The sequence below is a fragment of the Pantoea sp. SM3 genome, from assembly GCF_000963995.1.
GTDB classification, from domain to species: Bacteria; Pseudomonadota; Gammaproteobacteria; order Enterobacterales; family Enterobacteriaceae; genus Pantoea; species Pantoea rwandensis_B.
Window position 1 is genome coordinate 171,960 of the sequence record NZ_JZRD01000017.1, and the last position, 57,671, is coordinate 229,630.

Genomic DNA, 57,671 nt, shown 5'->3' on the forward strand with positions numbered 1-57,671 from the left:
GTGGGACAAGCCCAGGCCACCGAAGCACGCCGCCAGTGTGACCAGCACGCGCTGCATATCGGTCACATCGCCCACCGCCTGACTCAACAAGCCGCTGGTGGTCAAAATCGCCACCGTGGCAGAACCCTGAGACGCACGCAGTGCCAGTGACAAGATAAAAGCAGCGGGCACCAGAGGCAGATGCAGGGTTTCCAGCGTCACCGCCAGGGCTTTACCCACACCGGATTCCACCAGCACTTTACCGAATGCACCGCCCGCACCGGCCACCAGAATCACGCTGGCTGAACTGGGAATCGCGCGTCCAGTTAAGTCTTCCAGCTTCTCTTTACTCCAGCCGCGACGCACGCCCAGCAGCCATGCCGCCAGTGCCAGCGCAATCAGCAACGCAATCGGTGGATTGCCAATCACCGTCATCACATCACGCAGAATGCTGCCTTCCGCCAGCATGGTGTGCGCCAGCGTACCCAACACGATCAGCACAATGGGCACCACAATCAGACCTGCAATGGTCATCGCACCCGGTGGTGGCACTTCGCTTTTTGGCGTGCCTTCAGGTTTTGCCAGCTGCAACTGCTCAAGTACATCCACTGAGAGGTGGTATTGACGCAGGTTTATCGCTTTTGCCACATAGTAACCGACGATACCCACCGGGATTGAAATCAGGATGCCGAGCATCATTAACCAGCCCATGTCGGTATGCAGAATACCGGCTGCGGCGGCTGCGCCTGGGTGTGTCGGCAACGCTACGTGCACGGTCAACATCACGCCCGCCATCGGTAAACCGAATTTCAGCGGTGAGACGCGTGCCACTTTGGTAAAGCCGTAAATCAGCGGGATCACAATGATAAAGCCGACTTCAAAGAATACCGGAATACCCAGGATGAATGCCGCCATGGTCAAGGCTGCGACGGTACGTTTGATACCCAGCGACTTACTGAAGCGCTGCGCCAGTGATTCGGCACCGCCCGAGGCTTCAATCACTGCGCCGAGCATCGCCCCCAACACGATGATAATGGTGATATGACCCAGCAGGTTGCCCATGCCGCTAAAGATGGTTTCCATGATCTTATCAGCCGGAATCCCGGTACTGATGGCGACGATCAGACTGACAATCAGTAAAGCAACAAACGGATGGACTTTGGCTTTTATCACCAGCAGCAGCAATATCACAATGCTGGCTGTCGCAATAGCGAGCAGTAACGCGGTAGACATGATAAACCTCTAATTATATTAGTATATTTTGGGTACAGCTTTCTCTGGTATTGACGGATTCAGGCAGTTTTTCCCCGCACAGGGCGTAAAGGCCCTGCGCAGGTGGTACAACAAAAGTTATTTCGCGTACGGAGCGAACCAGCCGAGGCCCGCTTCGGTGCGACCGCGTGGGAAGTATTCGCAGCCGACCCAACCGTCGTAGCCCACTTCATCCAGCAGGTTAAACAGGTACGGATAGTTGATCTCGCCTTCGTCTGGTTCGTGACGATGCGGCGCAGAAGCGATTTGAATATGGCGATAACGCCCGGCGTACTCGCGAATCAGATGACTGAGGTTGCCGTCTACCAATTGCGCATGGAACAGATCCAACTGCGTAAACACGTTAGGACGATCGATCCGTTCCATCATCGCCAGCGTTTGATACTGGCTGGAGTAGAGGTAATTCGGTTTCGTCACCGGATTGAGCGCTTCCAGCAGCAGGCGAATACCGTGTGGCGCAAAACGCTCAGCGGCGTAGTGCATATTGCGCACGAAGGTCTCTTCGTATGCAGCGTGGTCGGCACCTTCGGGCACCGTTGCCGCCATCACATGCACCTGTGGGCAGTTGAGCGCCAGCGCATACTCCAGCGCACGATCGATATCGGCACGCGCCTCGTCTTCACGTCCTGGAATTGCCGACACGCCCCACTCACTCGCCTGCACGTTCCCGGCAGCCGTGTTGAACAGCACCAGCTCCAGTTGATGTTTCTCCAGCTCAGCGTTGATCACCTCAGCCGGATAGTCGTACGGGAACAGGAACTCCACCGCACGGAAACCGGCGTTAGCCGCTGCGGCAAATCGTTCAATAAACGGTAATTCGCCGAACTGCGTAGATAAATTAGCTGCAAACTTAGGCATCAGTAATTCCTCAATTCCGCCACTTCGCTATCGGTAAGATAACGAATTGAGCGGTCGCCGAGCGTGAACATCAGACGCGCGGTCTCTTCCAGTTCTTCAGTGTTATTGGCCGCTTCTCGCAACGATTTTCCGACCACCACCGGACCGTGATTGGCCAGCAGAAAAGCGTTGTAACGTGGCGCGAGCTGCGCAAGATCTTCGGCCAGGCGATCGTCACCCGGTTTGTAATACGGCACCACGGGCACATCGCCCACGCGCATCACCACATAGGGTGTGAACGGGCGAATGCAATTTTCGCTGTCGAGATCGTTGAGGCACGAAAGCGCGGTCAGATAGTGACTGTGCAGGTGCACCACCGCTTTGCAGGCGGGATTGTTCAGATAAAGCGCGCGGTGAAACGCCACTTCCTTAGAAGGCTTGTCACCCGAAATCCACTCGCCCTGCATCGTCACTTTTGACAGGCGGTCGGCCTGCAATTCGCCAAGGCAAGAGCCGGTGGGGGTCGCCAGCAGATTGCCATCTTCCAGCAACAGTGAAAGATTGCCGGCTGAACCGGTGGCGTATCCGCGCTGGAAGAAGGACGCGCCCAGTTGCACCATCTCTTCGCGTGCTTGTTGTTCGGTCATGCTGAAAACTCCGTTTGTGCGCGGGCAAAGAATTGTTCGTCACCAAAGTTGCCCGACTTCAGGGCCAGCGACAGCGGCTGCTGGATGTCGCGCACCCACGGCACCCCAGGGGAAATCATCGGGCCGATATGGAACGCCGTTACGCCCAGGCTCTGTGCGACCACGCCAGAGGTTTCGCCCCCGGCGACGATAAAGCGCTGCCAGCCGCGTGATTTCAGCTCACGGGTGACGGCGGCAAACAAGTGCTCAACCGCTTCGCTGCTGCGTGCTGCGCCATATTGCTGCTGGATTGCCTGCAATTGCTGTGCATCCGCGGTGGCAAACAGCAGTGGTGCCAAAGGCTGCTCGATATTCGCTGCCACCCAATCACACAGCTCCTGCGCGTAACCTTGCGCATCGTCGAGGCAGCGCTCAACCAACACCTCGTGCGATGGCGCTTGCTGGCGATAGGCCTGAACCTGACGATTGGTCATCTGCGAACAAGAGCCAGAAATCACCACTGCACGATCGCCTTGTGGACGACCCGCTTGCTCGGCATCGCTGTTTTGCTGTTGGGTGGCCCAAGCGCGTGCGATACCAATCGCCAGACCCGAACCGCCGGTGACCAGTACGGTCTCTTTCAGGGCTTCACCTTGTGTCAACAGATGCTGTTCGTTGAGTGCATCCAGCACCACATAGTTGATGCCCTGCGCTTTCAGCACATTCAGCTGTTCACGCACCGCGGCCGCGCCTTTATCGAGCTGTGCAGCATTGATCACCGCCGCCTGCCCTTTCGCCTGGCGTGTCATCAGACGCACCAGATTGCTATCGGTCATTGGTGTCACCGGATGATGACGCATGCCCGATTCAGACAGCAGCTGGTCGGCAACAAACAGATAGCCCTGATACACCGTGCGCCCATTCACTGGCAGCGCTGGGGAGATCACCGTCTGCGTTTCCCCCAGTGCGGCCAGCAGTGCATCGGTCACCGGGCCGATATTGCCGTGTTCGGTGCTGTCGAAGGTCGAGCAGTATTTGAAATAGAATCGATCGCAGCCTTGCTGTTGCAGCCAGGCGAGCGCCGCCAGTGACTGATCAATCGCCTGCTGCGCCGGGCAAGAGCGTGACTTCAGGCTAATGACAATCGCCTGCGCGCTCACATCGTCATGACTTTGCGGCACGCCGTTGAACTGAATCGTGGGCAAACCGTTTTGCACCAGGAAGCTGGCAATGTCCGTTGCACCGGTAAAGTCGTCTGCAATCACGCCTAAACGCATGGTTACTTCTCCTTTGACGCTGGCAGCGTGATGCCGCTGAAAATCTTGATGACTGCGCTGTCATCTTCGCGGCCGTGGCCTGCATTACTCGCTTCGGTAAACATGTTGAGTGCGGTGGAAGCCAGCGGCAGCGGGAAATGTAACGATTTTGCCGTATCTGCCACCAGGTTGAGATCTTTCACAAAGATATCGACGGCAGATTTTGGTGAGTAGTCACCGTCCACCACATGACGCATGCGGTTCTCAAACATCCACGAGTTGCCCGCAGCGTTGGTGACCACGTCGTACATGGTGTCGAGTGGGATGCCTGCGCGCGCAGCCAGCGCCATTGCTTCAGCGCCTACCGCAATATGAACACCCGCCAGCAACTGGTGAATGATTTTCACCGTTGATCCCAGACCAATTTCGCTGCCCACGCGATACACTTTGGCGGCAACCGCATCCAGTACCGGCTTCAGCAGGGCAAAGGCTTCATCGCTGCCGGACGCCATCACCGTCATCTCGCCGACCGCCGCTTTTGCTGCGCCGCCTGAGACCGGCGCATCCAGCATCAGCAGTTGATGTTGTGCCAGCTGCTGTTCAATCGCCTGTGCATCCTGTGAAGAAATGGTGGAAGAGACCATCACCACAGTACCCGGCTTGAGTTGTGCCGCCAGACCGGTTTCACCAAACAGAATCGCTTTGACCTGCGCGGCGTTGACCACCAGCAGCAGCACGGCATCTAACTCTGTGGCGAAGCTGGCAGCGGATGTCTGTGCATCGCGCGCACCCGCCTGACGCAGGGTTTCCAGCGCCTGCGGATTTAAATCAACGCCCCAGGTGTTCAATCCAGCGCGAATACAGGACTGCGCTGCGCCCATGCCCATGGAACCCAAACCAATGACGCCAATGTTATTCACGGTTGCTGACACAGCACACCTCCGTTGTTAATTTAAGTGATATTTTGTTCAATGGTGTTAATTCTGCCGCAGTTACTGGCGGAGAAACGTGCGGTAAATCACAAAAATTAACTTACACGCACAACGCATAACATCGATTCACACCCCAGCATCCCCACGGGAACGCCCAGTATGGCGGGGTATTTGCTAACATTTCTCTGGGATAATTTGTGCTGCAGGCTGTGAATTGATGCCTTACAATGTGAAAAATTGGTAATTCAGGGAGATCGATGTGATTCCGGTAGAACGTCATCAACAAATTTTAGCGCTGGTTGCCGAACGCGGCGTGGTGAGCATTGCCGAGCTAACCGAGCGCCTGGGCGTTTCACACATGACCATTCGTCGCGATGTGCAGAAGCTGGAAGAGCAAGGTGCCGTGCTGTCGGTATCGGGTGGCGTGCGCTCGGCCGATCGACTGGCGGCCGAGCCATCACATCTGGCGAAAACCAGCATGTACAGCAGTGAAAAGATGGCGATTGGTCAGTTTGCCGCGCGCCATATCCCTCGCAACAGCTGCATTTATCTCGATGCAGGCACCACGACGCTGGCGCTGGCCCGTGAGTTAGTCGAGCGCGACGATTTGCTGGTGGTCACCAATGATTTCGTGATCGCCCGTTTATTGATGGAGAGCAGCGGCTGCAAACTGATTCACACTGGCGGCACCGTATGCCGTGAGAATCGTTCCAGCGTGGGTGAAGCGGCGGCGAGAAGTCTGCGCATGCTGGCGATTGATATCGCGTTTATTTCTGCCTCCTGCTGGGGGCCACGCGGGTTGTTTACACCGGATGAAGATAAGGTGCCAGTCAAGCTGGCGGCCAGCGATGTCAGCAGTAAACGCGTGCTGCTGAGCGACAGTTCGAAATACAACAAGATTGCCACGCATCTGGCGTTGCCGCTGGAGCGCTTTGATACCCTGGTGACCGATACAGAATTGAGTAAAGCGGGACGTGAAACACTGAGTGCGGGGAGTTGGGAGTTGGTGCTGGCGGGTTGAGTGTGCCGGGATAAAAGCAAAAGGTCGCCAATATGGCGACCTTTTGCATACAACATGAAGTCTTTATCCGCTACGCATTGCGCAGCGAAAATTACACTTCTTCGCTGAACTGCGGAACCGGATTGCGGAAGGTGCGAGTAACAAACGCCAGGTAAATAATACCGACCGCTGCCCACACCAGGCCGAGTACCATCGAGGTCTCTTCCAGGTTGATCCACAAGGCACCCACTGTTAAAGCACCCATCACTGGCAACACCAGATAGTTGAGGTGATCTTTCAGCGTCTTGTTACGCTTTTCACGGATCCAGAACTGCGCAATCACTGACAGGTTGACGAAGGTGAATGCCACCAGCGCACCGAAGTTAATCAGCGCAGTCGCCGTGACCAGGTCGAAGTTAATCGCCAGCAGTGCCACAGCGCCGACCAACAGCACGTTCAGTGACGGCGTGCGGTATTTCGGATGCACGAAGCCAAAGAAACGCTGCGGGAACACGCCATCACGGCCCATCACATACATCAGACGAGAAACGCCTGCGTGTGCGGCCATACCAGACGCCAGCACGGTGACCACAGAGAAAATCAGGATGCCAATCTGCAGCGCTTTACCCGCTACAAACAGCATGATTTCAGGCTGTGAAGAGTCCGGATTCTGGAAACGCGAGATGTCCGGGAAGTACAACTGCAGGAAGTAAGACACACCGATAAAGATCACACCACCGATCAGCGCGGTCAGGAAAATCGCGCGCGGGATGGTACGTTCTGCATCTTTGGTCTCTTCTGACAGCGAACTGATGCCATCAAAGCCGAGGAACGAGAAGCACAGAATTGTCGCACCGGTAATCATCGGCACTACGTGAGCATTCTCAGACCAGAAAGGCTTGCTGCTGGTCAGGGTTCCAGCGCCAACACCGTGCGCCACACCGTAAACCACCATACCGGTAATCACCACCATCACGACCACTTGCAGCACGACGATCACGCTGTTGAAGTTAGCAACGGTTTTGATACCACGGAGGTTAGAGATGGTCATAAAGGCCACCAGCAACACCACGAAAATCCACGATGGAATGCCCGGCACCAGCGTCTCAAAGTAGCTTTTCGCCAGCAGGATGTTGATCATCGGCATGAACAAATAGTCCAGCAGTGATGACCAGCCCACCATAAAGCCGACGTGCGGACTGATAGCCTTCTGAGCATAGGTGTAAGCGGAGCCCGCAGATGGGAAGCGGCGTACCAGCTTGCCGTAGCTCACGGCAGTAAACAGTATCGCGATCAGCGCGAAAGCATAAGCGGTGGCGACGTGGCCGTCGGTCAATCCAGAGACGATACCGAAAGTATCAAACAGGGTCATTGGCTGCATATACGCCAGGCCCATCATGACAACCGGGATCAGAGTCAGGGATTTTTTCAGGTGTGCACGCTGTGGTGCGGAGGTGTTAAGCGACATTGTTCAGGCCCCCAACAGAGGTGATCTGCGGGATACTGCGCAACGTGCTGCAGTGAGAAGTGATATTAGTGTTTGCGATTGTCGCCGCGCCGTAATCATCACGAAAGCGAGAACCAGCTTGCGCTGGTGCAATTGTAAACAGCCCCATCTTTGTTTTCCTCAAATCTCACGCCCAAGCGTGTTGTCAGTATCTATCTATCCGGATGCGTGTCCGGCCTCGGTAATTTGTGTGTGTACTGCAATCTGCAAAAAAATAACCGACGTGATAAGCGTCGGCTATGTTTCGTATTTTGCAGGGGACGTATTCTGCCCCAACTTATGCCATCGGCACAAGACGTTAGCGAAATTCTTCTGCTAATCAGGCGTTCTTCAACATCCAGTCAATTTCAGTGGCGGTGATAAGCCGCTCGAACTGCATCAACTCATTCTGTTTGCAGCTGTGCCACACACCGCTGAAATGCTCGCCCAGCAGTTTTTGCAGTGGGTAGCTATTTTCAAATTCATACAGCGCATCACTCTGGCGGACCGGTAATGGCAGCCCTTCCGCCTCATGTCCATTGCCCTGCACTGCATGCGGTAAAGGTAGCTGATTATCCAGACCGTGCAAAATACCGGCAAGAATTGTTGACACTACCAGGTAAGGATTTGCATCCGCGCCGGCTACACGATACTCCACGCGATGGTTATCTACATCGCCACAGGGAATACGTAAAGCAACGGTGCGATTGTTGTGTCCCCAAGAAGCCTGCAAGGGCACGTAAGCCTCAGGCAAGAAGCGACGATAAGCGTTCACGTTCGGTGCCAGCAGCGCCATTGAAGCGGGCATTAAATCGATCATCCCGGCTAACGCGCGTTTTAACAGCGGCGAGTCGCTGCCGTCGTCGAGCGAGAAAGCGTTGTGATCGGCGGCGTCCAGCATGCTGATGTGCACATGCATGCCACTGCCCGCATACTCTTCATAGGGCTTGGCCATAAAGGTCGCCGTCATGCCGTGATTTTCCGCCACCTGGCGTATCAGACGTTTGAGCAAAATGGCATGATCGCAGGCTTTTAATACATCACGAGTGTGATGCAGATTGATCTCAAACTGGCCCGGCGAAGCTTCCGCCAGCGCGCCATCAGCAGGAATGCCCTGCTGTTTTGCAATATCGTCGATTTCACGCAAAACGTCCGCAAAGTGGTCAAGATTATCGACCGAATAAACCTGACTCTGCATATTACGTTCGTCGCTGCCCGGTGCACAGGGTGGCTGGATATAGCCTTCCGCATCGCGCTTTTTATCCACCAGATAGAACTCCAGCTCTACCGCTACCACCGGGAATAGCCCTCGATTGCGCAGTTGCTGCCACAAGCGGTTGAGGACATTGCGGGGTTCAACGTCAAAGGGAGTGCCATCTTGGTTACACATCGTGAGCAGCAGTTGCGCAATGCGTTCAGGATCGGCGGCAGAGGGAATTAAGGTTCCGGGAACCGGGATGCAGAGGTTGTCGGGTTCACCCAGGGACTGTCCGAGTCCGGCTTCTTCGACGGTATTACCGAGGATATCCATGGCGAAAACCGAGGCCGGGAAGTAACACCCTTTTTCCAGTTTTGCCAATGCAGCGATGGGAATGCGCTTTCCGCGAAATACCCCATTTAAATCATTCAGAAGAATATCGACATACTGCGTTTCAGGATGGCGTTCCAGCCAGGTTTTGACCTCCAGCTGGAACGCGCTTGTTCGTTTCTCTTCACTGTGCCGCGTGAAGTCTTCTACTTCTACGAGGTTCGTCATGTTCCCACCCGCCCTTTACCGTTTAGTATTGGTTCGCGCAATGCTCAAAATAACAGCCACTCCTCTAACATAGCGCTAACGCAAAAAGTGTGCAAATGTAACAAATCTGTTGGAAGAACGAACAGACGGTTGCTAGATTGACAATATATTGCACACTTTTTAGGCCGGACGCGCAAAAACGGTGAAAATATTGAACAGCAACGCGGAGACGTTATGGGCATTATTTTTGACAAACCCTTGATTGGCGTAGTGATGTGTCAGAACCACATCGGCAGCCATCTCGGACAGACGGTTCACAATAAGTATCTCGATGCCATCGTGCTTGCCGGTGGTGTTCCCTTGCCTTTGCCGCATCAACTGATGCACGCCCCTTATCTATTAGAAAACAGTATGACGCTGCTCGACGGCATTTTACTCACCGGCAGCCCGAGCAATATTGAGCCCTGGCATTATGGCGAAGAGGGTAAAGAAGAACATGCCGATCCGGCACGCGATCGCCTCGCATTTGGTCTGATCACCCATGCAATCGGTAAAAAAATGCCGATATTGGGTATTTGTCGGGGCTTGCAGGAGTTGGTGGTGGCCAACGGGGGTTCCCTGCATCGCCAGCTGCACATGACGCACCTTTTTCAGGAACATCGTGAGGATGATGCGCTGCCGCTCGAACAGCAATACGCGCCAGTGCATGAAGTGCAGCCTGAAGCGGAAGGTTTATTGAGCAAGCTGCTGGGCAGCGCGCAATCCTTTGCCGTGAACTCTCTGCATGGACAAGGCATCCGCGAACCCGGCCCGCAACTGCGTATTGAAGCACGTGCGCCTGATGGGCTGATTGAAGCGGTGAGTTTGCGTCAGCACCCGTTTGCACTTGCGGTGCAGTGGCATCCGGAGTGGCACTCTGATCAAGACCCGGTTTCGCAACGCCTGTTTGCGGCTTTTATCCACGCTGCTGTCTGTTATCACAAGGAAAACGGCCATGAATGATGCCACTCTGGCGCCCGGACGACGTTTATCGCAAATCCGGCAGGAGATGGGATTGTCTCAGCGTCGCGTCGCTGAGTTGTCAGGACTCACTCACAGTGCCATCAGCACCATTGAGCAGGACAAGGTCAGCCCAGCGCTGAGTACCTTGCAGAAACTGCTAAAGGTGTACGGCTTGTCATTGTCAGAATTTTTCTCGGAACCCAAGGTGAACAGCACGCCGCGCGTTATTGTCCGTCCGGAAGAGTGCGTGGAGATCGGCAGCCTCGGCGTGTCGTTGCGTCTGGTGGAGAACGGCGCTGAAAAACGTGCGCTGGCGATGCTGATTGAACGCTACGAACCGGGTTCCAGCACCGGAGAGAAACTGCGTCACCCTGGCGAGGAGACCGGCACGGTGCTGGAAGGGGAAATCACGCTAGTGGTCAATGGTCAGAGTTATCACCTTTATTGTGGCGAGAGTTATGTGATCGATACCGGCTTACCGCACAGTTTTACCAATACGTCTGAGCTGCCGTGTCGCATCGTCAGTGCGCACACCCCAGCGAATTTCTGAGTTCACGCGCTAAAGGAGGATGTGATGCAACATGTGGGAAGTTATTACGCAGCAACGGCTAATGCGCATGAGCCGTGGCCCGAACTGCAGGAATCGGTGCAGTGTGATGTCTGTATTATTGGCGGCGGATTTACCGGCCTCTCCTCGGCGCTGTTTCTGACCGAAGCCGGTTATGACGTGGTGCTACTCGAAGCGGCCAGGATTGGTTTCGGAGCCAGCGGTCGTAACGGCGGCCAGGTGGTGAATTCTTACAGCCGCGACGTGGACGTGATCGAACAGCGCTACGGCAAAGACGTGGCGAAAATGCTGGGCAATATGATGTTTGAGGGCGCGGAGATTATTCGCGATCGCATTGATCGTTACGCCATCGCCTGCGATTACCGTCCAGGCGGCATTTTTGCGGCGTTGAATCAGCGCCAGATGGGCCACCTGCGCAGCCAAAAAGCCAACTGGGAGCGCTATGGCAATCATCAATTAGAACTCCTGGATGAGCGCGCAATTCGTCGCGAAGTGGCGACTGATCGCTATGTCGGCGGCTTACTGGATAAGCGCGGCGGTCATCTGCATCCGCTTAATCTGGCGCTGGGTGAAGCGGAAGCAATTCGCCGGCACGGTGGACGTATCTATGAACAATCCGCTGCGCTGGAAGTGAAGTATGGCGAGCCGCATCGGGTAAAGACCGCTAAAGGCGAAGTCACTGCCACCTTTGTGATTTTTGCCGGTAATGCTTATCTCCCCTCACAACTTGAACCGCGCCTGAGTCGTAAAAGCATGCCGTGTGGCTCGCAAATCCTCACCACCGAGCCATTAAGCCGCGACCAGGCGTTGGGTTTATTGCCGAACAATCACTGTGTCGAAGATTGTAACTACCTGCTGGATTACTTCCGCCTCACCGCCGATAACCGCCTGTTGTACGGCGGCGGCGTGGTGTATGGCGCGCGCGAGCCGGATGATATTGAAGCGCTGATTCGCCCCAAGCTGTTACGCACCTTCCCGCAACTGAAGGAGGTGAAATTCAGCCACCGCTGGAGCGGTAACTTCCTGCTGACGCTGTCACGTATGCCGCAGTTTGGGCAAATAGAGAAGAATGCGTTCTTTATGCAAGGGGATAGCGGACATGGCGTGACCTGTACCCACTTGTCGGGAAGGCTGATTGCCGAGGTGCTGCGCGGACAGGCAGAAAGATTTGATGCCTTTGCCAAATTACCGCATTTACCGTTTCCGGGGGGCAGGCGATTTAAAGTGCCACTGACGGCGATGGGCGCGGTGTGGTACGCGTTACGGGATCGGTTGGGGGTTTAATGAAAAGGGAGCACGGCTCCCTTTTTTAAACAAGGGTGTGTCTTTTTTAAAACACCAGCAATCTTCATTCCCCCTGCCCTCCATAAACTTCTCTCTGACATAACTTGCCCGCCTTACGTTTCACCAACGTTCCTTTACCAAAACTTGCTATAAAGCTGAGGGAATGCGAGGATCAGGCACTTTAATTTTTAGGGTTATGCAATGCTGCGGTTGTTTGCCAGGTATACATCTGTTGGGGTGGTTAACACGCTCATCCATTGGGCCGTATTTGGTGTTCTCTTCACGAGTGGCACGAACCAATCTACAGCTAATCTTGCGGCCTTTTGCGTTGCTGTGACGTTCTCTTTCTTCGCGAACGCCAAATGGACCTTCAATGCCGAAGCGACCACTGCCCGATATTTTCTCTATATCTTTTTCATGGGCGCGATGGCGCTTTCGGTCGGATGGACAGCAGACCGCCTACATATAAGCCCGATAGTGACACTGATTTTCTTCTCAGCACTCAGTCTGGTTTGCGGCTTCGCCTATTCGAAGTTTTTCGTGTTTAGGAAGAGTTAATGAAATTTTCTTTGATCGTCCCAGTGCTTAACGAAGAGGAAGCCATTCCCCTCTTCTACCGGGCAGTTCGTGAGTTTGCGCCATTCAAAACTCACCAAGTCGAGTTGGTGTTTATCAATGATGGCAGCACCGATAGTACTGAAGCCATTCTGAATGATATCGAGGCCGAAGATGAATTGGTCAAACATATTTCGTTTACACGTAACTTCGGTAAAGAACCGGCGCTCTTCGCTGGGCTTGAAGCGGCAAGCGGTGATGCAATTATCCCTATTGATGTCGATTTGCAAGATCCCATCGATGTCATCCCTGAGATGCTCGAAAAATGGCAACAAGGTGCGGACATCGTACTGGCGAAACGCGTTGACCGTAGTACAGACTCCCATCTGAAACGCAAAACGGCCGAGTGGTTCTACAAATTACATAACAAGATTAGCTCACCGAAAATTGAAGAGAATGTGGGTGATTTTCGTTTGATGTCGCGTGACGTGGTTGAAAACATTAAATTACTGCAAGAGCGCAACCTCTTTATGAAAGGCATTTTGAGTTGGGTCGGCGGCAAAACAGATATCGTGGAATATGCGCGCGCTGACCGTGTCGCTGGCACAACGAAATTCAATGGTTGGAAGTTGTGGAATCTGGCATTAGAAGGGATTACGTCGTTTTCGACCTTCCCTCTTCGAGTTTGGACTTACATTGGGCTTATTGTTGCAGCCATTTCATTTATTTATGGGGCCTGGATGCTAATTGATACTATTTTTTGGGGGAATCCTGTTAAAGGATATCCTTCCCTTATGGTTTCAATGCTTTTCTTGGGTGGTGTTCAGCTAATTGGTATTGGTGTACTAGGCGAGTATATAGGCAGAATTTACATTGAAAGCAAAAAAAGACCGAGGTATATCATAACAAAAAAATGATAAAAACCTTAATACTTTATAAGGTTAACTTGAACAAAATGTATTTATCAAAAGCAAAAACTTTAAAATGAGACATTGATAGGAAATGGAAAAATACTTAATTAAAAATAAAACAACAATGTACACATTCATTACAGCTATGATTTCATACATTATTGTTTATGGTTTTGAACTCACTCATTTTACTTTATCCATTGATGAAGAACCAATGGATAACTTCGCCCAGACATTATCTGCTGGCCGCTGGGGCCACGCCCTGCTGCGACACTACATACTACCTGAGCCATATGTTCCATTCTTCACCTTAATGCTTGCGATCATAATTTTATCAGCTACATCGGCTCTTTCCGCCAAATATTTGATGCTATCAAGACTGCAATCAATGTCGTTTGCAATTGCGTTAGCAGCCATTCCACAGATGGCATATCAATTGGAATTTAGTAATCAATCAGACACAATCGCAATATCTATGTTTTGCTCGGTTGCTTCACTCGTATCACTTAACAAGGGATCGCTAAAAGGCTGTATTACATTTATAATTCTTACGATCGTGTCGCTATCAATTTACCAGTCTATATTCCTTTTCGCCGCTTCATTATTGTGTGTATGGATTGCAGTTTCTGCAATCAAATCTGAAATGACGTTTAACGTAGCTCTAAAAAAAGTTGTTCTTTTCTCCACCTTAACTTTAGCAGCCCTTATGTTAGATGCTACTTTGTCTAAATTAGTTGCTTCCCATTATAATGTGATGATTTCAGGCTATCTATCTGCAATAGTTGGATGGGGTAAGTCTGATTTAAATCAAGTGCTTAATAATTTATTCTCTTTCATTAGATCATACTTTACTTTTAATGCAGCATTCGGAATGAACTCATTCCCATTAGTAGTTATTCCTCTCATGGCGATCATTGTTGGAGCAATTTTAAAAAGAAAAAGTACCACCCTCATAATTTTTGCATCAATAGCTGTGCTTTTATCAGCTTTTCTTTTAAATCTTGCTATTGGTACAGGGTTGCCTCCAAGAGCAATGACCCAAATACCTGTTGTTTTTGCTGGGATTTTCATCATTGCCGTTGTATTCTATAATTATAATATTTCGGCATTATATGTTTCAGTTATTCTCCTTGCTGTTGGGGCCTCTGCATCTAACAAACTTTTCTACAGTGATTACATGGCAAGGCAAGCAGATAATCAACTTTCAAGTCAATTAATTAATACCATTTATCTAAAATACCCCTCCATTGACTTGTCAAAAACCCCGGTATTTTTCTATGGCAGTTTCACGCCATTTAATTCATGGAGAATACCGACCGCTGATGTATTTGGCGCATCTTTCTTCGAATGGGATGGGGGGAACAACCAGCGAATGTATAAATATTTATCGGCAGCCAATATTGCAGATTTAAAATCACCTGATACTGCTCAAGTAGAAAAATCAAGATTGATGGGCGAGTCGCTTCCCGCATGGCCTAATAGAGATGCAGTTGCATTAGTTGATGGAGTGGTAATTATTAAACTTTCAAACAAACTTAGTGATTATAATAAATAAGAACTTACTTTTTCTTAGACCCATCCTACAGGATGGGTTAGGTAGTCATAATAATTAAAATATTCAGATAAAAGAACTTGGTATCAAGTTTATGGATACGACATCAACTTATATTAATTATCACCAACATAAGATGAAGATAAAAAATCACTCAATCAAGAACCTTAATAAAACTTTCTAGAAATTAATGAGCATTAATCGCAAAAAATTCTTTAGCAAACTCAATGAGAAATATTTTTATCATCATTCAAATCATAGTGATAAACCCTTAAATAAAAAATTTATTTATAAAATGACATTCATTTCTGAGACAAAAAGTTTACAAACATCAATTTTGTACAGCGCCGTATCTTTACGACGCTCATGATTGCTCTACTCCAATGGCATCTTCATGGGGTCATCGTAGCTATACTCAAATCCCAGCTCGTTGCAGATCTTCGAGCCATCCACCACCTTCCCTGCCTCGCGGTCTGGTTCAGTAACAAATGTCGGTACCACCAGCCCCAACTGCTTCGAGACAAACGGGTAGAAATCGTCACGCGCGGGATGTTTAGACGCACACAGGTTATACACGCGTCCACCCTTCGGCGTTTGCAGCAGCAGTACAATGGCATCTACTACATCGTCCAGATGCACCAGATTGACCGCATGACCGCCATTCTCCAGTCCAACCTTCCCGGCGAGGAAGCGCCCCGGATGACGATTTGGCCCGACGAGCCCCGCCAGTCGTACAATATCCACGCTGGTACCGGGCAGATCATGCAACCAGTTCTCCAGTTCTACCAGCGTCTTGCCCGCCACACTTTCTGGCTGTAGCTCACTGCTCTCTTTCATGACGCCCGAACCGGTGCCGTACACCGACGACGAGCTGGTAAAAATGATGCGCGGCACCTTGTGTGCTAATGCCGTATCGACCACGTTCTGCACGGCTTGCATGTAATCTTCTCCGCCCTGCACCGTGCGGCTGGCAGGCAACGTCACCACCAGCGCGTCCACCGCCATCAGCGTGGCCAACTCATCCGCTTCACATTCAATCTCGGGTGTTAGCACCAGTTGAAATGCCTCAATACCGCAGCGGCGCGCAGCATCCACACCATCGGGGGAGGTTTTGCTGCCGGTTACCTGCCAGCCGCGCGCCGTCAGCGCCATCGCCAGCGGCATACCCAGCCATCCCAGACCTACAATCGCGACTTTTTTCATACCGACTCCTGCTTTACAGCGCTAAGACACTTCATCTTAGTCCCAGCGATTGTGGCAAACCAGCGCAAACTGTTGCGGAAGGTTCCGAGAACTGACGTTAAAAAAGGGTTGCCAAGCGCCTCCATCTTCGTTAGGTTAACCAGCACGCAAATGAATACTCATTCAGCAACGGAATTTACTATGACACGCGTTCAGTTCAACCACCATCATCACCATCATCCTGACTAGTCTTTCAGGCGATGTGTGCTGGGAGACGATTAGGATCTTCCAGTGGTGCGAACGCAAAGAGAGCCCCCGGAAGATCATCTTCCGGGGGTTTTTTTATGGGCGAACGCAACCCAACTGAGTTCAGACAGGATTGAATAAGAGGATAGGAAACATGTTAGATAACACCCGTATTCGCATAGCTATGCAGAAATCTGGCCGTTTAAGTGATGAATCACGCGAACTGCTGGCCCGCTGCGGTATCAAAATTAACCTTCAGCAGCAGCGTCTGATTGCGTTTGCGGAGAACATGCCTATCGATATCCTGCGTGTGCGTGATGACGATATTCCTGGCCTGGTGATGGATGGCGTGGTGGATCTCGGCATCGTCGGTGAGAACGTGCTGGAAGAAGAGCTGCTGGACCGCCGTGCACAAGGCGAAGATCCACGCTACTTCACCCTGCGCCGTCTCGATTTCGGCGGCTGCCGCCTGTCGCTGGCGATGCCCGTAGATGCAGAATACACCGGCCCGCAGTGCCTGCAGAACTCACGTATTGCCACCTCTTATCCGCACCTGCTGAAGAAATATCTCGATAAGCAAGGCGTTTCCTTTAAGTCTTGCCTGCTGAACGGTTCGGTGGAAGTCGCGCCACGTGCAGGTCTGGCCGATGCCATTTGCGACCTGGTATCGACTGGTGCCACCCTCGAAGCCAACGGCCTGCGCGAAGTGGAAGTCATTTACCGTTCTAAAGCGGTACTGATTCAGCGCGATGGCGAACTGCCAGCGGCGAAACAAGAACTGATCGACAAAATGATGACGCGCATTCAGGGCGTCATCAAAGCACGTGAATCCAAGTACATCATGCTGCACGCGCCAAGCGAGCGCCTGGAAGAAGTGATCGCCCTGCTGCCAGGTGCCGAGCGCCCAACCGTATTGCCGCTGGCAGGCGAAGTAAGCCGCGTGGCGATGCACATGGTGAGCAGTGAAACCCTGTTCTGGGAAACCATGGAAAAACTGAAAGCGCTGGGTGCCAGCTCCATCCTGGTACTGCCAATCGAAAAAATGTTGGAGTAACCGCATGAGCACAATCATGACCCCGATTGACTGGCAACAGTGTGATGAACAACAGCAGCAAGCGCTGCTGATGCGTCCGGCAATTTCTGCTTCGGCGAGCATCAGCGAAATCGTGCGCGATGTGCTGACGCAAGTAAAAGAACAAGGCGATGATGCGCTGCGCGAGTTCAGCGCGCGCTTTGACAAAGCGCAGGTGGAAAACCTGCGCGTCACGCCAGAAGAGATGCAAGCCGCCAGCGATCGCCTGAGCGATACGCTGAAGCAGGCGATGGCAGTGGCTGTCGGTAATATCGAAACTTTCCATAACGCGCAGATTCTGCCCGCAGTGGATATCGAGACGCAGCCTGGCGTACGCTGCCAACAGATCACCCGTCCGGTGCAATCGGTTGGGTTGTATATTCCTGGCGGATCTGCCCCGCTGTTCTCCACGGTTTTGATGCTGGCAACCCCAGCACGTATCGCCGGTTGTGGTCATGTGGTGCTCTGTTCGCCCCCGCCGATTGCCGATGAAATTCTCTATGCCGCACAACTGTGCGGTGTGAAAGAAGTGTTTCAGGTTGGTGGCGCACAAGCGATTGCTGCGCTGGCCTTCGGCACCGAAACCGTGCCGAAAGTCGACAAGATCTTTGGCCCAGGCAACGCCTACGTCACCGAAGCTAAACGCCAGGTGAGCCAGCGTTTGGATGGTGCCGCGATTGATATGCCTGCTGGCCCATCAGAAGTTTTGGTGATTGCTGATGAAGGTGCCACACCGGCATTTGTCGCTTCTGATCTGCTATCACAAGCAGAACACGGCCCGGATTCACAGGTCATTTTGCTGACCCCTTCGCTGAAACTGGCAGAAGGCGTGGCGCAGGCGGTGGAAGAACAGCTCGCGCAGTTGCCACGTGCTGCCACGGCGCGTCAGGCGCTGGAGAGTAGCCGTCTGATCGTGCTGCGCGATCTGGCGCAGTGTGTGGAAATTTCCAACCTGTACGGTCCTGAGCACCTGATTATTCAGACGCGCCAGCCACGCAATCTGGTGGATACGATCACCAGTGCGGGTTCCGTGTTCCTGGGCGACTGGTCACCGGAATCGGCAGGTGATTACGCTTCCGGCACCAACCACGTGCTGCCGACTTACGGTTATACCGCAACCTGTTCTAGCCTGGGATTAGCCGATTTCCAGAAGCGTATGACGGTGCAAGAGCTGACGCCGCAAGGCTTCCTCAATCTGGCTGCCACCATTGAAACCTTAGCCGCTGCTGAGCAGCTGGAAGCCCATAAGAACGCCGTTACCCTGCGTGTTGCCGCGCTGAAGGAGCAAGCATGAGCATTGAAGATTTAGCCCGCGCCAATGTGCGCGCGTTGACGCCGTATCAATCTGCGCGTCGTTTGGGGGGTAACGGTGATGTGTGGCTGAATGCCAACGAATTCCCGCTTCCGGTGCCCTTTGAGCTGTCTCAGCAAACGCTGAACCGCTATCCGGAATGCCAGCCGAAGATGGTGATTGAGCGCTATGCGGCTTATGCCGGTTTATCGCCGGAGCAAGTGATTGTCAGCCGTGGCGCTGATGAAGGCATTGAGCTGTTAATGCGTGCCTTCTGTGAGCCGGGCAAGGATGCGATTCTGTTCTGTCCGCCGACTTACGGCATGTACAGCGTCAGCGCAGAAACCATCGGCATTGAGTATCGCACCGTGGCAGCACTGGATGACTGGCAGCTGAACCTGCCGGCGATTGCGGACCAGTTAGACGGCGTGAAAGTGGTCTACATGTGCAGCCCGAACAATCCGACCGGCAACCTGATCAATCAAGATGATATCCGCAAACTGCTGGAGATGACCGCCGGTAAAGCACTGCTGGTCGCCGATGAAGCCTATATCGAGTTCTGCCCGGAAGCGACTCTCGCGGGTTGGTTGAAAGAATATCCACATCTGGTGATCCTGCGCACGCTGTCAAAAGCCTTTGCGCTGGCTGGCCTACGCTGTGGCTTTACGCTGGCCAACAAGCCAGTGATCGATCTGATGATGAAAGTGATCGCTCCTTACCCGCTGGCGACCCCGGTTGCTGATGTGGCGGGACAGGCGCTGAGCGAAGAAGGCATTGCGCTGATGCGTCAGCACGTGGCGGAACTCAACGCCAATCGCGCCTGGCTGTTTGAGCAGCTGCCACAGTTAAGCGTGGTGCAGCAGGTGTTCCCGAGCGAAACCAACTATATTCTGGCGCGTTTCACTGATTCGCCAAAAGTGTTTAAAACGCTGTGGGATCAAGGCATTATTCTGCGCGACCAAAACAAAAACCCCGGCCTTGCGGGATGCCTGCGCATCTCCATCGGCACCCGTGAAGAGTGCGAGCGCCTGATCGCCGCGCTGCAAGCCTTATCAGTGGAGCAAGCATGAGTCAGAATACCCTTTTTATCGACCGCGACGGTACCATCATCTCTGAGCCGCCAACGGATTTTCAGGTAGACCGCATGGAGAAGCTGGCGTTTGAAAAGAATGCCATCCCTGCGCTGCTGGCCCTGCAAAATGCCGGCTATCAGCTGGTGATGATCACCAATCAGGATGGTCTGGGCACCGACAGCTTCCCACAGGCTGATTTTGATGGCCCACATAACCTGATGATGCAGATCCTGACTTCACAGGGTGTGAACTTCAGCGACATCCTGATCTGCCCGCATAAGCCAGAAGATAACTGTGATTGCCGCAAGCCGAAAACCAAAATGGTGGAAGCCTGGCTGGCACAAGGCGCACTGGATACCGCAAACAGCTACGTGATTGGCGATCGCCTGACCGATATCCAGCTGGCTGAAAACATGGGCATTCAGGGCCTGCGTTACGGTGCTGAAGGTATTGACTGGGACGCGATCCAGGCACGTCTGACCAAACGTGACCGCCATGCGCTGGTGCAACGCAACACTAAAGAGACGCAGATCAAAGTGGAAGTGTGGCTGGACCGCGAAGGCGGCAGCAAGATCAACACCGGTGTCGGCTTCTTTGACCACATGCTGGATCAGATTGCCGTACACGGCGGCTTCCGCATGAACATCGACGTGAAAGGCGATCTCTATATTGACGATCACCACACCGTAGAAGATACCGGTCTGGCGCTGGGTGAAGCACTGCTGAAAGCGCTGGGCGACAAGCGAGGCATCGGCCGTTTCGGCTTCGTGCTGCCGATGGACGAGTGCCTGGCGCGCTGCGCACTGGATATCTCTGGTCGTCCGCACATCGAATTTAAAGCCGAGTTCAGCTACCAGCGTGTCGGCGATCTCAGCACCGAGATGGTTGAGCACTTCTTCAGCTCCCTCTCCTACGCCATGATGAGCACCCTGCACCTGAAGACCAAAGGCAAGAACGACCATCATCGTGTGGAAAGCCTGTTTAAAGCCTTTGGCCGCACCTTACGCCAGGCAATTCGTGTGGAAGGCAACACCCTGCCGAGTTCGAAAGGAGTGCTGTGATGAACGTGGTGATTCTCGATACCGGGTGCGCCAACCTATCCTCCGTGAAGTGGGCGATAGAGCGCCTCGGCTATACGCCCGAGGTGAGCCGCGATCCGGATGTGGTGCTGCGCGCCGATAAGCTGTTGCTGCCGGGTGTGGGCACCGCCCAAGCCGCCATGAACCAGTTGCAGGAGCGTGACCTGATCGATCTGATCAAAGCCTGTACCCAACCGGTGCTCGGCATTTGTCTTGGTATGCAGTTGCTGGGTCGCGGCAGCGATGAGAATGGCGGCGTGACCACGCTGGGTCTGGTGGATGAACCGGTTTCGCTGATGGATACCCAGGGTTTGCCCTTGCCGCACATGGGCTGGAACCAGATCACTTCGCAAGCTGGCAACCACCTGTTCCGCAATATCCCGGACGGCAGCTACTTCTACTTTGTGCACAGCTACGCCATGCCAGTGAATGCCACCACCATCGCCCAGTGCGATTACGGCCATCCGTTCACCGCTGCGTTGCAAAAAGATAATTTCTTCGGCGTGCAGTTCCACCCGGAGCGTTCTGGCAAAGCAGGCGCGCAGTTGCTGAAAAACTTCCTGGAGATGTGATGATTATCCCGGCATTAGATTTAATCGACGGCAAAGTGGTGCGTCTGCATCAGGGCGACTACGGCCAGCAGCGCGACTACGGTAGCGATCCGCTGCCGCGCCTGCAGGATTACGAACGTCAGGGCGCGGAAGTGCTGCACCTGGTGGACCTCACTGGCGCAAAAGATCCGGCTAAACGCCAGATCCCTCTGCTGACTACCCTGCTGCGCGGCGTGAATGTACCGGTGCAGGTCGGCGGCGGCATCCGCAATCGTGAAGACGTTGCAGCCTTGCTGGCGGCCGGCGCGACCCGCGTGGTGGTGGGCTCCACGGCCGTGAAACAGCCAGAGGAAGTGAAAAGCTGGTTCAACGAGTTCGGCGCCGATGCCATCGTACTGGCGCTGGATGTGCGCATTGACGCCAACAATCGTAAAGAAGTGGCGATCAGTGGCTGGCAGGAAGCGGCTGGCGTAACACTGGAAGAAGTGATCGGCTGGTATCAACCGGTTGGCCTGAAGCACGTGCTGTGCACCGATATCTCCCGCGATGGCACCTTAAGTGGTTCCAACGTGGCGCTGTATAAAGAAGTGTCTGATGCCTTCCCCGACATCGCGTTTCAGAGTTCTGGCGGCATTGGATCGCTGGATGACATCGCTGCCTTACGTGGCAGTGGCGCACAGGGCGTGATTGTCGGTCGTGCTTTACTGGAAGATAAATTCACCGTAGCGGAGGCGATTGCATGCTGGCAAAACGGATAATTCCTTGTCTCGATGTCCGTGACGGACAAGTGGTAAAAGGCGTGCAGTTCCGCAACCACGAAATTATTGGCGATATCGTGCCACTGGCGCAGCGCTATGCGCAGGAAGGCGCTGACGAGCTGGTGTTCTATGATATCACCGCCTCTTCCGATGGCCGCGTGGTGGATAAAAGCTGGGTGTCACGCGTCGCAGAAGTGATTGATATTCCGTTCTGCGTGGCGGGCGGTATTAAGAGTGAGGAGGATGCCGCGCGCATTCTGCAGTTCGGTGCGGATAAGATCTCCATCAACTCCCCGGCGCTGGCTGACCCGACGTTGATCACTCGTCTGGCGGATCGCTTTGGTGTGCAGTGCATCGTGGTGGGTATTGATACCTGGTTTGATGAAACCACTGGCAAGTATCACGTCAACCAGTATACCGGCGATGAATCACGTACCCGTGTTACCACCTGGGAAACCCTGGATTGGGTGCAGGAAGTGCAGAAGCTGGGCGCGGGCGAAATCGTGCTGAACATGATGAACCAGGATGGCGTACGTAATGGCTACGATCTGGTGCAGCTGAAGAAAGTCCGTGACGTGTGTAAAGTGCCCCTCATCGCTTCTGGTGGAGCAGGCACCATGCCGCACTTTCTCGAAGCCTTTGAACAGGCAAACGTCGACGGTGCGCTGGCCGCTTCAGTGTTTCACAAACAAATTATCAATATTGGCGAGTTGAAAAACTTCCTGATCGACAACGGTGTGGAGATTCGCGCGTGTTAACTGCAGAACAACTGGCCAAACTGGATTGGGCCAAAACCGCGGGCATGATGCCCGTCATCGTCCAGCACAACGTTTCTGGCGAAGTGCTGATGCACGGTTATATGAATGAGGAAGCGCTGCAAAAGACGCTGGCGGAAGGCAACGTCACTTTCTTCTCTCGCACCAAAAACCGCTTGTGGACCAAAGGGGAAACCTCCGGTCACTTCCTGCAGGTCGCGAGCATCACGCCGGATTGTGATAACGACACCCTGCTGGTGCTGGCAAACCCGATTGGGCCAACTTGCCACCTCGGAACATCAAGCTGCTTCTCACCGGCTGCGCCAGATTGGGCGTTCCTGTATCAGCTGGAGCAGCTGCTGGCTTCACGTAAGAGCGCCGATCCTGAGAGTTCTTACACCGCGAAACTGTATGCCAGCGGCACCAAGCGTATCGCGCAGAAAGTGGGTGAAGAAGGCGTGGAAACCGCACTGGCTGCCACAGTTAACGATCGTCATGAACTGACTAACGAAGCCTCTGACTTGCTGTATCATCTGATGGTGCTGCTGCAGGACCAGGAGCTGGATTTGAGCACGATTATTAATAATCTGCGTGCGCGTCATAAGTAACGGATTGTGCAATAAGCTGCTCAAAATTGGCTTCAAAGGCGGATTTTGAGCAGTATGCTTCTCATTATTGATTTCCATCTCATCGGAATGAGCAACATACTGCTCATTTGCAGTATTTGCATTTAAGAAACCAATGCAGCCTTGTTCTTTTTCATCATCCTCTCCTTAGTTGATTAATTGGAACCCCCTAATGAGTCCATTTGAACGCGAAGCAGTCTTCCTGGATCTTTTGGAAGAGGCAATCAAGAACAACTTAACTCATGGAAAATTGCTTCGTAAGATTCGAAAAGAATTACTGGGGTTTTCACAGGAACGCTATGCCAGCTTGGCGGGTATTAGTCGTCGCACGCTATCTGACGTGGAGCAGGATAAAGAAAGCATTACGCTGACGACATTGAATCGCGTATTTAAACCACTTGGATTAAGGCTGGGTTTACTGCCACGTCAGACACATATGATGCAGGAACTGCTCACCAATCTCACTCAACATGGAGAGCCAAATGACCACTCATGAAAAACTGATCGCCCTACTCGACCAGCATAAGGCGCGTTATCGCGTGATGGAGCATGAAGCAACGGGTAAGTGTGAAGCCGTAGCAGCGATCCGTGGTACGGAAGTAGGCCAAGGTGCTAAGGCGCTGGTGTGCCATGTGAAAGGTAACGGTATCAAACAGCACGTGCTGGCGATATTGCCCGCTGACCAACAAGCAGACCTGAGCAAAGTGGCTGAAGCGGTGGGTGGGCGTCGCGCTTCTTTGGCTTCTCCAGCAGAAGTAGACGCTTTAACGGGCTGTGTGTTTGGAGCGATTCCGCCCTTCAGTTTTCACCCCGACCTGCAACTGGTGGTGGACCCGCTACTGTTTGAGCGTTACGAAGAAATTGCCTTCAACGCGGGCCAGCTTGAGAAATCCGTGGTGCTGAACGTGGACGATTATCGTGCAATGAATGGTGGTAACATTGTGAAAATAATCTGTTAATTGCCATAACCAGCAGTGATCGGTACTCTGCGTTATTCCACATCACGAAAAAAGAAGACCGTTATTATGGCAAGTTCTCGTTTTACTGCCCGCCTGCGTCAGACGCTGGCGCTGGCCGTGCTGGCAGGTTGCGCATTTGGCGCACAGGCAAAGATTGAACAGGTACGTTTTGCTGTAGACCCAACCTACCCTCCTTTTGAATCCAAAACACCACAAGGCAAGCTGGTTGGTTTTGATATCGACCTTGGCAATGCGCTGTGCGAGCGGATGAAAACCAAATGCGTCTGGGTTGAGAGCCAGTTTGACGGCATGATCCCTGCGTTGAAGGCGCGTAAGTTCGACGCCATTCTTTCAGATATGGGTATCACTGAAGAGCGCCTGAAGCAGATTGACTTCACCGTACCGCTCTACGATACGCACACCCAGCTGATTGCGCGCAAAGGCTCCGGCCTGCTGCCAACGGCTGAATCTCTAAAAGGCAAAACGGTTGGCGTTGAGCAGGGAACCGTGCAGGAACGTTATGCGCTGGCAAAATGGCAGCCACATGGCGTGAATGTGGTGCCTTACGGCGATCAGGCGCAGGTGGAAAGTGATTTGATTTCTGGCCGTCTGGATGTGGTGTTCACCGATGCAGCACAGGCAGCTAACGGCTTCCTGAAACATCCGCAAGGCAAAGATTTCGAGCTGGCTGGCCCGATTGTGGAAGATCCGATTATCGGTCCAGGTACGGCGATTGGTCTGCGTAAAGGCGATGAAGAGCTGAAAACAGCCCTTGATAACGCCTTTGCTGAAATCAAGAAAAACGGCACTTTTGACAAGATCCAGAAGAAGTACTTCGCCACTGACATCTCGATCCAGCATTAATCAATGCAGGGGCGGTCTTCAGGCCGCCCTGTTCGCGCTGCTAACATGAGCGAGCGCAAATTTAGCGGCTTCATACCCGCTCATTTTCACAGCAGCACTATAATTCCAGTCAATAAAATTAATCAGGCACGACGTTCAGTGTGCCGTAGATACAGGACATCGACCGCGCCATGCAACAACAACATCATCCCTTGTTAAGTGCTTCCCTCGGTACACAGCGCGAAATCGTCAGCTTTCATTTCGGTACCGATTCCCAGCAACGCGTCTACATTCAGGCGGCACTGCACGGTGATGAACTGCCGGGTATGGCGGTGGCGTGGTATCTGAAACACAAGCTGCTGGCGCTGGAATCTGCCGGGCAGCTTAAATCCAAAATTACGCTGGTGCCGGTGGCAAATCCGCTGGCGATGGGTCAGCACTGGCACGGCAGCCATTTGGGTCGATTCCATACGCTTTCAGGTCAGGATTTCAATCGCCGTTTCCCGGCGTTAGGCGATACCCTGGCTGAAGAGTTGGCCGGTTCGTTGACACAAAGCGAATATGAGAACAAACGGCTGATCCGTGATGCCATTGATCGCCACTATCGCGATCGCATTGCTCGAACCGAACTGGATGCGCAGCGCTTCACGCTAATGCGTATGGCCAGCCAGGCAGATTTGATGATTGATCTGCACTGCGACTGGGACGCATTGCCGCATCTGTATACCACGCCGCACGCATGGCAGGATATCGAACCATTAGCGCGTTGGTTAGGCAGTGAAGTGCAACTGCTGGCGCAAATCTCCGGTGGTGAACCCTTTGATGAGGCCTGCTGTGAACCGTGGCTGACACTGGCTGAGCGATTTGGTGGCGAGTATCCGATGCCTCGTGGTTTGTTGCCAGTGACGCTGGAGTTACGTGGGGTTGCTGATGTGTCGCCGCTACAGGCGGAGAAGGATGCAGATGCGATAATTAATGCGTTGATTGAAGGCGGCTATATCGCGGGTGAAACAGGTGAGTCCCCTGCCCTGATCAATCCTGCGACACCGCTGGCAGGTTGTGAGTATATCCATGCACCGCATTCTGGATTGCTGTTGAATCGCCGTGAGTTGGGTGAGTGGATAAAGCCAGGCGAAGTGGTGGCTGAGATTGTTGACCCGATTACCGACCAGGTCACGCCGCTGGTGGTGGAGTTTGGTGGGGTGCTGTACGCGAGGAACCTGATGAAGTTTGCTACGGCGGGAATGCTGGTGGTGAGACTTGCGGGGGAAAATGCGGGTAGAGAGGGTGAGTTGTTGGTGGTTTAAAGAAAAATAATATAAATCATTATCTTTCCACTAGATTCACAAACCAATTAAGATGTAGAGTGAGGTCATTATAAATTCCGAATCAACAGGATAGCTGTTATTTTAAAACAATCACTCAATAATATTAATAAGCTAAAGAAATTAGTAAGTTAAGTTCAAATCTGTAACGCGAATCGGCATATTTTTGAATTATTATTTAAAATACCTTTAAAATCCGCAAGAAATTTGAAATCATAAGTCATTTAAAAACTGAAGGGTAACATAGGGAATAACATGAATAAAAAGATTAAACTCAGATTAGAAAAGTACTTTTCGAAAGATCACAATAAGGAAGTCGAAAAAAACGCATGCAAATTAGATAGAGACCAACCTGGGAACTTATTAACCACCCTCACAACCCTCAGATCAGACTTATCTCGAAAATACATCATTTCAATATTGATTAATGAAGAAAAATATTTGGATTTTTATGATGACATCAGGCTTGCCAACATATCAGCAATAGATCATTATTTCACATATGGCTATAAAGAGAGTCGTGAATTATTTGAACCAGACTTCAAAAACATACCAAATACAGAAAAATTAAAAAATGGAGAGTCTGTTTTTTATTTGGAAGCACCAAGGAGCAACGCAATTTTTAAATACAGAATAACTTTTAAAGAAAAAAATAATAAAAAGTCAATTCTTTTAGATCAAGAAAATTCGATAATAGAAATTTTGCTCGCAATATTCAAAGCAAAAGAAATCACTTTTATTCGCCCTAAACACCAAGATAAAAAAATAAATTACTTAATAAATATCTGCAAAAAACTCAATGTAAAAGTGATTATTGATTACGATGATTTATTATTACCTGAATTCACACATCTCATTGGCGCTGTAAGATCTGGCATTTCGAATTTTGATGATACGCATAATGAACTTATCAAAGACTCTTCAATTTTGTTAAGTGCCGATGGAATAACATGCTCTACGCAAGTAATTGCCGATTCACTTTCAAATATAGTGGACGACATTAGCATCTGTAAGAACAAGCTACCAAAAGAGTATTTCATTTCAAGAGAACGTGTTTTAGCTAAAAAAATCGAAGATAAAATAAAAGTTTTATACCTTTCTGGTTCGAACACACACTTTAAAGATTACAGTTTAATAAGCGGCCCCCTAATTAAACTTTCTCAACAACATCCAAATTTATTCAGTTTAACACTATTAGGTGCAGTGTCCGATCAAAAACACATATTCTCTCACTTTGGATTAGAATGCAATGTTATTCGTCTTAAAGAATTTGAAGAAATGCTTAACATCATCAGAGAACATGATATTGTTTTAGTTCCTTTAGAAAATAATAAATTCAATGATGCGAAATCAAATATCAAATTTATTGAATCAGCCTCTCAGGGTGTAGCAGTAATCGCTTCATCAGTGAAAGAATATTCTGAGTGTATAAATACATATGAAAATGGGTGGTTGTGTAGTACTGAAGAGGAATGGTTAAACACCCTTTTACATTTATTCTGCAACCCAAATGAAATCCTCACAACTTCATTAGCAGCATATGACTCTGCTTTAAAAGGATACAGCATATGAATGAGCAAGTAATTAATGGAATCTATACTGCAGAAAGTCATGAAAAATCCCGAGTTCGCTTACTATACTTACCTATTAACCAATCTCACTTTGAACTTGCTTTAATAATAACTGAAGAGAGCAAACTTCAAAGTTACATATTTGCAGAAAATTATCAACTAATAGCGAAGGACTATATCGAAAAGAATCCCAATACTAAAGTTAAATTTATATTTGACAAAGTATCAATAGCTGGACTGCTCCCAAGCATTGATAAACTAATTGTGTTTGTAGGGTATGTTATACCATCGCTACCAAAGATCTTTAATGAAATTTTATCTACATGCTTAAAAGTAAGAATACCTGTTATAGAAATTCCACATGGAATGTTTCAAACCGGAATAAACATATCTGACGATTCAAAACTAATTAGTATCCAATCTCAATTTCTAGGGATTGGTAGTGCACTACCCTCTATTTCCGATAGGAAATTAGTTTGGTTTGGAAATTGTGGCTTTGGGTATCCTAGGACTGTTAAACGGCACGCACTGAATGAAAGACACTTACCAAAGTTCACTTTAATAACATCCAATACAAATTGGTATTTATATTCACATAGTGACAAAAGACGCTTCTACACAGAAGTATTTCAATACGCAAAGAAAAACCCTCATGAATTTTTCATTTGGTGTCCTCACCCGGCTGAACTTAGTAGTGAAGGGTTCAGTGCAGGCGCGTTAAAATACCGACCTGAAAACATTTTCATATATGGGAGAAATAATGACATTTATTTTCATGATTTAGACGGTGCGAACGATTTGATTCCACACTGCGATTATGCAATCTCTACTATAAGTACGTGCCTGCTCGATTATGAAATTTTCGATAAAAGAGTCAATATATTCACATGTATTGGCACTCAAAAATTAATGAATATTTTATCACAGAAAAGCATATTTAATTCTCATAAAGAAATTACACCTAACGCAAGCTATTTGAGAACTGGTTTACTAAAAGATTTCAATTCAGAGCACTATGACAATTTGATATCCGAAGAAATTCATATTGAAAATAACTTCAAATATCAATTTATAACTTCATTTTTTTCTTGCTAGTGTCTGTTCTATCTCGCCTCATTATGAGGCTTTTTTCCAAACTATGGCTTGCTAAAAACCATAGGATTTCGATATAATAATTAATAAAATGATACATTTACACTTTAGCTCTTTATTATTCTTCAAAGAATCGACGTCATTAAATATAATTACAGGGATTTATTGTTACCCTTTTAGTTTAAAATTTTTTTTAAGCAATCTAATATAAGCAAGACTTTAATATGCAAATAGTTTATTTACACCAATTTAAAATGCTAGTCATACTAATACCAATTAAGTCTAAAAATTAAAATCTAGTTTACTCATCCGATTCAACTATCATGCGAAAATATTTATGGAAGTTTTTTTTAACTTTAGTACCTTAGTTGAAATACATCCAAGTCAAATCTATAAAATAACATTTTTACCACACACAATCACCTTAAAAATATAATTTATAAAATCTTGAAAAAATTATTGATACAAAAATACCTCTAAACCTCAGCCCTTGATGTATTTATTTTATTCAAATACATCATCGATTAATTATAAGCCATCAAACATAATAAAAGTGAAATTACCAGATGAATTAAAATAAAAACAAATATGTTGAATGTCTTTTTAAGATTGAAAGTAGGGTGAATGAGAGTTAAAAATTATATAAAATTAAATTATACATAATAAAAAACGCCAGATGCTTCGCACCTGACGTTTATATGGATAAAACATAGATTTTTAAAAATTTAAGAGCAAGTTTATTATTCTAACCACTCAGTGTGAAATACACCTTCTTTGTCAATACGCTTATAAGTATGCGCACCGAAGTAATCGCGTTGAGCCTGAATCAAGTTCGCTGGTAGAACTTCTGTACGATAGCTATCGTAGTAAGCGATTGCAGCAGAGAAGGTAGGTGTTGGGATACCGTTCTGAATCGCGTATGAAACGACATCACGCAGCGCTTGCTGGTATTCATCCGCGATATTCTTGAAGTATGGGTCAAGCAGTAAGTTAGCGATATTTGCATCTTTGGCATAAGCATCGGTAATTTTCTGCAGGAACTGTGCGCGGATGATACAGCCTGCACGGAAGATTTTAGCAATCTCGCCGTATTGCAGATCCCAATTGTTTTCTTCTGAGGCAGCACGCAGTTGTGAGAAGCCCTGCGCATAAGAGACGATTTTGCCCAGATACAATGCACGACGTACTTTCTCAACAAATTCAGCTTTGTCACCAGTAAACGCTTTCGCCTGAGGGCCGCTCAGCACTTTAGAAGCCGCAACACGCTGTGACTTGAGAGAAGAAAGGTAACGAGCAAATACTGATTCTGTAATCAGTGACAGAGGTTCACCCAGATCCAACGAGCTCTGGCTCGTCCACTTACCAGTGCCTTTGTTTGCCGCTTCGTCAAGAATCACATCAACCAGATATTTACCTTCCTCATCTTTCTTAGTGAAGATATCTTTAGTGATGTCGATCAGGTAGCTGCTTAGCTCACCGTTGTTCCAGTCAGTGAAGGTCTTAGCGAGTTCTTCATTGTCCAGACCCAAAGCGCCTTTTAACAGAGCATAGGCCTCTGCGATCAGCTGCATGTCACCATATTCGATGCCATTGTGCACCATCTTCACATAGTGGCCTGCACCGTTTGGACCGATATAAGCAACGCACGCCTCGCCATCTTCAGCACGAGCAGCAATCTTATCCAGAATAGGCGCAACAAGTTCGTATGCTTCCTTCTGGCCACCAGGCATAATTGAAGGGCCTTTTAATGCACCCTCTTCGCCACCGGAAACACCAGTACCGATAAAGTTGAAACCTTGATCAGACAATTCTTTGTTACGACGGATAGTGTCCTTGTAGAAGGTGTTGCCACCATCAATCAGGATGTCACCCTTGTCCAAATGCGGAGTCAGAGAAGCGATAGTCTTATCAGTAGCCTCGCCAGCCTGCACCATCAGCAGAATACGGCGCGGTTTTTCGAGGGATTCAACGAACTCTTCAACGGTGTAGAAAGGGGCCAGTTTCTTACCCTGACTATCAGCGATGACTTCATCAGTCTTCTCACGTGAACGGTTGAAGATAGACACTGTGTAGCCGCGGCTCTCAATGTTTAGAGCCAAGTTACGGCCCATGACTGCCATACCGACAACACCGATTTGTTGCTTGGACATTATCTACTCCTGTCTGAAGTTACCATCACAAACATTGATTTGTGATTAAAGTGGCAAATATGTTAACTCATCTGCCATCACTATAGGTAGTGAATGGTGCGATGCTTAAACACACAATAAAAGTGGATGATTACGCGTCGGTTAACAAATCGCCTCTTTGAATCTTCGATTTGAAATACAGCGGCAGTACCTCTTCGGGCGAGCCATCCATTTTCACTGTGCCATGTTCAAGCCAAAGAATTCTAGTGCAGGTCTTTCTTAACAATTCATTACTATGACTAGCCAGAATCAATATCTTGGTTGCATTAATAATATTGGTTAAGCGCGTTTCAGCTTTTTCTTTAAACCCTTCATCGCCAACAGATAACCACTCATCCATTAACAAAATTTCGGGTGTAAAAATGGTACTTACGCTAAAGCCTAAGCGCATTTGCATACCTGAAGAATAGGTACGCACCGGCATATCAATAAAATCGCCCAGGTCCGTGAAGTCGATAATTTCTTCGATTCGAGCATCAATCTCTTTCTTTTTAAGACCCAAAAGAGCACCGCGAATATAGATATTTTCTCTACCGGTGAATTCCTGGTTAATGCCCAATGAAATAGAAATTAATGAGCCGATGTCACCTTCAATTTGAGCAGTACCACTTGTTGGGTGGTAAACCTTACTAAACATACGAAGCAAGGTAGTTTTACCTGCACCGTTATGCCCGATCAACCCGACACGCTCGCCATCTTTAATCTCAAAATTAAGATTATTGAGTGCAGAAACGACGACTTTTCCATCATGCTGGCCTACTTTTCCACCAGTAGCAAAGTTAATGAAATTCTTTTTAATTGATCTTGCCTGTGCGTTGAATATTGGGAAATCAATGCCAACATTTTCAAACTTGATAATAGCCATAATATTAAACCCAATAAGGAACGCGGTATTTATATCTACTGGTCATTGCAATCGACAATGACAACCCGACTATTGCCATAACAGTAGCAATAATGTAGCTGCTTGCCATCGGCATTTCACCCAATAACGGGCCTCGCACCAAATCAATTAGATGGTAAAGTGGGTTAAAATTTAGAAGCATGGCTGCTGAACTATGTGAAAGCAGTTTAGGCATCCAGATGATGGGTGTTAAATAGAAAATCACTTGCATGATACTCAGTACAATTTGTGTCATATCGCGGAAACGGGCACAAATCATTGAAAGAATCATTAACACCCAAGTCAAGTTCAATGCAAGTAGTAAAAATCCGGGTATAGCCAGAATAACCGTCCAACTTACATTCTTCTGGACCGCAAGCAGAACCAAAGGGAAGATAACAATATTGTGCAAGAATATAAGGAAGTTTTTCCAAATCACACGCATGACATGAACATGTAATGGCACAGGTAACTGTTTAATGATACCCTCAGAAGAAATAAGCGCATCACACCCTTCAGAAATGCAACTTTGAATAAATGTCCATGTAATGAGGCCTAAGGTGAGATAAGGCAAAAACTCCTTAACATTAGTTTTGAAAAGATTACCAAACACTAATCCCATAGTAGTAATCATCACAGCCATGCTGATGGTAATCCAAAAAGGACCCATCTTTGACCGCTTGTATCGCATGCGGATGTCTTGTCCACCCATCACTTTCACAACATGAAAATTTCTTAATGCGGAAGTGAAGTCGTCCCACCCCACAGACTTCATTTTATTAGCCATTACAAGATTCCAAATTGGTACGCCAGTCGATTCAATCCGACCAAGAACTTATCGCCACACAGACGCGCCAAGATAAGCGTCATAAACTCTTCTTTTTGTGATTCTTCAAGTTGGTCTCTTAACTTGATAATATCATTCATGTTGCATACACATCGGAACATAAGATCCAACTTTATAATTGGAAGCCCTACATGGTGCAAAGCAAGGCAGTTTATGTGGATTTGCGAACCTAAAGTAAACTCATCCAGATACAAAGAAATCAATCTTTGCTTAAATTGAGCGTTTAACTCCCCTTCTTTATGAGCATAACTTTTAAAAAAATTAACAGCTTCTAAATAATCTACCTTGCTAGATTCTAACTTACTATATTCATGCTCAATAGCATGGTACTTGCTTAAGTCATTACTAGCAAAAGCAAGACTTTTAGCTCGTTTATTTGCCAGAATATATTTATTGTAATATGAAGAAAGAACTTCATCACCAGCTATTAATCCGGTAATCGATCTATTTCTCCAGGAACTCTCACCTTCTCGTCTATAATAGTAATAGCTTTCATATAATGCCTTGTCATTGCTTAATTTCCTTTCCATAAATGAAATGTTAAACAATGATTTAAAGCTTTGTTCAGAGCTTACTAGAGATTTAAGCAATCTGCTTAAGCCAAATTCTCCACGCTTGATTACTAAAGGTCTTACATTAGAAGCTTTATAATTAAACCAGAAGTTTTTAAATTTGACGTTACGTACAATTTTACCCGCAACCGAGATACAAAATGATCCCAAATGATGGGAATGCTGGCTATTTTCAGTAGCACCCATCACTTCAACATCAGTGTTGAAGAGATTGTGGACGAACTCAGGAAGACCACGTTTTGAAAAGAATACGCTATCGTTGATAATTAGTAGACGTTCACACTTATCCTGAAAGCCCTTATCAAAGAAATACTTCATACCTGCTTTGTAACTACCAAAGTCTCGGCCGTAGTTATCACGCTCTATATATACATCCACTAGGTCTAATGGATAATTATGCTCTTCAAGCCGTAGCGTATTTACTGCAACGACGAATACATTGTTCCGTTTTGCTTCTTTAATTAACTCTAAGGTATCATTTCGAAGAGATGATTTCTCATAGAGAGCAAGAAGCATAACCTTACCACCGGTAAAGTCATTTTTAATTTTTACTTCAACATACTTTTTTGTTTTGATGTCATCGCGAATGGACAGGACACCATAATATAAATAGATTACAATTTTCAGAAAAAATCTGATAATCATAAAAATAATACGTTTCATTTTTGCACCGTCGATGGTTAAACTAATTTTCTAAAGACATTCATAATGAAGAAAGCGCATGTCTCAATAAAACTCTGCCGATAAAATCCGCCAGTCATAAAATTGACAACTCTGGTCAACAGACCACTACTCAGAGCATTAAACCTCTCATAGTCTAGTTTATTTTCTGGTGGCATCTTCTCTTTAATGCACTCAAGTGTCATGCAGTTAATTTTGCTCCAGGATTTAAACTCACCAGCAAAAAGTCGATTAAAGCGCGTGACTTTGGACATTATTCCAGTATTACTACCGACTAGATTTTGATCATGTTGTCGGTAAAGTATATAGGGCTGATGATCATAAATTACTGTTCCATTCATAGCGCTACAAACGATATACATAATCCAATCGTGAGAAACAATTTGCAAATCTGCTGGGAGTGTTTCAAAAATCGCTTTTAGCTCCCGATTGAAAACCATGGTGTTACCACCCGCATAACTCTGTAATAGCGCATTTTTGAAATGAAATGCTTTTAAGAAACAGGGTGAAAACCCAATACAATTCTCGTTAGAGTCAATTAACTTAGTGCGAGAACCGTAAAGTCTATACTTGTTAAATGAATTTACTTCAGAAGCTAGCTGATTTACGGCAACTTCAAGTTTGTTTTCATTCCAAATATCATCTTGATCGCAGAAAGCATAAAAATCAGAGTCAATATCGTCACGATTAAGTAAACTAAAGAAATTTGCTGCAAAACCTCTTCCAGGTCCTTTGAGCAAAATCACTTTGTTGTTGAGACATCGATGGGAAAATTCTTCAACCAGTTCACATGTACGATCTGTTGAACCATCATCCGAAACAATCAGGGCCCAATTTTTATAAGTCTGGTCAGCAATTGACTGTAATTGCTGCTCTATATATTTCTCGCCATTATAAGTACCCATTAGGATACTTATTGTTCCTTTATCGCTCATCATCATTAGCTATATAAAAAAGGATGAGTAACATCCTCATCCTTAGTTTTAGGAATCAATCAAAGGTTACTGCTTGTGATAATGGTGTTCCCACTTTATCTTTCGCGGAAAGAGCAGGACTATCACCTTCAGAGATCGGCCAGTTAATACCTAAATCTGCATCATTCCATAGTAATGAGTGCTCATGCTGAGGATTATAATAATCGGTACATTTATAGACAAACTCAGCACTTTCAGACGTCACATAAAAACCATGAGCGAATCCTTCAGGCACCCATAACTGGCGTTTATTTTCAGCTGAGAGGTACACACCTACCCATTGTCCAAAAGTAGGCGATGACTTTCTCATATCAACCGCCACATCGAAGACTTCGCCAGCGACAACGCGTACGAGCTTACCTTGGGTGTTTGCAGTCTGATAGTGCAATCCACGCAGAATGCCTTTGGAAGACTTTGAATGGTTGTCCTGCACAAAAGTACGAGGAGAAACTTGCTCTTCAAATTTCTTTTGCTGCCAGGTTTCCATAAAGAAACCGCGCTCGTCGCCGAACACCGATGGCTCAATTATTTTGACGTCAGGAATTTCAGTATCAATAATCTTCATTATAATTTTCCGTTGTATAACGCCATCAAATATTTGCCATAATCATTTTTCAGCAGAGGCTGCGCGAGTTCTTTCAACTTTTCTGCATCAATAAAGCCCATGCGATAAGAGATCTCTTCTGGGCAGGCCACTTTCAGTCCCTGGCGGGTCTCAATCGTCTGAATAAAGTTATTCGCTTCCATCAAGCTCTGATGCGTTCCGGTATCAAGCCACGCATGTCCACGCCCCATGATAGAGACAGAAAGTTTGCCCTTCTCAAGGTAAAGATTGTTGATATCGGTAATTTCCAGCTCACCACGGGGAGAGGGCTTGAGGTTCTTCGCCAGTTCTACAACGCTATTGTCATAGAAATAAAGGCCGGTCACTGCATAGTTGCTTTTCGGCTCAGAGGGTTTTTCAACCAGAGAAATCGCTTTCCCGGTTTTATCGAATTCAACCACACCATAACGCTCAGGATCATGCACATGGTAAGCAAATACCGTTGCGCCCTCTTTTTTATTAGAGGCCTCTTCAAGCTGCTTATGGAGATCGTGACCATAGAAGATATTGTCGCCGAGAATCAATGCGCAGTTATCATCGCCGATAAACTCTTCACCCAGAATAAAGGCTTGAGCTAAACCATCCGGGCTTTCCTGGACTTTATATTGAATCGTTAGACCCCACTGAGAACCATCACCAAGCAGGCTTTCAAAACGTGGCGTATCTTGCGGTGTGCTGATAATCAGGATATCGCGAATTCCCGCCAACATCAGAGTGCTAAGCGGATAGTAAATCATTGGCTTATCATAAATGGGTAATAACTGCTTACTGACTGCCATCGTTACTGGATAGAGGCGTGTTCCTGAACCGCCAGCAAGAATGATTCCTTTTTTACTCGTCACAACGTTATCCTTCAATTTGTTTATCTGACTCTATGATCACTCAGTGATAGATTTCATCTAACATGCGAACAACCCCAACCTTCCATTCAGGGAGGGTGAGATTAAATGCAGTCGTGAATTTACTGGTGTTCAGTCTGGAATTTAGTGGGCGTTTTGCCGGTGTCGGAAAAGCCGTGGTATCAACAGTATTGATGGCTGTAGCTTTAATCGGCAAGCCTTTATCACGCACATGCGCAATCACAAAATCTGCATAGGCATGCCAGGTCGTTACCCCTGAAGCAATCAGGTTATAGATACCGCGTTTTTCGGGTTCAGCCAATGTGATTCTGATGGCGTGTGCGGTGCAATCCGCGATCAATTCTGCCCCCGTTGGTGCGCCGAATTGATCGTTGATGACGGCAAGACTCTCACGCTCCTGCGCCAGGCGTATCATCGTTTTGGCAAAGTTATTCCCTTTGGCCGCGTACACCCAGCTAGTGCGGAAGATAAGATAGTTGGGAGCATGCGCTACAATCGCTTCTTCTCCCTGGCGCTTGGTTTTGCCATACGCGTTGAGTGGCGAAGTCACATCGTCTTCACTCCACGGGCGCTCGCCGCTGCCATCAAAGACGTAGTCGGTTGAATAATGAACCAGTAAAGCGTTCACATCACGCGCTGCAATCGCCAGCGCTGCAACACTGGCGGCATTGATCAACTCGGCATTCTGTATATCGCTTTCAGCTTTATCCACGGCGGTATAAGCAGCAGCGTTCACGATGACATCAGGCTGGATATCGCGAACGGATTTCGCGATTCCTTCTGGATGCGTTAAGTCACCGCAATATTCCACTGAATGGCGGTCTAACGCGATCACTTCACCCAATGGTGCCAGTGCGCGTTGGAGCTCCCAACCCACCTGACCATTTTTACCCAATAACAAAATTTTCATTAGCTACGTTTCTCGTAATTTTGCTCAATCCAATTTTGATAGGCACCACTTTTGACGTGCTCAACCCATTCATGGTTGTCGAGATACCACTGGACGGTTTTGCGTAGACCCGTTTCGAAACTTTCCTGCGGGGTCCATCCTAAATCTTGCTCAATTTTTGCTGCATCGATGGCATAACGGCGGTCATGGCCCGGGCGGTCAGCAACATAAGTGATTTGTTGAGCATACGGCGTATCTTTCGGACGCAATTCGTCCAGCAATTCACAAACTTTGTGAACCACTTCGAGATTCTGCTTCTCATTATGGCCACCGATATTATAGGTGGTACCGGTTTTAGCCTTCGTCACAACGGTATACAGCGCACGTGCGTGATCTTCGACATACAACCAGTCGCGAATCTGGTCGCCTTTACCATAAATAGGCAAAGGTTTACCTTCCAATGCATTGCTGATGATGAGAGGAATGAGTTTTTCCGGGAAATGATACGGGCCGTAGTTGTTGGAACAGTTGGTCACTACCACGGGCAAACCGTAGGTACGTCCCCAGGCGCGAACCAGGTGGTCACTTGCGGCTTTGGTTGAAGAATAAGGGCTGCTTGGCGCATAAGGCGTTGACTCGGTGAACATTGGAAGCTCGCCTTCCATTTCATCCGGATGTGGCAAGTCACCATACACTTCATCAGTAGAGATATGATGGAAACGGAATGCGCTTTTACGATCTTCAGGCAATGTCATCCAGTACTGACGGCTGGCTTCTAACAAGGCGTAGGTGCCAACAACGTTAGTCTGGACAAATTCAGCAGGCCCGGTAATGGATCGATCCACATGGCTCTCTGCAGCGAGATGCATAACCGCATCCGGCTGGTGCTCTTCGAAGACTTTAGACAAAGCAATGCCGTCGCAAATGTCGACATGACAGAAGGTGTAACGGGAATTATCACTGACCGTTTTAAGCGATTCGAGGTTGCCTGCATAGGTCAGTTTATCGACGTTAATCACCTCATCACTGGTGTCATTGATAACATGACGGACCACAGCTGAGCCGATAAAACCTGCACCACCAGTAATTAAAATCTTCATGACGTTGGACTGTTCCTGACATTGCGACCGTATCCCGGTCAGAGGAGAAATAAACACCCCACATTAGCAATGGACAAAGCTACCGCCCTTGGGTTGCAGCTCCCAACATGCTGATGTGTGTAAAAGCGATCTTTAAGCATAGTGCGATTAAATCAAACTGAGCACTATCTGCTTGAAATAATCTTAATTCTATAGAGTTCATCAGAAAGAATTGATTATTTCGGAACTTGAATTTTAACACCGTGGTCGTGTGAACACGAACGAAATGGCTTTGGCATCAAGTAAAGGCTCAATAATTAACCAATTGTGCGATCAATTTATTAGGGAATCGACTATATCAGACTTTTCTTATGCAGTGTGAAAGTGGCGAAAAGCAGGGGGACGTTAAACCGGGCGAAAAAAAGCGGACATCATGTCCGCCTTTATTGGATTACTTAAACCCATCCGGGTTCTTACTCTGCCAGTTCCACGTATCACGCATCATCGCGTCAATCCCACGCGTTACCCGCCAGTCCAACTCGGTATTCGCCAGACTTGCATCCGCCCAGAACGCCGGCAGATCGCCATCACGACGCGGCTTAAACTCAAACAGAATCGCCTTACCAGAAGCCTTCTCGAACGCCTTAATCATTTCCAGCACCGAGAACCCTACCCCACCGCCAAGATTATACGCCTTGTAACCGGTGACTTTCGGCAGATGATCCAGCGCCTTCAGGTGGCCTTCGGCCAAATCCACCACGTGGATGTAGTCGCGCTGTGCGGTGCCGTCTGGCGTGTCGTAGTCATCACCAAACACGCCCAGCTTCTCCAGGCGACCAATCGCCACCTGCGCGATATATGGCAGCAGGTTGTTAGGAATACCGGTTGGGTCTTCACCGATCTCGCCAGACTCATGCGCGCCAACCGGGTTAAAGTAGCGCAGCGCGATGGCTTTGAAATTCGGGTCTGCTTTGGCGAAGTCGCGCATCACGAATTCGATCATCAGCTTAGAGGTGCCGTACGGGCTGGTGGTGCCACCGATTGGCGTGGTTTCCACATAAGGAACCGGTGCATCGGCGCCGTATACGGTCGCTGAAGAGCTGAAAATGAAGTTCCACACGCCTGCAGCGCGCATCTCTTCCAGCAGCACCACAGTACCCGCCACGTTGTTCTCGTAGTATTCCAGCGGCATGCGGGTCGATTCACCTACGGCTTTCAACGCCGCGAAGTGAATCACTGCAGAGATGTCGTTGGTCGCAAACAAGTCACGCAGGCAAGCGCGATCGCGGATGTCACCTTCAACAAACACCGCTTTCTTGCCAGATAGCTTCTCCACGCGATTGACAGCTTCGCGTGAAGCATTGCAAAGGTTATCCAGGACCACAACGTCGTCGCCGCGCTCTAACAGCGCCAGCACCGTATGGGAGCCGATGTACCCTGCTCCACCCGTTACCAAAATAGCCATGTGTACTCCTTTAAACCGCGCAAGCGGCGCGGCATGAGAATGGATTATTTCGCCAGGATTTTCTGGATAGCTTCGCGGAAATCACGACCCTGCGCGTTGTTACGCAGACCGTAAGAAACGAAGGCCTGCATGTAGCCCATTTTTTTACCACAGTCGTAGCTGGTACCGGTCAGCAGTTGTGCATCTACCGGTTTTTTCTTGCTGAGTGAGGCGATGGCATCGGTCAGCTGGATACGACCCCAAGCGCCTGGCTCGGTATTTTCCAGCTCTTGCCAGATATCCGCAGAGAGCACATAACGACCAACCGCAGTCAGGTCTGAATCCAGCTGGCCCGCTTCTGGCTTTTCAATGATGTTGGTGATGGTGCTGATGTCACCTGGGTTATCAATTGGCGCTTCGGTGGTCAGAACACCGTATTCGGTCAGGTCTTCACCCGGCATGTGTTTCGCCAGTACCTGTGAGTGCCCGGTTTCTTCGAAGCGTGCGACCATTGCGGCGAGGTTGTAGCGCAGGTGGTCAGCGGTTGAGTCATCCAGCAGCACGTCTGGCAGTACCACCACGAACGGGTTATCACCGATCATTGGACGTGCACACAGCACTGAGTGGCCGAGGCCCAACGGGTTCGCCTGACGCACGTTCATAATGGTTACGCCAGGAGGACAGATTGATTGCACTTCGCTCAGCAGCTGACGTTTTACGCGCGCTTCAAGCAGCGCTTCCAGCTCATAAGTGGTGTCGAAGTGGTTTTCCACTGCATTTTTGGAAGCATGGGTGACCAGCACAATCTCCTTGATGCCCGCCGCTACACACTCGTCAACGATGTATTGAATCATTGGTTTGTCGACGATAGGCAGCATCTCTTTCGGGATGGCTTTCGTTGCAGGGAGCATATGCATACCGAGACCCGCAACCGGGATTACTGCTTTAAGCTTGGTCATATTTATTCCATTTCATGAAGTGAATACGTGGGGTCGATTATGCAGGATCGGCCGGTGCAGCAAGTATAATCTTTATCTGAAAATCCGGCACTAACTCTCTGTCACCACATCAAAAATCGCCAAAATGGCGGGCTGCCGCTTCGCCTGAACGAAGCAAAATGGGGGCGCTAAACCGCTGAAAAACAGTGGGAGGTCTATGGAAAAGTGGCAGAGGTTAAGACCAGTGGTTTACAGAATGAGTTCAGCGGGATTTTATCGTGGTGCGTGCGGGTAGACTGCGCCATAAATGGCGTAATGCTTGTCAGTTGAGTGCGTTTTGGTCGCCATAAATGGCGACCCTACATTGTTCGGTGCGCATTGAGGGAGAACCGGGTTGAATACGCACTCCCTGGCTTAATTGAGCGCCATTACGCCATGCATGTCGCCGTTACGGATCTGTGCAGACAGCAAGTGCATGCCCGCGCAGATCACGTAGTAATGGCAAAACCTACAGCCAGCCCTCAAACCACTCCGGCATCACAAACAAGTTGAAGTGATTCACCAGCATCATCAGGCCGACAAACACCACCGACACCGAAACCCACTGGCGGGCATACGGCATAAAGCGGATACCAATCACCGGCTTGATAAAGAACGGATGGGCGAAAGCAGAAATCAGCACCTGCGAGATAGACAACGTCAGCGCTACATACAGCACGTTCGGCCAGATGTAGGTTGTCGCCAACACCATTACTACCAACAGACTGGCGACGATGTTCCAGTAGAACTCGACGTTAGTCTTACCGTTCGCCTGGGAAATTGCGCCGGTTAAGCCCCCCATCGGACGCAGCATACCGAACAGCAGCATCAGTGGAATCAGATGGTAAACCTGCTCATGCGACGCGCCATATAGCACGCGTACGATCACCGGCGAAAGAATGCCAATCGCCAGATACATCGCGCTGCTGAACAACATGATGACGAAGGTGCCTTTCAGGAACAGATTTTTCAACTGCTCCGGATCATGCTGCTTCTCGGCGAAACGCGGCAGCGCCAGACGGTTAATCACCGGCGAGACCAGTTTCAGTGGCTGCAGAATCAACTCTTTGGCCAGCGAGTAGATCCCCAGCATCTCCGCGCCCATCACTTTACCCACAATCAGAGCATCCGCCTGGGTACGCAGTTGGTTGATGGTCTGTGAACCCAGCTGATAAATGCCGTAACGCACCGCGCTGATGAAGGTCGCCCCTTCAAACTCCCACGTTGGACGCCACGACTTCTCCCCGAAGTAGATCATGCACAGGATGCGCGTAAAGGCATTGATGAACAGTCCAAGGATCGCCGCCGCCACCGTGAGCGAGGTAAAGTACAGCATCGCCACGGTACAGATGAACGCGAACAGCTTGGTCGCCATCTCAATCTTCGCCAGCGTCACCATACGTTTGGATTTCACATAGTGCGCCTGATACTGCGACAGATGTCCCAGCACGAGGAAGTTGAGGCTGGTGAGCATGATCAGCCCTGTCAATTCAGGCAGGTGATAGAACCACGCCACCGGGAAGGCAATCGCCAGCATAATCAAGCCGGTACACAAGCTGAGCGAGACGTTGACCCAATAAATGGTACTCTGCTGGCGGCGGTTGATGTCCTGGCGATGCACGATATAGCTGCTCATCCCCATATCCTGCAACACCGTTGCCACCGCCAGAATGGCGTTGATAATGGCTAGTAAACCTAACTCATGCGCTTCCAGTTTTCGCGCCAGAACGCTGAGCTGTAACACCTGCAGCAATGCCGCGAAGCAGGTACTGCCAAACAGCCAGACGGCCTGTTTTTTTAATCCGCTCACACCATGCGCTCCAGAATTTTAGCCAGCTCACCATAAGCGATGTGCTGATTGAACTCGGTTTCCACTTTGTGTCGCGCGGCAGCCATTACCGGCGCGACATCAACATCGCCGCGTGACAGACGCAGCAACGTGTCGGCCAACTCTTCGGCATCGTTTTCCGAGACCAGCCAGCCGCTGACGTTGTTCTGAATCAGCTCCGGGATGCCGCTGTGATAGGTCGAGACCACCGGCAGCCCCACCGCCATCGCTTCCATCAACGCCACCGGAATGCCTTCCATATCGCCATCCGCCGCGGTTTTGGACGGCAGCAGGAAGATATCGGCATCGTTCAACGCCTGACGAATCTCCTCTTGCGGCTTGAAACCTGGCATAGTGACAAAGGCTTCCAGTCCGGCACGCGCGATGTGTTCACGCATCATGCCGTCCTGCTCACCGTTGCCGATAATGGTGAACTCGAACTGCCCACCGTTGTTGCGCAGAATTTCACTGGCTTTTACCGCCACGTCTAAGCCCTTTTTCTCGGTCAAGCGCGCGACCGAGACAATTCGCAGCGGCTGATGAAACGCCTCACGCGGCCTGAAGTTAAACTTCTCCGGCTCGATGCCCATGCGCGTCACGTGCACCTTCTCGCGTGGACAACCCATCTCAATCAGCTTGTTCTCCCACAAATGGCTGATGGGCAACATCAACTCGCTTTGTTTGAACAGGTTGACGTAATCGAGCTTGTGCTCTTCGAGAATGTGACGGCGCGAAATATCCGCGCCGTGGAACACCGTTGCCTGCTTGCCTTTCAGCACGCCGAGCTCACGCAGTTTGTTGGCCAGCGCACCGGCATAACCAAAGTGCACCAGAAACACATCCGCGGTGAAGGTTTGCTTCGCGTTAGCAACAATCGCCGGCAGCAGCAGCTTTTTCGCCTGCTGGCCGTAGCGGCCGACATTGAGTGATTTGATCAACGCCGGCTTAGCGATTTTCGGCAGCATCAAACCAATGCGCTGCGTCAGCTTATCGAGATTCGAGACTTTCTCTTCCGGCAGTAAATAGTGAGTTTTCGCCGCCAGATTGTACTCATCGAACGCGGCGTGGCGATTGATCATATCGCCCGGAAACACGGAGATAATCTCCACGTCATAGCCTGCATCAATGAAATGCGTTACCTGATTGAGGACAAATGTCTCAGAGGCAACCGGAAAACGCATGGTGAAAAAGGTCAGCTTCATCACTTACCCCAGCACGTTGAGAATTTCTGCCGTAATGCGGTTACCAATTTCACGCTCCTGCGCCACCGCGGTATCCACTTTGCGCTTCACGTTGTCGTAATCGGCCAGCACGGTTTGTACTTTGTCGATCAGCGAGCCATCCATCAGGCTTTGCACGTCGGTGGCCATTTGCGGCAGTCCAAGCTGCTTCATCACGCCGAGCGATTTGTGCTCATAGTTGATGGCCACGGCTGGGGTACCGAAGTTCATGGAAATTATGGCGGAGTGCAGGCGGGTGCCAATGGTCAGGTGACAATGGCTTAGCAGGATGCCGAGTTCGAGATCGTTGAACTCGTCCATGATGACATGGTAATGCTCGGGATTTTCGACGTGGTCGCGCAGCGTCAGCGCGACCATCCGGTCGTCTTTGGCGTAGCTGTCGATGCCGGTACAGGTAGAGAAAGCCACCACCTGATAGCCTTCAGCAATCATCGCATTGATGACTTTCCCGAAGGCCGCTTCGTACTCTTTCTGCGTCACGCCGAGACGTTTATCGAACGGTGCCAGTTCACGCACGGTGATGGCGATGGTTTTACGCGCGCTGATGATGTTTTTCCAGTGCAGCAGATTGTGGCTCGGGTTCTCCACATCACGCGCCTTCACCAGGAAGGCGGTATCCACGCCCTTCTTCACGCGGCTGGTGGTGACGCCGTCTTGTTTCAGGCGGTCAAAGCTAACTTCTTCACGCAGCACCAGGCTATCAACACGGTCAAACACGAAGTTGGCCAGCGCATTCACGCGAGGATTCTCAAACGGGCCGACAGAGTGACCGACCATGTGCAGCGGCTTTTTCGCCATCAATGCACAGAGCGCGTGGTCAAACTGCGTCACACCATACAGATCGACGAAGAACGAACCGCCCACCTGAATGATGGCGTCATACTGTTCCAGACTTTTGGTGAACTGCGCCAGATGCGGCGGCACAGAAAACGATTTGTACAGGCCACCCTTGCCCAGATGCGCCATCATGATCTCGGGCATCAGGCGGTTGGCCACTTTACGTTTAACGCTGCCCACCAGCCCTTTCGCTGATTTGCTGTTATGCAGAAACAGGGAATCCTGCTGGATATCCTGTTGCAATAAGTACCCGGAGCTTGTTGGATAACGACTGATCACATCAATATCGAGGTCGCCACGCGCAGACTGCAAAGAGTCGATCAGTCCACGTAAAATCGCGCCATCCCCACGATTTCCACAGGTATGGTTTCCCACCAATAAAATCTTCATAAACACTCCAGAAAAATTTTTTTAATTTTTTACAAGCCACGCCATTTCCTGCACGGGCAAAGTGAACTCTGTGTTAAAAAACTGCAATGGGAACAATGCCCAAAATAGAAAATCTGTTCTCAAACGGGCGACCTGAAGGCCGCTCCCAACTTTTCCCGGAGAGGACGCAAACGGCTGCGTCCTCTCCGGTTCGTGCATTACGACTTCACTGCAAAATAGGGTAACGCTACCTGCTCGCCGTTAATCACCACCGAGACATATCCTTTCGGCGCACGCGTATCTACCTGCTCTGGTTTCAGCGCGCGCGAGGCCAGCAGCAGATCGCCCTGCTCGTTGCCGCCGATACCCGCTTTACCATTGTGCAGGCTGAAGCGCTGCGGTGCCTGCTGGCTGCCGCTGGCAGGACTGCCCTGCGCCATGGTGGCATCCACACGCGCACAGCGTCCGGTGAGGAAGCGGTCCTTGGCGGTGCTTTTAATCAAAATCGCGGTGGTAGGTGTCCAACCAGCCAGCTTGACGAACACTTTCGTGTCCGTCTCTGAACGCGGTTCAAAGCGGACATCTACCACCGGTGAACTGCCTTCGGCTGACCAGCTGGCTTCCGCATTTTTGGTTTTGCGTTGCAGATGAATCACCGCACGACCGCCGGTGCCTTTGCCATCAATGACGTTCATTAACGGCTGATTAGCCGTGCCGTTATTGAATTGCGATTGACCAAATACCTCGATCTCCCAGCTGTCACCCACCGTAGGTGAGTAGAAGTTGCCGAGTTCAAACCAGGTTTCCTGGTTGGTGTTATTCGCCAGGCGGAAGCGTGAAGTGATGTAGTTGTATTTCAGGCTGCCATCGATGGCGACACCGTAAGATTCCACGCGCGTTGACCCCATCTCCCAGATGTTGAGCCAACGCTCGCCTTCCATCGAGTTGTCGATCCAACTCCCCGCTTGCAGGTTGGTCTGGCGCATGTTCAGTCGCGAGTTGTGCGCGATCAGCGGATTTTTACAGTCTTCAATGCTGAGCGCATCGATGATCCACTGCCCATTGGAAATGTCACCGGGAAACTCACTGTGCTCGATCCAGCCGTTATGAATGATCGACTGGCTGCAACGCGGCAGATTCAACACCTTACCGCCTTTACAGTGCTGGGCGTTGAAGTTGGAGAGTTCAATCGCCGTGCTGTGATCCCAGGCGCCAGCCTTTTGGCCTGACCAACTGGCTTTGATCACATCGCCAGTACAGGCATTGGCGTACCACTGATCGATTTTACAATCCAGCGTATCCAGTAAGCTCAACGACACCCCGCCAACCTGATTGAGTCGCAGGCAGGCACCGCGGAAAAATTGCCCGCCGGGACAAGTGTTGCGGAACAGCCCCTGCTTATTAGGCCGCTTGTCGTTTTGGCCGTTGAAAATCAGATTGGAGATTTCCGTCCAACGCGCGTTCACCTGGAACAGGAATTCAGAGCGACCGTCTGAAGTCAGCGTGGTCGCCGGGAAATAGCCAAAATTGACCATCGCGCCGGAGATGCGGAAGTAGCGTCGTTGTTCATTACCGAAATCGCACTCGGTGACGAAGAAATTGCCTGCCGGGAACTGCACACAGATCTGCTGATTTGCATCAATTGACCATTGATACATGGCTTTTATCGCCGGTGCGGCATCGGTTTTGGCATCGGCAATGGCGCCAAAATCGAACAGCGTCAGGCGGTTAAAATCCTCAACCACGCGACGCCAATAGAAACCGTTACCACTGAAGATAACGCCGCCATCATCTTTGCCGTCACCAAAAGCGCCAACGAATTCCCCGCCGCCCACTTCTAAGCCTTCATGCCAGCTTTTCAGCTTGATTTTGGCGCCGGCGAACAGCGGACGCGTTTTCCGTAACTCATCGACCGACGGGATTTCGCCAATCAACTGATAGCCATTCGGCTGCGCCAGACGCTGACTAAAGTTACTCGGGTTGGGTCGCGAAACATCTGCAATCGAAAACAGCGTATTCCCCTGGTCGTCTTCCACCACCATGGAGTGCGAAGGATTGGCGATCAACGCTGCATTATCGTGGATGAATTGCGCGAAGTTGCCCTTATTCAGCGCAATAGGCTGGCTGATTTGTGACACTTTACCGCTGGCATCGCGCAGGAATACCGGAATCTGATTGCCCGCTTTGCTGGCATCCTGACCGGCCTGCCCAATCCACAATTTGCCCTCAAAGTTCTGCCAGAACTGTGTTGGCATGGTGTAGACATTTTCCGGCGTTAAAATCGGCACATCGCCCTGCGGTACGCTGGACGGATCGACAGCTTTCAAAGCAGGTTGACCACTTTTTGCCGCATAGCTGGAAAATGCGCTCACTGAGAGCGCGGCAACAATGGAGGAGGCTGCAGTTTGCAAGACTTCTCTTCTTTTCATGCTTTCAATCCCGTGGTCATGGGGCTGCGTAACAGCCATAAATGTGATCCCGGAGGCACGAGAACGGACGCTTAAACCAGCGCCAGCCAGCTTTGTTTGATCTGGTTACCGTCAAACTTCAGCGCAGTTTCTTTGGTTTTTTCGCTCATGGCGTAGAACAGGCTATCGTCACTCGCCAGCTGTTCCATCCGCGCCAGAAACGTTGATTTGTCATTCATCGGCACCAGGAAACCATCTTCCCCGTGGTTGATGATTTCCTGCGGGCCGGTTGGGCAGTCATAAGCCACCACCGGCAATGACCAGGATTTCGCTTCGAGCAGGACCAGTGGCAACCCTTCATAACGCGAGGTCATCAGCGCCATGTCGCTGTCACGGTAGTAATCGTTGATGTTGCTGACTTTGCCGACGAAATTCACGCTATTGGTGATGCCCAACGCCGCAGCCTGATCGTGCAATTGCTGACGCAATTCACCGTCACCGGCAATCACCAGCGTCCACTCAGGATGGGTTTTGCTGAAATCAGCCCAGATATCCAGCAGCAGGTCGAAGCCTTTTTGATTATCCAGACGCCCCACCGCCAGCGCCTGACGGCTGCGGCTCTGGCGCTGAAAGGCCTTGTAAACCACCGGATTAGGGATCTGTTTACTGGCGATATTCCAGCGGCTGAACACCTGATGATCTTTGTCCGTCAGCACGATGACCTGGTCGTAATAGCGCAGCAGCATCCACTTCAGCGCTTTGATCGGTTTGCTAAAGGAGTTAATCGCAATGTGTTCACAGGCGTAGGCTTTAAAGCGTTTTTTCTTCATCGCCATCAAATTCCAGAAGGCGAACATCACGCTCAGGCGGCCCATGCTGATCAGAAATACGCTGTCGAACCCTTGCTGATGAATGCTGGCGACAGCGCTTTTAATCGGGTTGCTGTGCCCTTCAAAACTGACGATCTCTTTCACGCGATCGAACGGATAAAAGGTTTTGCCGTGCCCTTCCAGCGAATAAATGGTGACGGCGTGCTGCTCTCCAAGGCACTCCGACATGAAATTACAGATGTTTTCCGTGCCCGCGTAGGAGTAGGCATCCTTAATCACTAAAACGATCTTTTTCATAAAACGCTTTCCACCTCAAAATGTGAACTTAAGACCCAACGCCTCCGTACTGCTCACGTCGTAACAACACGAAGGATGCCGGGTCTTAACGATGCTTCAGGGTGAAGAGAACGCCGTTCACCATATACCAGCCGTAATAGTAATAGATTTTTAACGGATTGTTTTTATAGATAATTCTTAATAATTCGAGGTGCCATTTCGCCGCTTTATTCTTATTGCGCGAGAGGGAATCGCCCAGCTCGTAATAGTTGACCAGCGTCTTCTGGATCACCCGAGCTTGCTTGTAGCGGAGGAACAGTTCGTAGAGGAACAGGAAATCTTCATGCCCTTTACGCTGGAAGAAGATGCCCTGAGGAGGACGGCGGAAACACACGGAAGAGAAGCAGACGCGATACTGCTTCTTCACGAAGTTTTCCTGTTGCAGATAGGGTTTGCTGTAGAGAATATCGTGGTCGGCGGTTTTGGTTTTGTAGTGATAATGCGTGATGACAAAATCATCACCCGCCGCGATCGCCGCAGTCTGTTCGGCGAGTTTATCGGCGTGCCATTCGTCGTCACTGTCAAGAAACGCGATAATCTCTTCTTTCGCGGCACGCAGACCCACGTTACGTGTTTCCGCCGCACCGAGGTTGACTTCATTGTTAAGAATGGTAATGCGCGCGTCAGTGCAGTGTTCGCGTACATAGGCCAGCGAATCATCGGTGGACTGATCGTTTATTAAATAAAGATGCCAGTCGCTATAGGTCTGATTGACGATCGACTCTACCGCACGCAATACCGTTTTACGCGCGTTATACATCGGCATCACGATACCGACGGTGCCAACATGATTTGTCATTTGCATACCCGGAGTGTCAGGAACCAAAAAATTGCTCCCGGTGCGGGAGCAAGTGAAATTTATATAAAGTGAATCAGGAGACGGCTCGTCCGCCAGAGAAGCGCGATTTCACCTTATCGAACAGTCGATTCAGGAAATAAGCCCGGTTATCACGATTGGTCAGGAAGAAGTAGCGCGCGAAACTGAGGCTCGCCTGCAGTGATTTACCATCCATCTTGTAGCGCAGCGGCAGCTTGAACGCCTTATAGGTATGGACGTCACGTGCCGTGAGGTGCGGCTTCATGGTGTCCAGCCAGAAGAAGGAGTACTTCACCGACTCGCCTTTGTGCTTGGAACCAAATTTGGTCAGCAGATGGTAGGTGGCGAGCGGCTTATCGATCATCACAAATTCATAGCCCATGCGGTCAGCACGGATGCAGAAATCGTAATCCTGATGGCGAATATAACGCGCATCAAAACGGATTTTATCGGCATCTTCGCGCTTCAACACAATGGTGCTGGTTTGAATAAAGCCGTAACAGCCAAACAGATATTCAGCGATGGTTTCATTCTTGCCCGGTTCCTGCATCGGCATCACCTTGAGGAAACGGCCATCCTGATGAATGTTCACCTGGCTGAAAATCAGATAGTTCGACTTACCCTGTGCTTCAAGTTTGGTGATGGTGTCATAAACGGTGAGCAGCTTATCAACGCCCCACTCATCATCGGCATCAAGGAAGCTGATGAAATCGCCCTCAGCCAGTTCGATACCTTTGTTACGAGCACCGGCACCGTTGAGTTTCACCTCAGACAGCTCAAGTTTGATGTCCAGATCCTGATAACGCTCACTGCGCACCACTTGTGCCAGTTCAGCGGCATCAGCCGATTTGTCATCCACGATGATGACTTCAAAATTGCGATAGGTTTGCGCTTTGACGCAATCCAGCGTCGTTACAATCGACTTCGACGCGTTATACGCGGGAATTACAATTGAGAAACGAATATCCTGCATTGCCAGTACCTCTAAAAACTTCTGGTTAACAGTAATACGAATATTAAGCGAAGGTAATCAGTCAAATTCTTAATTTTCGGCTGCTGCTTTGGTTGCTGCTTTAGACTTACCGCCACTGCTGCCGATAAACGGTTTTTCCACCCAAAGATAGGTCATTTTTGCGACATAAAACGCCGCAACAAAGAACAGTGTAGATAACAGCGTGAACATCCAGTAATTATGCGGATATAACGTCGGTGGAATTTGTTCAATACCGTATAGCACCACGCCATGAATCAAATAGAGGCTATAACTCACTTCACCAATCGACATCAAGGTCTTATTTTCCAGCAGTCCCATCAGCGAATTACCGCTACTGACAATAAAGAAGATCACCGTCAGGGATATCAGGAAGAAGACATAGAAGAAGGTATTCGAGGTGAAGAACAGAGAGAATACGGCCAATCCAAGGCTGAGGATTGCCGCACTGCGGGAATGGCGTAGACCAGCAAATCTATCGCGGAACTTATAAGCAAAATATCCCATCGCAAAGCCGAGTACCGGACGCGGATCGGTATAGGTTTTCCCATACAAGCGTAATGCGACGGCGATGATGAAAATAACGCCGATGGACGAGAGGATCAGCAGGGTTTTGTATTTCCCGCGCGTTAAACGATTGAGGAAATAAATCACGGGAATAGACAAATACAGCAACCATTCCAGACGCAACGTCCACTCCACGCCGGAGTTCACCACCGCTGTAGACATCTCGCCAACGTTGTAACTGCCAATGAACAGCAGCCATAAAACGGCATCTTTCAGCGCTTGCAACGGCGGCACCAGCGCACCTTGCAGCGCACCAATGGTAAAGATAACGAAACCTGAGAACCAAAACATCGGCACAATACGCCGAACGCGTGAACGCCAGAGTTTTCCACTCAACTGTGCAGGGGTGAGCGTATCGTTATCCAGCCAGCGATAGAACAGGAATGCCGAAATCATAAAGAACAGCAAGACGCCGAATTTACCCGAGTTCACAAAAAAGTTGCCCTCAGAGAACCAGGCAAAATAGTTTTTATCATATATCCACGGTTGATCCAGCCCGTAAATATAATGAACAAAATGAGAAAAGGCGACAATACTGGCGAGGAAAGCACGCAGGCCAGAAATACTCTTCACGCCTTTATCATTATAAATACCGCGATGATAAGAGCAGGCATGTAAAATGAGCAATGCAAGGCAGAACGAAACCACCATAATCATGATGTACATATCAGGATCCCTTATAAAATCGACACAACAAGGTTAGGGGCTTTGCTGCGCAAGACTTTGCTGAACAAGTGGGCTAACAATACTAAAGGTACGATCCGCTTTGGCTTTATACAGTGACTCCAGCGGATGAATACAGTCGTCAGACATCTGCGACTGCCAGTCACGATCTTCTTTAATCACGCTATACTGGTGAACCACGGCAACCTGTTGCTGCTTAGCCACCTGGTTAAGTTGCCAGACGTAGGGCCAAACATTCCAACGTGCCGCTTTGCCGCAAATGGGATTCGGCTCCTGCAAAATAACTTGTTTATGGTTCTGCTTCGCCACTTCAACCAGACGCGTGATAATCCGCCCATACTCTTCAGGGCTTTCAAGGTGCACCTTCTTATCCTTGAAAAAATAGTGTCGGGCATCGTTAATGGCGTAGTTGATCAAAACGATTTTGGCCGGGGAGGTTTTCATTAAGTCCTCCCAATGGCTTTGATCATCACCGCCATGCGGGTACAACAACTCAGCGGCCTGCGCACCGGGAACACCGTGGTTTTTCACCACGATGTTGACCCGATCGCCATACTGCTGTTGCAGCAATTGCGTCAATTCACCGATTTCACTGGCTTGGGTGATGCTGCTTTTACGGTCTTTGCTGATGACACCCGCGGTCGTGGAATCACCGAATGCGTCAATCTGCAGCGTGCTTAAACCCGGTGTTGCCAGCGCCGCAATCGGTGCCAGCGCGAAGGCTAAAACCATCAATTTTCTTGTCATGTTACCTCTCTGTTACCTAAAGATTTTGAACTCCTGCGCCACCTCGTAGCCGACAACGGCCTGTTTCTGCGAGATGGTGTTGTAGTAGAGGTAATAAACAAGAAAGAAACTGAACATCGCGAACATCGCCGGTTTGAGTAATTGCCGTGATTGATAGATCAACGAGGTCAGTAGAATAGGCTCAACTTGCAACAGGTAGTTGGAAAGCCTTGCCCCGGATGAATAGTTATAGAAGAAGATCCTGATGGCCCCGCCCAGCGCGAAGGTCACAATCATTAGATAGTTAAAACGCCACTGCTCAGCATTGTTGCGCTTCAATTCATCGCTGAGCATGAAATAGACAAACATACACACCAGCATGATGTTTTTAAGGTTAGAAACCGAGAAGATACTGCCATCCGCGGTATTCGATGCTTCAGCACTGTAGCCTTCCGCCCTCTCCCCCATCGCGCCCATATGCGCACTGATCAAGCTGATAAAGTTTGTCCCGCCGAACTTCGACATCGGGATACTCAGCAAGATAATCAGCACCGGCCAATAGCGCCATTGACGGATAAACAAGAATGGCAAGACCGTGACCACCATAATTCCGGTGTTGTGACTGAAGAAAGAGAGCAGGAAAAAGCCGAACGCTCCCCAGTAACGCTTCAGATATAGACACCAGAGCACCCCCAAAAACAGCGCAGAACTGAGACCAAAGCGAATCTGGTTCATGTCTTTGTTGATGTAGATATGGGCGGAATAGAGTGCCAGCGCGAGGATCGGGTACGGTGACATTTTGCGGAAGAACACCGCGTTGGTCACCACCGCCAGAATGCTGAATACAAATAAGAAGGTGTCAGCATTACTGGAAATCAGGCTGGTTAGCCAGGCGATGGCAAAAATCAGCGGCTCATAACGGAAAAGCTCGACGGTGGCGCTAAAGCCGTTGATCTGCAGACTTTCAATAAAGCCGGTATAAAATGTCCGATACTGCAGGTCATCCATGCCGGTACCCAAACCGCGAATCCCGGCAAACACAATCAGAATAGCGGTGGCGATACACAGCAGGTAGAGCATCAGACCCGAGGTGCGCTCATCTTTTTTGACAATAAGCTCACTCAATGAAATCAGAAGCAACAATCCGGATATAACCCAATAGGGTGCCATGGTGTCATTCCTTACGCAAAAAGAGGCGGCAGATGCCGCCTCTAAGTCAATAACAGGGTGCGTTACACTTTCTGTTTATATTCGTAGTTGTAATAGTCGTAACCATAACCGTAGGAGTTCGCCGCTTTACGCACCACGGCGTTCAGGATGACACCCTTAATCTCGATACCGTTCTGCGCGAAGCGCTTGTAGCTAACATCCAACTCTTTGGTGGTGTTGGTTTCGAAACGCGCCACCATCAGCGACGTACCGGCCAACTTACCGATGATGGAAGCATCGGTCACCGCCAGAATTGGTGGGGTATCAATCAGCACCAGGTCGTAGTTCTTGCTCGCCCAATCCAGCAACTCGCTCATGCGACGATGCATCAGCAGTTCAGACGGGTTCGGTGGCACCTGACCGCGTGGCAGGAAATCAAAACCGTACACGCCTTTCTGAATCATGGCCGGTGAGAACTCACTCTTGCCGGACAACACATTGGAGAGACCCATTTTGTTTTCCGAACCGAGCAGCTCATGGGTATAACCACGGCGCATATCACCATCGATGAACAGCACACGCTGGCCTGCTTTCGATACCAGGGTCGCCAGGTTGGCACAGATAAAGGTTTTACCAATACCCGGGCTGGCACCGGTAATCATCAGAATGTTGTTTTTGGCTTCCATCATCGCGAAGTGCAGGCTGGTACGCAGGCTACGAATCGCTTCGATGGAGAGGTCAGTCGGATTACCCAGCGCCAGCAGCGTATTGTGTGGGTCACTCTTCTCTTTGTGACCACGACGCGCCAGCGCTTCGGTATCTTTCTTACGTTGCCACTCTGACAGCGGTACGCTGGCATAGACGTTCATGCCCAGCTCTTCCAGCTGCTCAGGATTCTCAATACCGTGATGGAACAGCGCTTTCAGCAGCACCAGACCCACCGAGATAATCAGACCCAGAATAAAGCTGGCGGCAATAATCAACATTTTCTTCGGTGCCACCGGGCTACCGGCGGTTTCCGCACCGTCGATGATGCGCACATCACCCACGGTACTGGCTTTACTGATACCCAGCTCTTGCTGGCGATTCAGCAACTGCATGTAGATTTCCTGACCTGACTGCACATCACGTGTCAGACGCAGAATTTCCTGTTGGGTTTGCGGCATACCGGCAATTTTCTTGTTCAGTTTTGCCTGCTCATCTTCCAGGGTTTTGCGTTTTTCCAGCAGCGCGCGATAGGTCGGGTGATCTTTGGTGTAGAGCTGTGACACTTCAGCTTCTCTGAAGGTCAGTTCGTTCAACTGGCTCTGCACGCTAACGGATGAGTCGAGCGCCGATTTCGCTTCCAGCGACATATCCACCGATTCATTCTGGCGGCGATAGGCGTTGAGCTTGTTCTCCGCATCATCCAGACTGCTACGCACTTGTGGCAGTTGGTTGCGCAGGAACTCCAGGCTCTTCTCAGCCTGCTCAGATTTGCGGTCAACGTTCTGCAGCAGATAGTTGTTCACGATCTGATTCAGTACTTTGCTGGCACGCACCGGATCTTCATCCTGATATTCCAGACCCAGCACACCGGTCGTTTTGCCTTTATCGGCAACGGTCAGCGCGTTCAACACCGCTCTGATGGCCTGCAAGTCAGTGAGTTTGGTGACGTTGAAGCTGGTCCCTTCATCAGCCTGGATACCGCTGACCAGCATAGTGACTTCACCATGCTGCTCCAACTGACCCACGCGGCCTTTGAACAGCTCATCACCCTCGCTGGTTACGGTGTAAGTCTGCGGACCTGTCACTTCCAACTGCACCGTACGCTTATCGATAGTGCGCGGAATTTCCAGGCGAGAAATGGCGATTTCAGACGGCTTGTTGCCCATCAGGCGCGACAGACCTTTACCAATCACCGGGAAGTAGTTCTGCTCCACCACGGTATCCAGACCTAAGTCATTGACCGTTTTGCCCAGCACCATACGGGATTCGAGGATTTGAATCTCAGTGTCGGAGGCGGGTGTCGTTGGAATCACATCCTGCAATTCATTCAGAACAGAAGCCGTGTTTTTCTGCTCTACCTGAACCATGGCATCGGCGCTGTAAATAGGCGTTGCAAACAGTGTGTAGAGCGTTCCTGCCAACATGAAGAAGGCGGTAACGGCCACGATGATCCAGCGATGATCAATTAGCTGTCCCACAAGATGCGCCAGATCCCATCCACTCGAATCTTCTTTTGGCGCGGTCATAACCTTGTTTTTAATATTCATGGGTATTCCCAACTATCGGCTTAGTACGTTGACCCATTTCTGGGTAGCGTTTTCCAGTAACCCGTAGACCTCTTCGAAGGCCTCGCGACTTTTTTTGTACGGATCCGCAATTTCCTGCTGATTAAGCCAGTGCCCAAGCAGCATGGTTTTTCCGCGTGCGGCTGGGTCGATGCGATTCACCTGCTCAATGTGGCGCTTCTCCATCACCAGAATCAGGTCATAGTCACGGCACATACTGGCCGTTAACTGCTGAGCATGATGGCCTTCCAGCGATACGCCGTGTTCAGCGGCAACATCGCTGGCAGTCTGATCTGCCGGAAACCCCTTCAGAGCACCAAGCCCTGCAGAAGCCACCCGAGTTGAAGGTAGCGCGCGCTGGAACAGGCGCTCTGCGGTGGGAGAGCGGCAGATATTGCCGACGCAGACGACTAGCACGGACTTAATCATGCGGAAACCTTAGTTACCCCAGTTACGGAAACGTAGCGTTGCCTCGCTGGCATCATCGATACCCACGATGGTTGGCAACAGTGAGGAAATAACACGGTTCCAACGGGTAATCGGTGTCGCGGTGACGTAGACGATGTCGTACGGCTCCAGTTGGAATTCGGTGCCCATCACCATCGATGCCGCATCTTTGGTATTCAACTGATAGATGTTGGCGATCTTGGTGCGGTTGGCACCACGAATAGGACGAATAACGAAGACACCGGTGGCATCGGACGTGGTTTGATCCATCCCTTGCGCATTGCCCAGCGCTTCGGCCAGCGTCATGCCGCTGCGGTCCATTTTCAGCGTGGACTGCTGCTTCACTTCGCCCATCACAAAGACTTTCAGGTCATCGTTACGCGGAACGTAAAGAATATCGCCCGGATACAGCAGGTGGTTCTGGCTCAGGTCGCCGTTTTGCATCAGCGCCTGCAGTGAGATGCGCTGCTCTTTGCCCTGATGCGTCAGCACCACGTTACGCCAGTCAGCATCGGCGGCTAAGCCACCGGCGGCGTTGACGGCATCGAGTACGGTAAGCGGCACGTTAGTAATCGGCTGCTGACCGGAAGTGGTCACCGAACCGGTCACGTAGGTTTTCTGTGAGCGGAACGCCGCAACATTGACATCCACCTGCGGGCTTTCAATGAACTGCGCAAGGCGGCGCGCAATTTCCGCGCGGATTTCCGTTACGGTGCGGCCGGCTACACGTACTTTACCGATGTACGGGTAG

At 49.8% G+C, this 57,671-nt stretch carries 54 protein-coding genes and 1 other annotated feature (2 of these 55 cut by a window edge); of the genes, 22 read left to right on the forward strand and 32 right to left on the reverse strand.

Annotation, left to right across the window (positions count from 1 at the left end; translation table 11 throughout):
- The 5 genes from VI01_RS11575 to ltnD form a co-directional block, all read right to left on the reverse strand.
- Positions 1–1,212 carry the 5' portion of a GntP family transporter gene (locus tag VI01_RS11575; protein ID WP_045815208.1) on the reverse strand. The gene continues 141 nt to the left of window position 1, outside the view, so the window shows 1,212 of its 1,353 coding nt (coding positions 1–1,212); the start codon lies at positions 1,210–1,212; the stop codon falls past the left edge of the window.
- 117 nt (positions 1,213–1,329) lie between these two features.
- Positions 1,330–2,109, reverse strand: coding sequence for an HPr family phosphocarrier protein (locus tag VI01_RS11580; protein ID WP_045815209.1), 780 nt, complete (start codon positions 2,107–2,109; stop codon positions 1,330–1,332).
- Entirely contained in the window at positions 2,109–2,735 is a 627-nt protein-coding gene (locus tag VI01_RS11585) for an aldolase (protein ID WP_038646045.1), read from the reverse strand. The genes VI01_RS11580 and VI01_RS11585 overlap by 1 nt, the downstream gene beginning before the upstream one ends.
- Complete coding sequence (gene otnK / locus VI01_RS11590; protein WP_045815210.1) at positions 2,732–3,991, reverse strand: 3-oxo-tetronate kinase; 1,260 nt, start codon at positions 3,989–3,991, stop codon at positions 2,732–2,734. Before otnK ends, VI01_RS11585 begins: the two co-directional genes overlap by 4 nt.
- Positions 3,992–3,993: 2 nt before the next feature.
- Complete coding sequence (gene ltnD, locus VI01_RS11595) at positions 3,994–4,902, reverse strand: L-threonate dehydrogenase (protein ID WP_075564100.1); 909 nt, start codon at positions 4,900–4,902, stop codon at positions 3,994–3,996.
- Between the two features lie 259 nt (positions 4,903–5,161).
- Here ltnD and ygbI point away from each other — a divergent pair, with 259 nt between their 5' ends.
- Positions 5,162–5,923 carry a DNA-binding transcriptional repressor YgbI gene (gene ygbI / locus VI01_RS11600; protein ID WP_045815211.1) on the forward strand — a complete coding sequence of 254 codons (762 nt, stop codon included), beginning with the start codon at positions 5,162–5,164 and terminating at the stop codon, positions 5,921–5,923.
- Positions 5,924–6,014: 91 nt separating this feature from the next.
- Here ygbI and VI01_RS11605 read toward each other — a convergent pair whose 3' ends face one another.
- Together VI01_RS11605 and VI01_RS11610 are read right to left on the reverse strand one after the other, a co-directional pair.
- Complete coding sequence (locus tag VI01_RS11605; protein ID WP_038646033.1) at positions 6,015–7,370, reverse strand: APC family permease; 1,356 nt, start codon at positions 7,368–7,370, stop codon at positions 6,015–6,017.
- Positions 7,371–7,728: 358 nt separating this feature from the next.
- The gene (locus VI01_RS11610; protein ID WP_045815212.1) at positions 7,729–9,144 is read right to left on the reverse strand and encodes a glutamine synthetase family protein; all 1,416 of its coding nucleotides are present in this window, start codon (positions 9,142–9,144) and stop codon (positions 7,729–7,731) included.
- A gap of 213 nt (positions 9,145–9,357) precedes the next feature.
- Between VI01_RS11610 and puuD the strand changes: the two genes are divergently transcribed.
- From puuD to VI01_RS11640, 6 genes are all read left to right on the forward strand, one after another.
- Positions 9,358–10,125 (forward strand): gamma-glutamyl-gamma-aminobutyrate hydrolase, encoded by a 768-nt coding sequence (puuD, locus tag VI01_RS11615; protein WP_045815213.1) that lies wholly within the window; start codon positions 9,358–9,360, stop codon positions 10,123–10,125.
- The gene (gene puuR / locus VI01_RS11620; protein WP_034824711.1) at positions 10,118–10,675 is read left to right on the forward strand and encodes an HTH-type transcriptional regulator PuuR; all 558 of its coding nucleotides are present in this window, start codon (positions 10,118–10,120) and stop codon (positions 10,673–10,675) included. Before puuD ends, puuR begins: the two co-directional genes overlap by 8 nt.
- 24 nt (positions 10,676–10,699) lie before the next feature.
- On the forward strand, positions 10,700–11,977 hold the full coding sequence (locus VI01_RS11625) for an FAD-binding oxidoreductase (protein ID WP_045815214.1): 1,278 nt from the start codon (positions 10,700–10,702) through the stop codon (positions 11,975–11,977).
- Between the two features lie 201 nt (positions 11,978–12,178).
- Positions 12,179–12,535: a GtrA family protein gene (locus tag VI01_RS11630; RefSeq protein ID WP_045815215.1), complete on the forward strand. Its 357-nt coding sequence runs from the start codon at positions 12,179–12,181 to the stop codon at positions 12,533–12,535.
- Positions 12,535–13,449, forward strand: a complete 915-nt coding sequence (locus VI01_RS11635; protein ID WP_045815216.1) for a glycosyltransferase family 2 protein — start codon at positions 12,535–12,537, stop codon at positions 13,447–13,449. The genes VI01_RS11630 and VI01_RS11635 overlap by 1 nt, the downstream gene beginning before the upstream one ends.
- Positions 13,450–13,534: 85 nt before the next feature.
- Complete coding sequence (locus VI01_RS11640) at positions 13,535–14,998, forward strand: glucosyltransferase domain-containing protein (protein WP_045815217.1); 1,464 nt, start codon at positions 13,535–13,537, stop codon at positions 14,996–14,998.
- A gap of 372 nt (positions 14,999–15,370) precedes the next feature.
- Here VI01_RS11640 and VI01_RS11645 read toward each other — a convergent pair whose 3' ends face one another.
- Positions 15,371–16,198 carry an SDR family oxidoreductase gene (locus VI01_RS11645; RefSeq protein WP_045815218.1) on the reverse strand — a complete coding sequence of 276 codons (828 nt, stop codon included), beginning with the start codon at positions 16,196–16,198 and terminating at the stop codon, positions 15,371–15,373.
- Positions 16,199–16,378: 180 nt separating this feature from the next.
- Here VI01_RS11645 and hisL point away from each other — a divergent pair, with 180 nt between their 5' ends.
- From hisL to VI01_RS11715, 15 genes are all read left to right on the forward strand, one after another.
- Entirely contained in the window at positions 16,379–16,426 is a 48-nt protein-coding gene (gene hisL / locus VI01_RS25380; protein WP_100396937.1) for a his operon leader peptide, read from the forward strand.
- Positions 16,402–16,523 (forward strand) — a sequence feature (His leader region). (Overlaps the previous gene by 25 nt.)
- Before the next feature lie 54 nt (positions 16,524–16,577).
- Complete coding sequence (gene hisG / locus VI01_RS11650) at positions 16,578–17,477, forward strand: ATP phosphoribosyltransferase (RefSeq protein ID WP_034824735.1); 900 nt, start codon at positions 16,578–16,580, stop codon at positions 17,475–17,477.
- 4 nt (positions 17,478–17,481) lie between these two features.
- Positions 17,482–18,789: a histidinol dehydrogenase gene (hisD, locus tag VI01_RS11655; protein ID WP_045815219.1), complete on the forward strand. Its 1,308-nt coding sequence runs from the start codon at positions 17,482–17,484 to the stop codon at positions 18,787–18,789.
- Complete coding sequence (gene hisC / locus VI01_RS11660; RefSeq protein ID WP_045815220.1) at positions 18,786–19,856, forward strand: histidinol-phosphate transaminase; 1,071 nt, start codon at positions 18,786–18,788, stop codon at positions 19,854–19,856. Before hisD ends, hisC begins: the two co-directional genes overlap by 4 nt.
- Positions 19,853–20,920 (forward strand): bifunctional histidinol-phosphatase/imidazoleglycerol-phosphate dehydratase HisB, encoded by a 1,068-nt coding sequence (gene hisB, locus VI01_RS11665; protein ID WP_045815221.1) that lies wholly within the window; start codon positions 19,853–19,855, stop codon positions 20,918–20,920. The genes hisC and hisB overlap by 4 nt, the downstream gene beginning before the upstream one ends.
- Positions 20,920–21,510, forward strand: coding sequence for an imidazole glycerol phosphate synthase subunit HisH (hisH, locus tag VI01_RS11670; RefSeq protein ID WP_045815222.1), 591 nt, complete (start codon positions 20,920–20,922; stop codon positions 21,508–21,510). Before hisB ends, hisH begins: the two co-directional genes overlap by 1 nt.
- Positions 21,510–22,247, forward strand: a complete 738-nt coding sequence (hisA, locus tag VI01_RS11675; RefSeq protein WP_045815223.1) for a 1-(5-phosphoribosyl)-5-[(5-phosphoribosylamino)methylideneamino]imidazole-4-carboxamide isomerase — start codon at positions 21,510–21,512, stop codon at positions 22,245–22,247. The genes hisH and hisA overlap by 1 nt, the downstream gene beginning before the upstream one ends.
- Complete coding sequence (gene hisF / locus VI01_RS11680) at positions 22,229–23,005, forward strand: imidazole glycerol phosphate synthase subunit HisF (RefSeq protein ID WP_045815224.1); 777 nt, start codon at positions 22,229–22,231, stop codon at positions 23,003–23,005. The genes hisA and hisF overlap by 19 nt, the downstream gene beginning before the upstream one ends.
- Positions 22,999–23,610, forward strand: a complete 612-nt coding sequence (hisIE, locus tag VI01_RS11685) for a bifunctional phosphoribosyl-AMP cyclohydrolase/phosphoribosyl-ATP diphosphatase HisIE (protein ID WP_034824749.1) — start codon at positions 22,999–23,001, stop codon at positions 23,608–23,610. The genes hisF and hisIE overlap by 7 nt, the downstream gene beginning before the upstream one ends.
- A 190-nt stretch (positions 23,611–23,800) precedes the next feature.
- Positions 23,801–24,124, forward strand: a complete 324-nt coding sequence (locus VI01_RS11690; protein WP_045815225.1) for a helix-turn-helix domain-containing protein — start codon at positions 23,801–23,803, stop codon at positions 24,122–24,124.
- The gene (locus VI01_RS11695) at positions 24,111–24,587 is read left to right on the forward strand and encodes a YbaK/prolyl-tRNA synthetase associated domain-containing protein (protein WP_075564101.1); all 477 of its coding nucleotides are present in this window, start codon (positions 24,111–24,113) and stop codon (positions 24,585–24,587) included. The genes VI01_RS11690 and VI01_RS11695 overlap by 14 nt, the downstream gene beginning before the upstream one ends.
- Positions 24,588–24,653: 66 nt before the next feature.
- Positions 24,654–25,451 (forward strand): ABC transporter substrate-binding protein, encoded by a 798-nt coding sequence (locus VI01_RS11700; RefSeq protein WP_045815227.1) that lies wholly within the window; start codon positions 24,654–24,656, stop codon positions 25,449–25,451.
- A gap of 170 nt (positions 25,452–25,621) precedes the next feature.
- Complete coding sequence (locus tag VI01_RS11705) at positions 25,622–26,737, forward strand: succinylglutamate desuccinylase/aspartoacylase family protein (RefSeq protein ID WP_045815228.1); 1,116 nt, start codon at positions 25,622–25,624, stop codon at positions 26,735–26,737.
- Positions 26,738–27,010: 273 nt separating this feature from the next.
- A complete protein-coding gene (locus VI01_RS11710) occupies positions 27,011–28,327 on the forward strand; it encodes a glycosyltransferase (RefSeq protein WP_045815229.1) in 1,317 nt (438 codons plus the stop codon).
- Complete coding sequence (locus tag VI01_RS11715; protein ID WP_045815230.1) at positions 28,324–29,421, forward strand: hypothetical protein; 1,098 nt, start codon at positions 28,324–28,326, stop codon at positions 29,419–29,421. The genes VI01_RS11710 and VI01_RS11715 overlap by 4 nt, the downstream gene beginning before the upstream one ends.
- Before the next feature lie 737 nt (positions 29,422–30,158).
- Here the strand turns inward: VI01_RS11715 and gndA are convergent.
- The 24 genes from gndA to VI01_RS11835 all read right to left on the reverse strand — a co-directional run.
- Positions 30,159–31,568, reverse strand: a complete 1,410-nt coding sequence (gndA, locus tag VI01_RS11720) for an NADP-dependent phosphogluconate dehydrogenase (protein WP_045815231.1) — start codon at positions 31,566–31,568, stop codon at positions 30,159–30,161.
- 130 nt (positions 31,569–31,698) lie between these two features.
- On the reverse strand, positions 31,699–32,472 hold the full coding sequence (locus tag VI01_RS11725) for an ABC transporter ATP-binding protein (RefSeq protein WP_045815232.1): 774 nt from the start codon (positions 32,470–32,472) through the stop codon (positions 31,699–31,701).
- Between the two features lie 4 nt (positions 32,473–32,476).
- Positions 32,477–33,277 (reverse strand): ABC transporter permease, encoded by an 801-nt coding sequence (locus VI01_RS11730; protein WP_045815233.1) that lies wholly within the window; start codon positions 33,275–33,277, stop codon positions 32,477–32,479.
- Positions 33,277–34,572: a rhamnan synthesis F family protein gene (locus VI01_RS11735; RefSeq protein WP_045815234.1), complete on the reverse strand. Its 1,296-nt coding sequence runs from the start codon at positions 34,570–34,572 to the stop codon at positions 33,277–33,279. Before VI01_RS11735 ends, VI01_RS11730 begins: the two co-directional genes overlap by 1 nt.
- 17 nt (positions 34,573–34,589) lie before the next feature.
- Entirely contained in the window at positions 34,590–35,531 is a 942-nt protein-coding gene (locus tag VI01_RS11740; RefSeq protein WP_045815235.1) for a glycosyltransferase family 2 protein, read from the reverse strand.
- 49 nt (positions 35,532–35,580) lie between these two features.
- A complete protein-coding gene (gene rfbC, locus VI01_RS11745; protein WP_045815236.1) occupies positions 35,581–36,129 on the reverse strand; it encodes a dTDP-4-dehydrorhamnose 3,5-epimerase in 549 nt (182 codons plus the stop codon).
- Positions 36,129–37,010: a glucose-1-phosphate thymidylyltransferase RfbA gene (rfbA, locus tag VI01_RS11750; protein ID WP_045815237.1), complete on the reverse strand. Its 882-nt coding sequence runs from the start codon at positions 37,008–37,010 to the stop codon at positions 36,129–36,131. Before rfbA ends, rfbC begins: the two co-directional genes overlap by 1 nt.
- A 40-nt stretch (positions 37,011–37,050) precedes the next feature.
- Positions 37,051–37,938 (reverse strand): dTDP-4-dehydrorhamnose reductase, encoded by an 888-nt coding sequence (gene rfbD / locus VI01_RS11755; RefSeq protein ID WP_045815238.1) that lies wholly within the window; start codon positions 37,936–37,938, stop codon positions 37,051–37,053.
- The gene (gene rfbB / locus VI01_RS11760; protein WP_045815239.1) at positions 37,938–39,017 is read right to left on the reverse strand and encodes a dTDP-glucose 4,6-dehydratase; all 1,080 of its coding nucleotides are present in this window, start codon (positions 39,015–39,017) and stop codon (positions 37,938–37,940) included. Before rfbB ends, rfbD begins: the two co-directional genes overlap by 1 nt.
- A gap of 430 nt (positions 39,018–39,447) precedes the next feature.
- Positions 39,448–40,461, reverse strand: coding sequence for a UDP-glucose 4-epimerase GalE (galE, locus tag VI01_RS11765; protein WP_045815240.1), 1,014 nt, complete (start codon positions 40,459–40,461; stop codon positions 39,448–39,450).
- 44 nt (positions 40,462–40,505) lie between these two features.
- Complete coding sequence (galF, locus tag VI01_RS11770) at positions 40,506–41,399, reverse strand: UTP--glucose-1-phosphate uridylyltransferase GalF (protein WP_045815241.1); 894 nt, start codon at positions 41,397–41,399, stop codon at positions 40,506–40,508.
- A 487-nt stretch (positions 41,400–41,886) separates the two neighbouring features.
- Complete coding sequence (locus tag VI01_RS11775; RefSeq protein WP_045815242.1) at positions 41,887–43,227, reverse strand: MOP flippase family protein; 1,341 nt, start codon at positions 43,225–43,227, stop codon at positions 41,887–41,889.
- Positions 43,224–44,447 (reverse strand): glycosyltransferase, encoded by a 1,224-nt coding sequence (locus tag VI01_RS11780; RefSeq protein ID WP_045815243.1) that lies wholly within the window; start codon positions 44,445–44,447, stop codon positions 43,224–43,226. The genes VI01_RS11775 and VI01_RS11780 overlap by 4 nt, the downstream gene beginning before the upstream one ends.
- 3 nt (positions 44,448–44,450) lie before the next feature.
- Complete coding sequence (gene wcaK, locus VI01_RS11785) at positions 44,451–45,713, reverse strand: colanic acid biosynthesis pyruvyl transferase WcaK (RefSeq protein ID WP_034824781.1); 1,263 nt, start codon at positions 45,711–45,713, stop codon at positions 44,451–44,453.
- Between the two features lie 197 nt (positions 45,714–45,910).
- Positions 45,911–48,121 (reverse strand): phage tailspike protein, encoded by a 2,211-nt coding sequence (locus VI01_RS11790; protein WP_045815273.1) that lies wholly within the window; start codon positions 48,119–48,121, stop codon positions 45,911–45,913.
- Positions 48,122–48,192: 71 nt separating this feature from the next.
- On the reverse strand, positions 48,193–49,227 hold the full coding sequence (locus VI01_RS11795; protein ID WP_038645957.1) for a glycosyltransferase: 1,035 nt from the start codon (positions 49,225–49,227) through the stop codon (positions 48,193–48,195).
- Between the two features lie 85 nt (positions 49,228–49,312).
- A complete protein-coding gene (locus VI01_RS11800) occupies positions 49,313–50,065 on the reverse strand; it encodes a glycosyltransferase family 2 protein (protein ID WP_045815274.1) in 753 nt (250 codons plus the stop codon).
- A gap of 73 nt (positions 50,066–50,138) precedes the next feature.
- Complete coding sequence (locus VI01_RS11805) at positions 50,139–51,056, reverse strand: glycosyltransferase family 2 protein (RefSeq protein WP_045815244.1); 918 nt, start codon at positions 51,054–51,056, stop codon at positions 50,139–50,141.
- Between the two features lie 69 nt (positions 51,057–51,125).
- On the reverse strand, positions 51,126–52,307 hold the full coding sequence (locus VI01_RS11810; protein WP_038645953.1) for an acyltransferase: 1,182 nt from the start codon (positions 52,305–52,307) through the stop codon (positions 51,126–51,128).
- A gap of 33 nt (positions 52,308–52,340) precedes the next feature.
- Positions 52,341–53,072, reverse strand: coding sequence for an SGNH/GDSL hydrolase family protein (locus VI01_RS11815; RefSeq protein WP_045815245.1), 732 nt, complete (start codon positions 53,070–53,072; stop codon positions 52,341–52,343).
- Positions 53,073–53,084: 12 nt separating this feature from the next.
- Positions 53,085–54,221, reverse strand: a complete 1,137-nt coding sequence (locus tag VI01_RS11820; protein WP_045815246.1) for an EpsG family protein — start codon at positions 54,219–54,221, stop codon at positions 53,085–53,087.
- A 62-nt stretch (positions 54,222–54,283) separates the two neighbouring features.
- A complete protein-coding gene (gene wzc / locus VI01_RS11825) occupies positions 54,284–56,455 on the reverse strand; it encodes a tyrosine-protein kinase Wzc (protein ID WP_045815247.1) in 2,172 nt (723 codons plus the stop codon).
- A 12-nt stretch (positions 56,456–56,467) separates the two neighbouring features.
- Positions 56,468–56,902, reverse strand: a complete 435-nt coding sequence (locus tag VI01_RS11830; RefSeq protein WP_045815248.1) for a protein-tyrosine-phosphatase — start codon at positions 56,900–56,902, stop codon at positions 56,468–56,470.
- Positions 56,903–56,911: 9 nt separating this feature from the next.
- On the reverse strand, positions 56,912–57,671 hold the 3' portion of the coding sequence (locus tag VI01_RS11835; RefSeq protein ID WP_156149352.1) for a polysaccharide export protein. It continues 371 nt past the right edge of the window; 760 of the gene's 1,131 nt are visible here — the last part of the coding sequence; its start codon lies off the right edge, out of view; it ends in the stop codon at positions 56,912–56,914.

Coding starts and splice junctions, on each gene's coding strand:
- VI01_RS11580 (WP_045815209.1), bottom strand. CDS start 2,109: ATGCCTAAGTTTGCAGCTAATTTATCTACGCAGTTCGGCGAATTACCG.
- VI01_RS11585 (WP_038646045.1), bottom strand. CDS start 2,735: ATGACCGAACAACAAGCACGCGAAGAGATGGTGCAACTGGGCGCGTCC.
- otnK (WP_045815210.1), bottom strand. CDS start 3,991: ATGCGTTTAGGCGTGATTGCAGACGACTTTACCGGTGCAACGGACATT.
- VI01_RS11605 (WP_038646033.1), bottom strand. CDS start 7,370: ATGTCGCTTAACACCTCCGCACCACAGCGTGCACACCTGAAAAAATCC.
- VI01_RS11610 (WP_045815212.1), bottom strand. CDS start 9,144: ATGACGAACCTCGTAGAAGTAGAAGACTTCACGCGGCACAGTGAAGAG.
- puuD (WP_045815213.1), top strand. CDS start 9,358: ATGGGCATTATTTTTGACAAACCCTTGATTGGCGTAGTGATGTGTCAG.
- puuR (WP_034824711.1), top strand. CDS start 10,118: ATGAATGATGCCACTCTGGCGCCCGGACGACGTTTATCGCAAATCCGG.
- VI01_RS11625 (WP_045815214.1), top strand. CDS start 10,700: ATGCAACATGTGGGAAGTTATTACGCAGCAACGGCTAATGCGCATGAG.
- VI01_RS11630 (WP_045815215.1), top strand. CDS start 12,179: ATGCTGCGGTTGTTTGCCAGGTATACATCTGTTGGGGTGGTTAACACG.
- VI01_RS11635 (WP_045815216.1), top strand. CDS start 12,535: ATGAAATTTTCTTTGATCGTCCCAGTGCTTAACGAAGAGGAAGCCATT.
- VI01_RS11640 (WP_045815217.1), top strand. CDS start 13,535: ATGGAAAAATACTTAATTAAAAATAAAACAACAATGTACACATTCATT.
- VI01_RS11645 (WP_045815218.1), bottom strand. CDS start 16,198: ATGAAAAAAGTCGCGATTGTAGGTCTGGGATGGCTGGGTATGCCGCTG.
- hisG (WP_034824735.1), top strand. CDS start 16,578: ATGTTAGATAACACCCGTATTCGCATAGCTATGCAGAAATCTGGCCGT.
- hisD (WP_045815219.1), top strand. CDS start 17,482: ATGAGCACAATCATGACCCCGATTGACTGGCAACAGTGTGATGAACAA.
- hisC (WP_045815220.1), top strand. CDS start 18,786: ATGAGCATTGAAGATTTAGCCCGCGCCAATGTGCGCGCGTTGACGCCG.
- hisB (WP_045815221.1), top strand. CDS start 19,853: ATGAGTCAGAATACCCTTTTTATCGACCGCGACGGTACCATCATCTCT.
- hisH (WP_045815222.1), top strand. CDS start 20,920: ATGAACGTGGTGATTCTCGATACCGGGTGCGCCAACCTATCCTCCGTG.
- hisA (WP_045815223.1), top strand. CDS start 21,510: ATGATTATCCCGGCATTAGATTTAATCGACGGCAAAGTGGTGCGTCTG.
- hisF (WP_045815224.1), top strand. CDS start 22,229: ATGCTGGCAAAACGGATAATTCCTTGTCTCGATGTCCGTGACGGACAA.
- VI01_RS11690 (WP_045815225.1), top strand. CDS start 23,801: ATGAGTCCATTTGAACGCGAAGCAGTCTTCCTGGATCTTTTGGAAGAG.
- VI01_RS11695 (WP_075564101.1), top strand. CDS start 24,111: ATGACCACTCATGAAAAACTGATCGCCCTACTCGACCAGCATAAGGCG.
- VI01_RS11700 (WP_045815227.1), top strand. CDS start 24,654: ATGGCAAGTTCTCGTTTTACTGCCCGCCTGCGTCAGACGCTGGCGCTG.
- VI01_RS11705 (WP_045815228.1), top strand. CDS start 25,622: ATGCAACAACAACATCATCCCTTGTTAAGTGCTTCCCTCGGTACACAG.
- VI01_RS11710 (WP_045815229.1), top strand. CDS start 27,011: ATGAATAAAAAGATTAAACTCAGATTAGAAAAGTACTTTTCGAAAGAT.
- VI01_RS11715 (WP_045815230.1), top strand. CDS start 28,324: ATGAATGAGCAAGTAATTAATGGAATCTATACTGCAGAAAGTCATGAA.
- gndA (WP_045815231.1), bottom strand. CDS start 31,568: ATGTCCAAGCAACAAATCGGTGTTGTCGGTATGGCAGTCATGGGCCGT.
- VI01_RS11725 (WP_045815232.1), bottom strand. CDS start 32,472: ATGGCTATTATCAAGTTTGAAAATGTTGGCATTGATTTCCCAATATTC.
- VI01_RS11730 (WP_045815233.1), bottom strand. CDS start 33,277: ATGGCTAATAAAATGAAGTCTGTGGGGTGGGACGACTTCACTTCCGCA.
- VI01_RS11735 (WP_045815234.1), bottom strand. CDS start 34,572: ATGAAACGTATTATTTTTATGATTATCAGATTTTTTCTGAAAATTGTA.
- VI01_RS11740 (WP_045815235.1), bottom strand. CDS start 35,531: ATGATGATGAGCGATAAAGGAACAATAAGTATCCTAATGGGTACTTAT.
- rfbC (WP_045815236.1), bottom strand. CDS start 36,129: ATGAAGATTATTGATACTGAAATTCCTGACGTCAAAATAATTGAGCCA.
- rfbD (WP_045815238.1), bottom strand. CDS start 37,938: ATGAAAATTTTGTTATTGGGTAAAAATGGTCAGGTGGGTTGGGAGCTC.
- rfbB (WP_045815239.1), bottom strand. CDS start 39,017: ATGAAGATTTTAATTACTGGTGGTGCAGGTTTTATCGGCTCAGCTGTG.
- galE (WP_045815240.1), bottom strand. CDS start 40,461: ATGGCTATTTTGGTAACGGGTGGAGCAGGGTACATCGGCTCCCATACG.
- galF (WP_045815241.1), bottom strand. CDS start 41,399: ATGACCAAGCTTAAAGCAGTAATCCCGGTTGCGGGTCTCGGTATGCAT.
- VI01_RS11780 (WP_045815243.1), bottom strand. CDS start 44,447: ATGAAGCTGACCTTTTTCACCATGCGTTTTCCGGTTGCCTCTGAGACA.
- wcaK (WP_034824781.1), bottom strand. CDS start 45,713: ATGAAGATTTTATTGGTGGGAAACCATACCTGTGGAAATCGTGGGGAT.
- VI01_RS11790 (WP_045815273.1), bottom strand. CDS start 48,121: ATGAAAAGAAGAGAAGTCTTGCAAACTGCAGCCTCCTCCATTGTTGCC.
- VI01_RS11795 (WP_038645957.1), bottom strand. CDS start 49,227: ATGAAAAAGATCGTTTTAGTGATTAAGGATGCCTACTCCTACGCGGGC.
- VI01_RS11800 (WP_045815274.1), bottom strand. CDS start 50,065: ATGACAAATCATGTTGGCACCGTCGGTATCGTGATGCCGATGTATAAC.
- VI01_RS11805 (WP_045815244.1), bottom strand. CDS start 51,056: ATGCAGGATATTCGTTTCTCAATTGTAATTCCCGCGTATAACGCGTCG.
- VI01_RS11810 (WP_038645953.1), bottom strand. CDS start 52,307: ATGTACATCATGATTATGGTGGTTTCGTTCTGCCTTGCATTGCTCATT.
- VI01_RS11815 (WP_045815245.1), bottom strand. CDS start 53,072: ATGACAAGAAAATTGATGGTTTTAGCCTTCGCGCTGGCACCGATTGCG.
- VI01_RS11820 (WP_045815246.1), bottom strand. CDS start 54,221: ATGGCACCCTATTGGGTTATATCCGGATTGTTGCTTCTGATTTCATTG.
- wzc (WP_045815247.1), bottom strand. CDS start 56,455: ATGAATATTAAAAACAAGGTTATGACCGCGCCAAAAGAAGATTCGAGT.
- VI01_RS11830 (WP_045815248.1), bottom strand. CDS start 56,902: ATGATTAAGTCCGTGCTAGTCGTCTGCGTCGGCAATATCTGCCGCTCT.